Here is a 57671-nt window from a genome sequence, read left to right on the forward strand (position 1 = left end):
CGACGGCCAGGATCGGTACCGACAGCGGCAGCAGCACCAGACGGAAAGCCTGCCACGGGGTGGCGCCGTCCAGTGCGGCGGCTTCTTCCAGCGAGCCGTCGATGGTTTCGAAATAGCCTTTGATGGTCCAGACGTGCAGGGCGATGCCACCCATATAGGCGAAGATCACGCCACCATGAGTGTTCAGGCCGAGGAACGGCACGTACATGCCGAGGCGGTCGAACAGGGCGTATAACGCCACCAGCGACAGCACCGCCGGGAACATCTGGAAGATCAGCATCCCTTTGAGCAGCGAACTTTTACCGCGGAATTTCATGCGGGCAAACGCGTAGGCGCAGGTGGTGGAAAGGGCGACGATGCCGACCGCGGTGATCCCGGCGATCTTGATCGAGTTCCATAACCACAACATCACCGGGAATGGCGGTGGTGTGATGCTGCCGTCGCTGTTGGTGACCGCGATGCCGAGCGCCAGTTTCCAGTGATCCCACGAGACCTGATCCGGGATCAGACTGCCGGTAGCAAAGTTACCCGGACGCAGCGAGATGGCGAATACCATCAGCAGCGGGAACAGGATCAGCGCCAGAAAACACAGCAGTAAAAGGTGCGTGACCAGCAATCTGACTTTCTGTGACTTAGGTTTAACCATGGGCATTGTCTGTTTCTCCTTAGTCGAATTTCATGCGTGAGGCTTTCAGGTTCACGACAGCCAGCGCACCGACCAGCAGGAAGATCAGCGTGGCAATCGCCGCCGCCAGCCCGAAGTCCTGCCCGCCGCCGCCTTCGAAGGCGATGCGGTAGGTGTAGCTGACCAGCAAATCGGTATGACCCGCTGGCGTGGTGGTGCCGAGCATGTCCGGCCCGCCGTTGGTCAGTAACTGGATCAGCACGAAGTTATTAAAGTTAAAGGCAAAGCTGGCGATCATCAGCGGCGTCAGCGGTTTAATGAGCAAAGGCAGCGTGATGCGGAAGAAATTCTGCATCGGCGTGGCACCGTCCATTGCCGAAGCCTCATAAAGATCGTCAGGAATGGCTTTCAGCAGGCCCATACACAAGATCATCATGTACGGATAACCGAGCCAGGTGTTGACGATAATGATCATGCTTTTGGCGGTCCACGGATCGCTGAACCATGCCGGTTTAATGCCGAACAACGCGCTGAGCATCAGGTTGATTTCACCGAAACTCTGGTTGAATAACCCTTTGAAAATCAGAATCGAAATAAAGGCCGGCACCGCATAAGGCAGGATCAGCAGGATGCGGTAAGCGGCTTTGCCTTTCAGCTCTTCCCACTGTACGACGCAGGCCAGCACCATGCCGACGGCGACGGTCAGGATCACGGTCAGCAGGGCAAAAACAACTGTCCAGACGAAAATCGACAGGAAGGGTTTCTGGATCCCTTCATCATGCAATACGCGCAGGAAGTTGCCCCAGCCGATGCCGACGGTAAAGCCCGGGCTGAGTTGTTCGGCCTGCCATTCGCCCTGAGCGTTCACTGCCTGATAGAAGCCGGTTTTTGTGTTCGGGCGGTAGATTGTGCCGGTTTCAACGTTAGTCAGCTGCTTTTCATCCTCGCCCAGTTTGTACAGCGGTTGGGTGCCGGAGAACTGGCGCAGTGAACTCATGCGCAGCGTTTCGCCGTCGGGTAATTTCGCCGAGAGCTGACCCAGCGCTGCACGGTTTTGTGTCACCACGCGCAGACCGGCTTTTTCCGTCGAAGGGGCGGTCTGCGGGAGCATCTCCAGCGTTTGTGGCGCGGAAGCGTTAAAGGCAAAAGGTGGCGAAACCAGCGTTTCACTGTTATCCGCTGACGTCAGTGCCAGCTGCCATTTATCACCTGCAGGGAAGAGCGCAAAATTAAGCGCTTTTCCGCCCTGAAATTCACGGTCCATCAGCACCGACTGCGCACGTTCAAACGTCAGCTGGTTAGTGCTGCTGTAATTCGTAAAGGCAATCGCGATGGTACAGACCAGCGGGAACAGCACAAATAACGACATCCCGGCGAGGCCAGGATAGACATAGCGCCACGAATAGGCGCGGCGGTTGCCGTAAATGTATAAACCGACGCTGGAAAGAATCAGGGTCAGAACGGCAAAAAGGGTTTCGCCCTGCGCATACATCAGCACGATCAGATAACCGGTAAAGCAGGCGAGCAGGGCGATGACCAGCCATTTGAACGCATTGCTGAACGGCCGTTTTTTGGCTCTTGGCATAAGGACAATCCTTGTGGTGGCGGTACGGAACCCGTGAGTCCCGTACCGTTCATTGAGCTAATGCTTCGGCATTACTTGGTAATGCGTGTTTCTACGTCTTTCAGTGCTTGCGGAACAGTCTGGCGGCCATTCACCGCATTGATGATGGCGCTGCGTTCTGCATACCAGAAGGCGCTCATCTGCGGGATGTTAGGCATGATTTCGCCGTTTTTGGAGTTAGCCATGGTGGCGGCGATGCGCGGATCTTTCTCCAGTTGTTCCTGATACGTTTTCAGTGCCACAGCGCCCAGCGGTTTATCTTTGTTCACCACCGCCAGACCTTCGTCGGTGATCAGATAGTTTTCCAGGAACTCTTTCGCCAGTTCTTTATTCGGGCTGGCGGCGTTGATACCGGCAGTCAGCACGCCGACGAACGGTTTAGACGGTTTGCCGTGGAAGCTTGGCAGCAGCGTCACGCCGTAATTGATTTTGCTCTTGTCGAGGTTTGACCAGGCCCACGGACCATCGATAGTCATCGCGGTCTGGCCTTTGTTGAAGGCGGCTTCGGCGATGGAATAATCGGTATCAGCGTTGATGTGTTTGTTTTTCACCAGATCGATGATGAATTGCAGGCCAGCCTGAGAACCTGCGTTATTCACGCCCGTGTCTTTGATGTTGTATTTGCCGTTTTCATACTTGAACGCATAACCGCCGTCAGCGGCGATGATTGGCCAGGTGAAGTACGGTTCCTGCAAGTTCCACATGATGGCGCTCTTGCCTTTGGCGCGCAGCTCTTTGTCCAGTGCCGGGATTTCTTCCCAGGTTTTTGGCGCTTCTTTAATGATGTCTTTGTTGTAAATCAGTGACAGCGCTTCAACCGCGACCGGATAGCCGATCAACTTGCCGTTGAAGGTCACTGCATCCCAGGTGAACGGGAACAATTTGTCTTTGAAGGCTTTATCCGGGCTGATTTCAGCCAGCAGGCCAGACTGTGCGTAACCGCCGAAACGGTCGTGCGCCCAGAAGATAATGTCAGGGCCGTCGCCGGTGGCCGCCACTTGCGGATATTTTTCTTCCAGCTTGTCCGGATGTTCTACCGTGACTTTAATGCCGGTGTCTTTCTCAAACTTCTTACCGACTTCCGCCAGGCCGTTGTAGCCTTTGTCACCGTTGATCCAGATGACCAGCTTTCCTTCTTCTATTTTGGCAAATGCGGAAGATGACAGCACCAGCGTAGCCAGCGCTGAGAGTGCCAGTGTTTGTTTAACAATCTTTTTAATGCTGAGAGTCATAATCCAATCCTTTTTATTTCCTGTGAGGAGTCGGTTTTCTGTCGTCTGAGACGGGAAAAGACAGGGTACGACGCCAGTGTGGATTCAACCCGACAACGCTTCATCATCCCCCCCTCTACGCCCCCGCCTCTCAGAATGTGATCCCGCCGACACTCTCTGGCGTTATGTGGTTCATCACTCAAAAATATGCGTCGTTTTTTGCCATTCAGATCACGAATTTGATTTTTGCTGTGAACTTTCATCCGGTTGCGCGAATCCGTCATCCTCCCTGCTCCTCCCCCATGAAAAACTTTGTTACGGATGATTACGCTTAGCGGCTATTCCTTCACTCTTCGTTGCATTGAGTTTTCTCGCTGGCAGCAAGTACAGGAGTTCAGGATGGCGAGCGTTTCCCTTAACAGCGTGTACAAAGCCTTTGGTGAAACCGTGATTTCCAGCGACATCAATCTGGAAATCGAAGAGGGCGAGTTTGTGGTGTTTGTCGGGCCATCCGGCTGCGGTAAATCAACCCTGCTGCGCATGATTGCCGGTCTGGAAGACATCACTTCCGGCGAACTGAAAATCGGTGATAAACGCATGAATGAAGTGCCGCCCGCAGACCGCGGCATCGGCATGGTATTTCAGTCTTATGCGCTTTATCCGCACCTGTCGGTGGCTGAAAACATGTCTTTTGGCCTCAAGCTGGCCGGAGCGAAGAAAGCCGAAATCAATCAGCGTGTGAACCAGGTTTCTGAAGTGTTGCAGCTGGCGCACCTGTTAGATCGTCGTCCGAAAGCGCTTTCCGGCGGACAACGTCAGCGCGTAGCGATTGGCCGTACGCTGGTGGCAGAACCGACGGTTTTCCTGCTCGATGAACCGCTTTCCAACTTAGATGCCGCGCTGCGTGTTCAGATGCGTATCGAGATTTCGCGCCTGCATAAGCGCCTGAAACGCACCATGATTTACGTGACCCACGATCAGGTCGAAGCGATGACGCTGGCCGATAAAATCGTGGTGCTCGATGCCGGACATATCGCTCAGGTCGGTAAGCCGCTCGAGCTGTATCACTATCCTGCCAACCGTTTTGTCGCCGGTTTTATCGGCTCTCCAAAAATGAATTTCCTGCCGGTGAAAGTCACCGGTGCTGAACCTGCACGTGTGCAGGTCGAGTTGCCAAACCGCCAGCAAGTCTGGCTGCCCGTCGAAGGCACCGACGTCAAAGTCGGCAGCAACCTCTCGCTGGGTATCCGTCCTGAACATCTTCTGCCAAGCGACGTCGCGGAAGTGACGCTTTCCGGTGAAGTGCAGGTCGTCGAGCAACTGGGTAACGAAACACAGATCCACATCCAAATTCCGGCAATTCGTCAGAACCTGGTGTACCGCCAGAACGACGTGGTGCTGGTAGAAGAAGGTGCAACATTCGCCATCGGGTTGCCACCACACCGCTGCCATCTGTTCCGCGAGGACGGAACTGCATGTCGCCGGTTACATCCCGAATCTGGTGTTTGAAAGCACGCGATCCCCTACAGGAGAAAATGATGATTACAATGCGTAGTTCTTCCCTGGCGCTGGCAGTGGCTGCCGGAATCCTTTCTACACAAGCAATGGCAGTCGATTTTACCGGTTATGCCCGTTCGGGCATCGGCTGGACTGGCAGCGGCGGCGAGCAGCAATGTTTCAAAGCGACAGGCGCTGACAGTAAATACCGTCTGGGTAACGAATGTGAAACCTATGCGGAGTTAAAACTCGGTCAGGAAGTGTGGAAAGAAGGGGATAAGAGCTTCTACTTCGACACCAACGTGGCGTATTCCGTATCACAACAGAACGACTGGGAGTCAACCGATCCGGCTTTCCGCGAAGCAAACGTGAAGGGTAAGAACCTGATCGAATGGCTGCCGGGTTCCACCATCTGGGCCGGTAAGCGTTTCTACCAACGTCATGACGTTCACATGATCGACTTCTACTACTGGGATATTTCAGGTCCTGGTGCGGGTCTGGAAGATGTGGATCTGGGCTTCGGTAAACTGTCTCTGGCAGCGACCCGTAACACCGAAAGCGGCGGCTCATACGGCTATATTGCTGACCAGCGTAACGAAGTGCCAACGTCCAACGACGTGTTCGACGTTCGTCTGGCAGGCCTGCAAACTAACCCGGGCGGCGTGCTGGAGTTAGGTGTGGATTACGGTCGTGCCAATGCGCGTGACGGTTATTCCTTCGCGGACAATGCGACCAAAGATGGCTTCCTGGTGACTGCAGAACATACGCAGAGCATCTACAACGGCTACAACAAATTCGTCCTGCAATACGCGTCTGACTCCATGACTGATCCGGGTCAGGGCGCAGCGAACGGCCACTCCAACGGTGCAGCCATCGACAACAACGGCAGCATGATCCGTGTTCTCGACCACGGTGCGATTGACTTCAACGATACCTGGAGCCTGATGTATGTGGCGATGTATCAGGATGTTGACCGCGATAACAATAACGGCACAACCTGGTATACCGTCGGTGTCCGTCCGATGTACAAATGGACCCCGATCATGAGCACCTTGCTGGAAGTCGGTTACGACAACGTGAAATCCCAGCGCACTGGCGACAAAAACGGTCAGTACAAAGTTACCCTGGCGCAACAATGGCAGGCTGGCGACAGCATCTGGTCACGTCCGGCCATCCGCGTGTTTGCAACCTATGCAAACTGGGATGAAAAATGGGGCTACGACACTGACAGCGGCGCAAACAATGGCTTAGCGATGAACGATACCAGCACAAGAACCTTCAGCCGCGGTAATGACGACGAAGTCACCTTCGGCGCACAAATGGAAATCTGGTGGTGATCCTCTTCGTCCTTTGAGCCGCAGATGCGTTAGCTGCCCTCACTCACCCCGGTCACATACTTGTGTATGCTCCCGGGGATGAGTTCAGTTGCCGCCTTCCTGCAACTCAAATGACTTCGAGGCCTGTGCCAGTTTTCAAAAGTACAAGCAGTAAAGAAGATGTGCTGGCTGGCGGATTATCGCTGATGACCGCCAGCCTTCATGGTGATTTCAAAGGAAACAATAATGAAAAAGAATCTGCTGTCACTGTGTCTGTCGCTGAGCCTGCTGGCTGCTGCACCTGCGGTCGTGAATGCGGCGCAGAATGATGCGAATACCGCACCCGCGATTTCCAGCCAGACCTTACGCAACCTTTCATGGACGCCGCTGGTCCCGCCAGTGACGCAGGATGTGACGCTCGGAACGTCCAGCGCACAGATTAATCAGGGTCAAATTCAGGGCGCCGTCGGGGCATTCGCATTGCCTGCCGACCGGGGTTCACTTGAAATTACGCTGACCAGTATCGCGACCGGTAAAACCGTGTATGCGCCAAATGTTCTGGTGCTGGATGAGCAGATGCGTCCGGCAGCCTTTTATCCTTCCAGCTATTTCCCGTATCAGAAACCGGGGATCGTCTCCAGCGACCGTCTGGAAGGCACACTGAAACTGACGCCAGCGCTGGGTCAGAAACAAATTTATCTGCTGGTGTACACCACCCGTCAGGATCTGGCTGAAACGACGCAGATGGTGAACCCGGCCAAAGCCTTTGCCGCTGGCGTGGGTAACGCGGTACCAGATATCCCGGATCCGATAGCCCGTCATACTCCGACCGGCACGCTGAGCCTGAAAGTCACCGCCGAGCAGAAAACCGGTAACGTGATGATTGGTCAGTTCCTCCCGTCATCCGCACCGGCTGCTGCCGCGCCAGTGGTTGTCGGCAGTACACCAGCTCCGGCACCTGCGGCTGCTCCGGCAAAACCGTCTGAGCCAATGCTCAGCGATTCCGAAACCTATTTCAACGACGCGATTAAGAAAGCGGTAAAAGCAGGGGACGTCGATAAAGCCCTGAAACTGCTGGACGAAGCCGAACGTCTGGGTTCAAAAACCGCCCGTAAAACCTTTATTGAAAGCGTGAAACACTAAGTTTTCTTAGCACCTCCCACGGGAAAAAGCTGGCAGTTTTTTCAGCTCCTCCCCCTGCAAGTGCAGGAGAGAAAGCAGACGGTTTTTAGCTCCTCCCCCTGCGAAGGGGGAGGCAGGGAGGGGGTTTTAATGGCTAACGCCTTGTTTAAAAACACTTTAACTTTTTGATTTTGAAATTAATACCCCACCCCAGCCCTCCCCTTCGCAGGGGAGGGAGTTTTAAACCCACCGAGTGTTATTCACTCCTTCTATTTGTTACCCTGTTGTTAATTCATTCAGCGGGGGATGTATGGCGTCTGCAAACTGGGTCGATTTATCGAAAGATAAAGACAGCGGGATCGAGACGATCCATGCCCATTTCGAAGGCCATGCTTACGATCCTCACTGGCATGACAGCTATCTGGTCGGCGTTACGCAATACGGATTGCAGCAGTTCAGCTGCCGGCGCCAGAAGCACCAGAGCCTGCCGGGTAAAGTGTTTATGCTCGAACCGGGCGAAATCCACGATGGCGATGCCGTGCAGCCCGGCGGTTTTACTTACCACATGCTGTATCTCGATCCGCAATGGCTGAGCCGCGAACTGGCGGCGCGGCGTGATTCTCTGTCGTCTGCCGGTGATCCGAGTTTCGAAAATACCTTAGCGCAGGATCCGCAGCTGGCGCAGGCGACGTCGATGGCGTTTCAGGCACTGCATGGCAAAGAACTGCGTATTGTTCGGCAGACCGCGCTCGACGGATTACTCAGCGCACTGGGCGGACATCTCACCTGGCAACCGCCACGTTTGCAGGGCGAAGCGCCATGGTCACGTGTGGCGCATCAGGCGCGGGAATATCTGCATGCCCATCTGCACGAAGACATTGGCCTCGAACAACTGGCGGCGGCGACCGGCGAAAGCCGCTTTGTGGTCAGCCGTGCGTTTAAAGCTGAGTTTGGATTGCCGCCTCACGCTTATCTTATTCAGCTGAAACTGACCCGCGCCCGTGAAGGGTTAGCGCTGGGACGCACGCCGGCAGCGGTGGCAGCAGATTTAGGATTTGCCGATCAGAGTCATCTCGGACGCTGGTTCCGCCGTGCTTATCAGCTCACGCCCGCGAATTACCGGCGTCTGTGCACAAATCTTCCAGATTGAGAAAAAGTGACGGGTTAAGCTCAGATTTCAACTGAACCGGAGCCTGTCATCATGAATACCCCTGCCACAATTTTGCCCTCATCCCCTGAACGCTGCGTTATCGTGATCAACCAGCAACTGGCCGCCGGACACGCCGCCAATGCTGCCGCGGTACTGGCGCTGACGCTCGGACAGCGCCATCCGTCTCTGGTGGGCGCACCGCTAATTGATGCCGATAACCGGGAACATCCGGGGCTCATCCCGATTGGTATCAGTGTGTTAGTGGCCGATGCTCAGCAACTCACACAACTTCATCAGCATCTGCTTAATGATGATGAAATGGACGGCATTATTTTCCCGGTCGAAGGGCAGCAAACCACTGATTACGCGGCATTTCGTGAGGCGGTATCGGTTGTGCCGACCGACAACCTGCAACTGCTCGGCATCGCGCTGGCGGGGAATAAAAAATTGGTGCGTAAGCTGACCGGTAAACTGGGATTACTGGGCTGATGCCTGTCATTTAACCGTCACATTTCTTCTCTATTCTCCTGATATTCAAACTAATATCAGGAGTTTCACCGTGCGTAAGTCTCTCGTCGCTCTGCTGCTTTTCACTCTGGGTTCCACCTTTGCTGTTCAGGCTGCCGAAGAAGCCAAGCCGTTTATCACCAGTCAGGAACTGGATCTGACTCAATATCTGCCAGCGCCACCGGCGGATGATTCGGCACAGACCAAAGCTGAACTGAAAGAATTGCTGGAAATTCAGGCCACCCGTACGCCTGAGCAAGAGAAAGCCGCAATTGCCGATGCCGAAGAAAATGTCTGGCGTTTTGCCGATGTGATGGGCCCGGATTTTGATGCCGCGAAACTGCCGAAAACCGCCGCGCTGTTTGAGCGCATTGTGGCGACAGAAGACGTGGTGGACGATCACGCCAAGAAAGCGTTTAACCGTCCGCGTCCTTACATGCTGGATGAACAAATTCATCCGTTGCTGAAAAAATCTAAATCCGGTTCATGGCCTTCCGGTCATTCCACCATCGGTTATCTGATGGCGACGGTGCTGGGTGAAATGGTGCCGGAAAAACGTAACGCGCTGTTCACCCGCGCGGCGGGTTACGCTGAAAATCGTCTGGTGGCCGGTTTCCATTACCGCTCTGATACCGTGATGAGCCGCACCGGCGCGGCGCTGATTGCCCAGAAAATGGCAGAGCAGCCTGATTTCAAGACCGAATTTGACGCGGCAAAAGCCGAACTGCGTGCGCAGCTGGGTCTGAAATAATTGTCGTCAGTTCCTGCCTTTCCGGTAAAGTGTGGGCGTAAAACTCGCAAAGGAAGGGACTGATGGAATACAGATTCAAGCGAATGGCATCACCGGTCGGGCTGCTGACGCTGGCGGCAAAAGGCGACAAACTGACCGCCATTTTGTGGGAATGTGAAATCGACGGGCGTGTGCCGTTGGGCGATATGATTGAAGACCCGTCGTTTCCGATCCTGCTGAAAACCGAGCAACAGCTGAACGAATATTTCGCAGGCGAACGTACGTGCTTTGAGCTGGAACTGGATTTCACCGGCACGGAATTTCAGAAAGAAGTCTGGGCGGCGTTGCTGGAAATTCCATTTGGTGAGACGCGCAGTTATGGCGATATTGCCCGCCGTATTGGCCGCCCGAAAGCCGTCCGCGCCGTCGGTGCCGCCAATGGTCGTAACCCGATTTCCATTGTGGCGCCTTGCCATCGTGTCATCGGTGCTTCCGGTAAGTTAACCGGCTTTGCTGGCGGTCTCGATAACAAAGCGTTATTACTCAAGCTGGAAGGGCGCAAATCCTAGGGTTTTAATCGGGTAAATAAATCACTTGATGTCCGCTTGTCAGTCGATGCATAGTCAAAAAATAAGCAGTAAATAAAAAAAGACAACATCACTTACAGACGGAGTTTTAAATCAATGGATCAGATTCAATCCCTCGAACAGTTCTTATCCTCAGTACAACAACGCGACCCGCATCAGGTCGAATTCTCCCAGGCCGTACGTGAAGTTATGACCACGCTATGGCCTTTCCTCGAACAAAATCCGCAATACCGCCGTTCTGCTTTACTCGAACGTCTGGTAGAGCCGGAGCGTGTCATTCAGTTCCGCATCGCGTGGGTGGATGACAAAAATCAGGTGCAGGTGAACCGTGGCTGGCGCGTGCAGTTCAGCTCGGCGATTGGCCCGTATAAAGGCGGCATGCGTTTCCATCCGTCGGTCAATTTATCAATCCTCAAATTCCTCGGTTTTGAGCAGACCTTTAAAAATGCCCTGACCACGTTGCCAATGGGCGGCGGAAAGGGCGGCAGTGATTTCAATCCGAAAGGCAAAAGCGAAGGCGAAATCATGCGTTTCTGTCAGGCGCTGATGCTGGAACTGTACCGTCATCTCGGGCCGGATACCGATGTGCCTGCGGGTGATATCGGCGTCGGCGGGCGTGAAGTCGGGTATATGGCGGGGATGATGAAAAAACTCTCCAACAACACCGCCAGTGTGTTCACCGGCAAAGGGTTGTCGTTTGGCGGCAGTCTGATCCGCCCGGAAGCCACAGGTTATGGCCTGATCTATTTCACTGAATCGATGCTCAAACGCCACGGTCTGGATTTCGAAGGCATGCGCGTGGCGGTATCCGGCTCCGGTAACGTCGCGCAATACGCGATTGAAAAAGCCATGTCACTGGGCGCCCGGGTGATTACGGCGTCAGATTCTAACGGTACTGTCGTCGATGAAGCCGGTTTCACCCCTGAGAAACTGGCGTTGCTGACCGAAATCAAAGCCAGCCGCGACGGGCGTGTGGCCGATTACGCAGAAAAACTCGGGCTGACCTATCTCGAAGGCCAGCAACCGTGGAACGTGCCGGTGGATATCGCGCTGCCTTGCGCCACACAAAATGAACTGGATGCCGATGCGGCACGCGTGCTGATTGCCAATGGCGTGAAAGCCGTCGCCGAAGGCGCGAACATGCCAACCACGATTGAAGCGACCGACTTGTTCACCGACGCGGGCGTGCTTTTCGCGCCGGGCAAAGCGGCGAACGCCGGTGGCGTGGCGACGTCAGGTCTGGAAATGGCGCAGAACGCGGCACGTCTGAGCTGGAAAGCCGAAGAAGTCGATGCGCGTTTACGTCACATCATGCTGGATATCCATCACTCTTGCGTGGAGTACGGCGGTGAAGGTAAACAGACACAGTATGTACGTGGCGCCAATATCGCCGGTTTCGTGAAAGTCGCCGATGCCATGCTGGCGCAGGGCGTGCTCTGATTTTAGTGAGCCACTTTTGAGGCAATTAATTTAGCCAACAAAAAAGCCACTTCTTGCGAAGTGGCTTAATCGACTGAATCTGAAACTAAAATTTGGTGGCCCTTGCTGGACTTGAACCAGCGACCAAGCGATTATGAGTCGCGTGCTCTAACCAACTGAGCTAAAGGGCCGAGGTGCGGGATTATACGGTAAACTCTGCTTACAGGTCTATATGTGTTCGGTTTGTATGCGCGTTTTGTGTGCAGTTCTGGCATGTTGTATTCGCAGACTTTTTTACCGATAACTCCGGTTAATACATCTCAGGAAAGAATAATGATTACAGATATTATCGCCAGGGATCTTTCTGTCGTGTTTTGCGGCATCAATCCTGGTCTATCTACCGCTCATCATGGTTTTCATTTTGCTAATGCCAATAATCGCTTCTGGAAGGTTATCTATCAGGCCGGTTTTACCGCCCGCTTGCTGAAGCCTGAAGAAGAGCAACATTTGCTGGATACGGGTTGTGGCATCACGATGCTGGTTGAGCGCCCGACCATTGAAGCAACCGAACTGGTACGCGATGAGTTGCGTGAGGGCGGGGCTGTTTTGACGGAGAAAATCGAACGCTATCAGCCGCGCGCACTGGCCGTTTTAGGTAAGCAGGCGTTCAGTAAAGCGTTTGGGATCAGCAAAGTGAACTGGGGGCGTCAGGCGCTGAAAATCGGTGACACAGAGGTCTGGGTGCTGCCTAACCCCAGCGGACTGAACCGTGCGACGTTAGAGGAACTGACCGCCTCTTACCGCGAACTTTACGATGCCCTGAATTCCTGAGCCTAAACTTCAAACAATAAAAAAGCCCCGCCATTTCCAGAGAAAGGCGGGGCTTTTTATTGGCTGACAGCCTGAGGACGATTAATCGTCCAGGAAGCTACGCAGCACTTCGGAGCGGCTTGGGTGGCGCAGTTTACGCAACGCTTTCGCTTCGATCTGACGGATACGTTCACGGGTAACGTCGAACTGTTTGCCCACTTCTTCCAGAGTGTGGTCAGTGTTCATATCGATACCGAAACGCATACGCAGAACTTTCGCTTCACGTGCGGTCAGGCCAGCCAGAACGTCATGCGTCGCAGAACGCAGGCTTTCAGACGTTGCAGAATCCAGTGGCAGCTCGAGGGTTGTATCCTCGATGAAATCGCCCAGATGCGAATCTTCATCGTCGCCGATTGGCGTTTCCATGGAGATTGGCTCTTTAGCAATTTTCAGCACTTTACGGATTTTGTCTTCCGGCATCAGCATACGCTCAGCCAGCTCTTCCGGTGTTGGCTCACGGCCCATCTCTTGCAGCATCTGACGGGAGATACGGTTGAGTTTGTTGATAGTCTCAATCATATGCACCGGAATACGGATGGTACGCGCCTGGTCGGCGATGGAGCGGGTGATAGCCTGACGGATCCACCAGGTCGCATAAGTTGAGAACTTATAACCACGGCGATATTCAAACTTATCAACGGCTTTCATCAGGCCGATGTTACCTTCCTGGATCAGGTCAAGGAATTGCAGACCACGGTTGGTGTATTTCTTGGCGATAGAAATAACCAGACGTAAGTTTGCTTCAACCATCTCTTTCTTCGCGCGACGGGCTTTCGCTTCGCCGATCGACATGCGACGGTTGATGTCTTTAACCTGCTCGATAGTCAGGCCAGTTTCTTCTTCGATCTGACGCAGTTTCATCAGGCCGCGCTGCACGTCTTCGGTGACTTCTTTCAGCTTCTCAGACCATGGTTTACCCATTGCCAGAGCCGCATCGAACCAGGTATCGCTGGTTTCGTTACCGGCGAACAGATTGACGAAGTTTTTCTTCGGCATTTTGCACTGTTCAACGCACACTTTCATGATCAGACGTTCCTGAGCACGTACGCGATCCATCATGGAACGCATGCTGTTAACCAGGAAATCGAACTGTTTTGGCACTAAACGGAACTGTTTGAACACATCGGACAGCTTCAGGATTTCTTCTGCTGCGCTTTTGTGACTACGGCCGTTTTTCTTGATGACCAGACGTGTCGCTTCATGTTGTTCACGCAGTTCGGTGAACTTCTGGCGAGCCAGTTCAGGGTCGATGCTGTTGTCATCTTCAGCGTCGTCGTCGTCGTCTTCGTCTTCGTCGTCATCATTCTGCTCTTCAGTGGTCAGTTCAGAACCCACATGAGTCGCAGTTGGTGCGATTTCTTCTTCGGCGTTCGGATCAACAAAACCGGTGATCAGGTCAGACAGACGTACTTCGCCTGCTTCCACACGGTCATATTGCTCTAACAAATAAGTGATAGCTTCAGGATATTCAGCAACGGAGCACTGGACCTGATTGATACCGTCTTCGATACGTTTGGCGATGTCGATTTCGCCTTCACGGGTCAGCAATTCAACGGTACCCATCTCGCGCATATACATACGCACTGGGTCGGTGGTACGGCCAATTTCGGATTCAACGCTGGAAAGTACCTGCGCCGCCGCTTCTGCAGCGTCTTCGTCGGTATCTGGGCGATTTTCGGCCAGCATCAAATCATCGGCGTCCGGAGCTTCTTCAAGAACCTGGATGCCCATGTCGTTAATCATCTGGATGATGTCTTCGATCTGGTCGGAATCGACGATATCTTCCGGCAGATGGTCATTGACCTCAGCATAGGTCAGATAGCCTTGCTCCTTACCACGGGTGACAAGTAGCTTAAGCTGTGACTGCGGGTTTTGCTCCATAAGACGGTATCCACACTTCAGAGTATTTGGGTTGGTGTCGGTCGGGTAACATCGCCAACAATAACGTTAGGGGCGTTTATTGTGCCGCGGCCCACCAGGGCGGCTCTGCGCAGGGCCGTGCCCCGCTTTTTATCGGCACTTAAGCCGTGTTCTGTTTTACCCGTCATACTTCGAGCCGCAGGTGCGTTAGCTGCCTTCCCGTCACTCGAGTTATCCGGGTAAATATATGTTCTTGTTATTAAATTTTTAACTCTTTCTCGCTAACACCTGATTCAGGGAACTCACTTCGGTGCGTTCCTCTGGACTCAGGCCATGCGTCCTGGCTTTTGCAATCAAAGTTTCAAGCCGTTGCTCTAGAATCGAGTCATACAGGCTGGCTAGCGTGGCACGAAATTCCTCTTCGACCATGTCCTCTACGATCATGTGGTTCCATGTCGCCAGAGTTTCAAGTTGTTGGTAGAACTTATTATCGCGATAAAGTTCCAGTAACTGGCCTGTTGTCAGGCCCGGCTGGGCTAAGCAAGTGGTTACTAACTCGCTGAAAAGATCCAGTCCTGGTTGCTTCGCTTGCTCCAAACCTTGCAGCGAGGGTATAAGTGTAGCCAGTTGTGGATTTTGTACCAGTAACCCTATAAGTATACGCATGGTTGTGCGTTTTAGCTGGGGCGCCTGATAGACATTGCTATTTTCTGCCTGTTTAGGCATCAGCTTTTCCAGCTGGCTGTCATCCAAAATCCCGAGCTTATTCCCTAACTGCTGACGCAAATACATCCGTAACGTTTCACCGGGTACCTGGCGGATCAGCGGCAATGCCAGCATGCTCAATTTGGTGCGCCCGTCAGGGCTGCTCAAATCAACCTGCGGCATCAGCGAATCAAACAGGAAAGTGGACAGCGGCATCGCCTGCTCCATTCTTTGTTCGAACGCTTCTTTGCCTTCTTTTCGCACCAGCGTGTCTGGATCTTCGCCGTCGGGTAAAAACATAAAACGCAGCTGGCGACCATCATTAAGATAGGGCAGTGCTGTTTCCAGCGCGCGCCATGCAGCTTCACGTCCCGCCCGGTCGCCGTCGTAACAACAAACGACGTTATCGGTGCTGCGGAACATCAGCTGAATGTGGTCAGCCGTCGTGGACGTACCCAGTGAGGCCACGGCGTAATCAATGCCGAACTGCGCCAGTGCGACAACGTCCATATACCCTTCAACAACCAGCAAACGCGCCGGCGTCGGGTGCTTTAACTGTGCTTCATACAGGCCATACAACTGGCGGCCTTTATGGAAAATTTCGGTTTCCGGCGAGTTGAGGTATTTCGGCGTACCGTCACCCAAAACCCTGCCGCCAAAGGCAATCACGCGGCCACGTTTATCACGAATAGGGAACATCACCCGTTCGCGGAAACGGTCATAGCTGCGGCCATTGTCATTGGTGACTAACATGCCGGCGTCAATCAGAGACGCTTTATCATCGGCATTTTTGCCGAAACGCTTTAATGCGTTGTCCCAGCCCGGAGGGGCGAAACCAATAGCGAAGTGACTGATGACGTCTTCACTCAAACCGCGTCGGGCAAGATATTCCCGTGCGGGGGCACCTGCAGGCTGTTTAAGTGATTGCTGATAGAACTCGCTAAGCGGTGCCATCAACTGGTAGAGGCTTTGACGCTGATGACGCTCCATCTGGCTTGGACCGGTGCCTGCTTCGTACGGCACTTCCAAACCCTGCATTGTCGCCAGTTCCTCAATGCTTTCGACAAACTCAAGCCTGTCATAGTTCATCAGGAAATCGACGGCATTGCCGTGGGCACCACAACCGAAACAGTGATAAAACTGCTTATCGCCATTTACGGTAAATGAGGGTGTTTTCTCATGGTGGAAAGGGCAGCACGCGTGATAATTTTTACCCTGTTTCTTGAGCTTTACACGTGCGTCGATCAAATCGACGATATCGATGCGAGCCAGCAAGTCATTGATAAATACGCGCGGAATTCTCCCAGCCATAAGCCCCTTACTCACTAGCCTATAAACGAGAACAAGCCGCGCATTCCTTTCGGAAAGCACGGCCTTCGTATGCTACTACGCAGTCTGCGCGTTCTTAATATTGCAAATCACGCGATTTGGGGTTGCCCCCGAAGATTAATACAGACGAGTGCGGCGTGCGTTTTCGCGAGCCAGTTTCTTGGCGTGGCGTTTTACTGCAGATGCTTTAGCGCGTTTACGTTCGGTAGTCGGTTTTTCATAGAATTCACGACGACGAACTTCTGCCAGAACACCTGCTTTTTCGCAGGAACGCTTGAAGCGACGCAGAGCTACGTCGAACGGCTCGTTTTCACGTACTTTAATTACAGGCATGTGCCTCTCACCTCGATAAAATCGGTTTGTTTGCTGATGTTGTACCAGCACATTTCAAAATGGTGCGGAATTTTACTCCAATTCGCCTCGTCTTGTAAAGCATAACGGCAAATTGAAACAGGTGCGTTCAGCAACCCTTCTGCAACATCGTGCGCTCGCTTTTGCGTCGGGCGGCGATTATATACCAATCAATCGAAATTGCTCGACATTAATTGGCTCAGGAAGCAAGGAATTCCCACTCCGGTGCAGCACCCGCTAAGGCTTGTGTGCTAAACTGCGCGCCGCGAGTTAGCGCCAAACTATGATGGAAAGAGTGATGCGAGTACTGGGTATTGAAACGTCCTGCGATGAAACCGGAATTGCAGTTTATGACAGCGAAGCCGGTTTGTTAGCCAACCAACTGTATAGTCAGGTAAAACTGCATGCAGATTACGGCGGCGTGGTGCCAGAACTGGCCTCGCGTGACCATGTGCGCAAAACAATCCCTTTGATTCAGGCCGCGCTGAAAGAAGCCGGGCTGACCGCACAGGACATCGACGGCGTGGCGTATACCGCCGGTCCCGGTCTGGTCGGCGCGTTGCTGGTCGGCGCAACTATCGGCCGTTCTCTGGCGTTTGCCTGGGATGTGCCTGCGGTGCCGGTTCATCATATGGAAGGCCATTTGCTGGCACCGATGCTTGAAGATAATCCGCCTGATTTCCCGTTTGTCGCGTTGCTGGTTTCCGGCGGTCATACGCAGTTAATCAGCGTCACCGGTATCGGTGAATATACCTTACTGGGCGAGTCTATTGATGACGCTGCCGGTGAAGCCTTTGATAAAACGGCAAAATTGCTGGGTCTGGATTATCCGGGTGGCCCGCTGCTGTCAAAAATGGCGGCTCAGGGTGTGGCCGGGCGCTTTACATTCCCGCGTCCGATGACGGATCGTCCGGGGCTGGATTTCAGCTTCTCCGGTCTCAAAACGTTCGCCGCCAATACCATTCGTGGCAATGACAGCGACCCGCAGACGCACGCGGACATTGCCCGTGCTTTTGAAGATGCCGTGGTCGATACGCTGGCGATTAAATGCAAACGCGCGCTGGATCAGACCGGTTTTAAACAGCTCGTCATGGCTGGTGGCGTCAGCGCGAACCGCACATTACGCGCCAAACTTGAAGACGTGATGACCAAACGTGGCGGTAAGGTATTTTATGCCCGACCTGAATTCTGTACCGACAACGGCGCGATGATTGCTTATGCCGGTATGGTGCGGTTGAAAACCGGAGCAACACCTGATCTTGGCGTGACCGTTCGCCCGCGCTGGCCGTTAGCGGAGCTTCCGCCAGTCTGAGCGGGGCTGCGACTGCGTTGCTGCGTCGACCCGAAATGCTCACATACTTGAGTATGCTGCGCTTTCAGGTCTCCTGACGCCTTGTCTCGCTCGCGCTCAGGCTGGCTGAGGCTGAGAAAAACAATAAAAAAACGACCCGCATGAGGTCGTTTTTTTATGTCTGGAATGTAACGGTTATTCGGTCTTATCTTCTTTCGCCGCTTTACGTTTCTTCTTCAGCTTATCCCAGATTTTTCCTTCCTGGCCCCGCCACAGACGCTGGATGTTATCGTGATGACGCAACAATATCAGACAGGAAAGCATAGCGACCGGGAAGGTAAATTCTGGCTTGAACCACCAGACGTAAAAAGGTGCGATCAGCGCACTGACAATCGCGCCCAGCGAAGAGTATCCGCTCAGCAGCACGGTCAGCAGCCATGTCCCCATCATCAGCCCGGTTAAGTCCCAGCCGATAGGCGCAATGGCACCAAAAGCAGTTGCCACGCCTTTACCGCCTTTGAAGCGGAAGAATACCGGATAGATGTGACCCAGACAGGCTGCGATAGCAGTCAGCCCAAGGTACATTGGCGGAATATTCAGGCGATAGGCCAGCCAGACAGGCAACATGCCTTTCAGAACATCGAAGATGAGAACAGACGCCGCTGCCAGACGACCACCCAGTCGCAAGACATTTGTGGCACCGGGATTGCCAGAGCCCGCCGTGCGCGGATCAGGTAACCGGGCTACCCGGCAGACCAGAATCGCACTGGAAATCGAGCCGCAGAGGTAGGCGAAAATAATCATTCCAAGCGCGGTAGCACTCATAAAGCAGTTCCGTCTAATAAGGGTCGTTTTAATCGCAACATCCATGGATAATACGCATTTTCTGCTGGAAGTGGTATCCGGCTGGGTCAAAAACAGAGAATCACGTGATGGATATCGTATTTATTGAGCAACTAAATGTAATCACCACGATTGGCGCTTACGACTGGGAACAGACGATTAAACAGAAACTGGTGTTCGATATCGAAATGGCCTGGGATAACCGAAAATCCGCTGCCAGCGATGATGTGAATGACTGTTTAAGCTATGCGGACGTCAGTGATGCGGTGATTGAACATGTGGCATCGCAAAATTTTGCGCTGGTAGAGCGTGTGGCCGAAGAAGTGGCGACATTGCTGCTGACCCGTTTTAACACGCCATGGGTGCGGATTAAGCTCAGCAAGCCCGGCGCGGTGGCTCAGGCGGCCAATGTCGGCGTGATTATTGAGCGCGGAAAACGAATTTAGTCCGGTTACGGATACAATTTAAAAAATGCTTGTCTATTTAATGTCATATAGAAGCGTTAAAAGGAAAGTCCGGACTACCGGGCTTCCTTTAATGAAGCGGCTCAGCGTGATGCCGCTTTTTTGTTGTCTGTACTTTGAGCTGGTTTCCCCATCCGGGGATATTTTATAGGGTAGGGTGCGATAATGATCGTTGAAAGTCATTCTTTGCTTGTAGCAGCAATTTTGGGTGTTGTTGAAGGGTTGACTGAGTTCTTACCGGTTTCATCTACAGGCCATCTGATCATCGCGGGAAATCTTCTGGGCTTTACCGGTGATACCTCGAAATCATTTGAAGTGGTTATCCAGTTAGGGTCCATTCTGGCCGTGGTAGTGATGTTCTGGCGTCGTTTGTTTGGCATGATTGGCCTGCACTTTGGCAAGCCGCCTGTTCATGAAGGCACGGGTAACCGCCGTCTGAATTTATTGCATATTATTTTAGGGATGATCCCGGCAACGATCCTGGGCTTGCTGCTGCACTCGCAGATTAAGTCCTTGTTTGAGCCGAAATTTGTGATGATTGCACTGGTCGTCGGTGGTGTTTTGCTGATTGCAGCCGAATTGTTGAAACCGAAAAAACCGCGTGCAGAAGGGGTGGATGACATCACTTACCTGCAGGCATTTATGATTGGTGTTTTCCAGTGTCTGGCGCTCTGGCCGGGATTCTCCCGTTCGGGTGCGACCATCAGCGGCGGGATGTTAATGGGCATCAGCCGTTTTGCGGCATCTGAGTTCTCTTTCCTGCTGGCGGTGCCGATGATGATGGGCGCGACAGCGCTGGATCTGTATAAGAGCTACAGCTTCCTGACGCTGGCTGATTTACCGATGTTCGCTACCGGTTTTATCAGCGCATTTATCGTTGCCCTGATTGCTATCAAAACCTTCCTGGCGGTGATTAAACGTATTTCGTTTATTCCGTTCGCCATCTATCGCTTCTTTGTAGCGATCGCGGTGTACTTCGTCTTTATCGCCTGATTTTCGGTTTATTGGCGACAAGAAATACTGGCGAGAAAAAAAGCCCCGGCGCAAAACGCACGGGGCTTTTTTTAATCGTTGATGGGGTCTAAATCGCTGCTTCCTGGGTTTGTTTCCAGTCTGCCAGAGCTTGTGTTCGACGCTTTTTCAGCTCATCGCGGATTTCAATTCCCTGAAAACCTGCATCCAGCACTTCTTTATTGGTAATGCTGTTCGCCACTTTGAAAGCCTCACGGAGATAATCACCTTGCGGATAAGGGTTGTTTTCAAAGGTGGTACGCCCGCGGGCGTCGGCTTCACTGGTCATAATCATCTGCTCAAGCCGCTGTGGTTTACGCCACACATCGATGGTGTCGAACAGTTTTAACAGGGTTTCCGGACGCAGCTTGTTCACGGTATGGATCAGGTCATGGAACTCTGCGACCAGTTTGGCTAAATCTCTTATATGCGTCGGGACTTTCAGGCGCTGACAAATATTTTCCACCAGTTTCACACCTGCCGGACCGTGGCCGTGATGCGCCGGCCAGAATTGCGGCGGGGTCAGCGCCTTGCCCAAATCATGGCAAAGTGCTGAGAAACGCACATCCACTTCAGGCGTCAGCGTGCTGGCGATTTTCAGCGTCATCAGCGTATGAATACCGGTATCAATTTCCGGATGCCATTTTTCTGGTGCCGGAACGCCAAACAGCGCATCGATTTCAGGGAACAGTACTTTGAGCGCGCCGCAGTCACGCAGCACCTGGAAATAGACCTGGGGATCCTGCGTCTGCAAGGCTTTTTCGGTTTCTTTCCACACACGTTCTGGTGTCAGCGCTTCCAGTTCACCGCTTTCTGCCATCTGCTGCATCAGCGCCTGCGTTTCCGGAGCGACCGTGAAACCTAAATGAGCAAATCGCGCGGCAAAACGGGCGACACGCAACACACGTAGCGGATCTTCACCGAAGGCATCCGAAACGTGACGCAACAGGCGTTGTTCGATATCGCGCTGTCCGTGATAGGGATCGACAAGTTCGCCATCTTTGCTTTTGGCGATCGCATTGATGGTAAGATCACGCCGCATCAGATCCTGTTCCAGCGTGACGTCCGGCGCGGCATAACAGGTGAAACCGTTATAACCGGAACCTGATTTTCGCTCTGTGCGGGCCAGGGCATATTCATCACGAGTGCGGGGATGCAGGAACACCGGGAAATCTTTCCCGACCTGCTGATAGCCGTTTTCCAGCATGTATTCAGGCGTTGCGCCGACCACTACCCAATCGTGTTCAGACACAGGCAGGTTTAATAAGCTGTCTCGGACTGCGCCGCCGACCAGGTAAATCTCCACGCGATAACTCCTGAAATAGGCCAAAGGGACTCTTTGTTCATCATAGCAAAGTTGGGCTGAAGATTTCCTGATTGATGGAAACACGAAAAGGCACCGAAGTGCCTTATGAAGTTAATCAGGATGTTGAGCTTTTAGCTCATCCAGCGATCTTTCTTCCTGCGACGTGGGATCAGATGTGGCAACAGCAGACCCAGAACCAGACCGACACCCGCGACACCGCCGCCGTACATAAACCATTGCAGAATAATGGTTCTTTGTTTGTCGTCGAGCTGGACATTGACCGCGTCAACTTTCTTCTTCGCCACGATCAGCTGATTTTTCAAATCCTGATTTTCTTTCTTCAGGCCATTGATAATGCCATCGCTGGAAGACACCTTGCTCTGCATTTCCGCAGTGCGCTGGTTCCAGCTGGAATCAATGTTGGTCAGTTTGTCAGTCAGCGTTTTCACCTGTTGTTCCAGATCCGGAACGCGGGTACGCAGGCTAGGCACATTGCTTAACTGATCCAGTGGGATCCAGGCTGTTTTGCCTTTTGAATCAACAATCTCACCATATTTAGTACTGTCGTTAACGCTGCGCAGGGTGACTTCTTCACCGGCATTCAGGGTGCCAACAATGCGATACTGATTACCCGGACCGCTGTGGATATAGGTGATCAAATCGTCGGAGATATAGCGCTTCTCATCAGCGTGAGCGCCCCATGTGATGCTTAAACCAAGCAAAGCGAAACCAATTAGGCGTAATTTCTGCATTATTTCATCGTTTCTTTGTGAATTTAGGGAACGTGAAGTGTGCATCCGTTTAATCAGGATACGTCTTCTGGCAACCGCCTCTGTTGGCCATTGCACTAATTCAGAGTCCAAAAGTTGGATTCATAGACCAAAAGTTGGGTGACCGATAGTAAGGGCAACAGTGTGACGACGCAATGTATAAACCGGAATGAGAACTATCTTACAATCCCGCAACATGCGGCTTGCGCGCTGTGCTTATGATAGAATTGCAGCGACGCGTTTATCCCTTTTGGCAGCAAAGAATCGGTGTGAAGACTCCTATGACCGTAGAAATAGAATTAAAATTTATCGCCACCCCGGCAGCAATCGCCGAATTACCTTCGCAACTCGCTGGATTTAACAGCGAGCACACCGCGCCTTCGAAACTGACCAACATCTATTTTGAGACTGCGGAAAACTATTTACGTTCGCACGATATTGGCCTGCGTATCCGTGGTTTCGACGATCAGTACGAAATGACCATCAAAACCGGCGGGAAAGTAGTGGGCGGTCTGCATCAGCGCCCTGAATACAATGTCGAGTTGAAAAAACCGGTGCTGAAACTCAGCGCGTTCCCGAAAGATATCTGGCCGGAAGGCTGCAAACCTGCCGCGCTGCAAAAAGAACTGGCACCGTTGTTCCGTACCGATTTCACCCGTGAGAAGTGGGTGATCACTTACGGCGAAAGCGAGATTGAGCTGGGTCTGGATCAGGGTGAAGTGGTGGCCGGTGAGCTTTCTGAAGCACTGGCAGAAATTGAACTGGAACTGAAAAAAGGCAACACCACCGATCTGCTGGCTCTGGCCGCTGAGATTGGCGCGCATGGCGGTTTACGTCAGGGCGGATTCAGCAAAGCCGCTCGGGGTTATCATCTGGCGAAAGGCAATCCGGCGCGTGAAATCAAACCGTTGCCGGTTTTTAAAGCTCAGCCGAAAGCGACCGTGGAACAGGCGATGTCCGCTATGTTCGAGCTGGCACTGGATCACTGGCAATATCATGAAGAGTTGTGGGTGCGTGGCGATAAAACTGCGCGTCTGACCGTGCTACAGGCCGTGGAAACAGTGCGTCAGGTGCTGGTGTTGTTTGGCGGGCTGGTGCCGCGTAAAGCCTCGTCTGAACTGCGTACGCTGCTGACCGATCTGGTTCCTGTGCTGGAGCAGAAATCTGCCGATGCGCAGGAAATCTGTTACAGCGCCAGCTACCTGAAATGCAAGTTAGTGCTTACTTCCTGGCTGGCAACCTCAGGCTGGACGCCTTTCATTGATGACAAATCGGCGAAAAAACTGGAAGGTTCTTTCAAACGCTTTGCCGACATCATGCTGGGCCGTACCGCTGCTGATCTGAAAGAGGCGTTTGCACAGCCGCTGACCGAAGAAGGCTACCGCGACCAGCTGGCGCGTCTGAAGCGTCAGATCATCACCTTCCATTTGCTGGGCGGTGCTTATCCTGAAAAAGACGTTGCCGCGTACATTGCGGGCTGGGCCGATCTGCAACAGGCCATCGTGCAGCAGCAACACGCCTGGGAGGATTCCGCCCGTTCTCATGCGGTAATGATGGATGCATTCTGGTTAAACGGACAACCTCGTTAATTGACTGATAAGCCTGGGCAAATAGCCCGGGCTTTTTTTTGCAAGGAATCTGATTTCATGTTGCCACTCTCTTCTGTTTTGCAAAGTCATGCTCAGAGTCTGCTTGAGCGCTGGCGTGAACATCCTGAAAACCTCCCGCTTCCCGATGATCAACAGCTGGCCGTTTTAACCAGCAGTGAATTCGTCACGGACAGTTTGCTGGCGTTTGGGCAGTGGTGGCATGAAATCAATGAAACACCGCCTCAGTCCCAGGAGTGGCAGCTTTATCGCCCGTGGCTGGAAGAAGCACTGACCGGTGTGACGGATGAAAACGGGCTGATGAAAGCACTGCGACTGTTCCGTCGCCGTATTCTCACCCGTATCGCCTGGTCGCAATCGGCGCAAACCAGCGAAGCGAAAGACACGCTGCATCAGCTGAGTGAACTGGCTGAACTGCTGATCGTCAGCGCCCGCGACTGGCTTTACGACGCTTGCTGTCGGGAGTTTGGTACGCCGGTTAATGCTGCTGGCGAACCGCAAAAAATGCTGATCCTCGGGATGGGCAAGCTGGGCGGCGGGGAGCTGAATTTCTCTTCAGATATCGATCTGATTTTTGCCTACCCGGAAAACGGTCAGACCCGCGGCGGGCGACGCGAACTGGATAATGCTCAGTTCTTTACCCGCCTTGGACAGCGGCTGATCAAAGCGCTGGATCAGCCGACTATCGACGGTTTTGTTTACCGTGTCGATATGCGTCTGCGTCCGTTTGGTGACAGCGGCCCGTTGGTGATGAGTTTCCCGGCGCTGGAAGATTATTATCAGGAGCAGGGGCGCGACTGGGAACGTTACGCGATGGTGAAGGCGCGGCTGATGGGCGGCGCGGAAGATATCAGCAGTCAGGAACTGCGCAAAATGTTGATGCCTTTTGTGTTCCGCCGTTACATCGATTTCAGCGTCATCCAGTCATTACGTAATATGAAAGGAATGATCGCCCGTGAAGTCCGTCGCCGGGGGTTGAAAGACAACATTAAACTCGGCGCAGGCGGCATCCGCGAAATTGAATTTATCGTGCAGGTTTTCCAGCTTATCCGCGGCGGGCGTGAACCGGCATTGCAGCAGCGTGCATTGCTGCCGACGTTGCAGGCGCTGGAAAATCTGAGCATCCTGCCGGTCGAGCAGGTGTTGCAACTGCGCAGCAGTTATCTGTTCCTGCGTCGTCTGGAAAACCTGTTGCAGGCAATTTCCGATGAACAGACGCAGACTTTGCCTTCCGATGAACTGAATCAGGCGCGTCTGGCCTGGGGAATGGATTACGCCGACTGGCCACAGCTTCTGGATGCAGTGAATGCTCACATGCAGGCCGTGCGTGCGGTGTTTAACGATCTGATTGGCGATGACACGCCTGACTCTGAAGACGATCAGCAACAGGCCCAGTTCAGCAGTTTGTGGATTGATTTGCTGGAACCTGCCGAACTGGCGCCTCTGGTTCCACTGCTCGATGAAAACGCGCAGCGTCATGTTTTGCAGCAGATTGCCGAGTTTCGTCGTGATGTCGATAAGCGCACTATCGGACCGCGCGGACGCGAGCAACTCGATTTACTGATGCCGCGTCTGCTGGCGCAGGTGTGTACCTATAAAAATGCCGACGTGACACTTCAGCGCCTGATGCAACTGCTGCTCAATATCGTCACGCGGACCACTTATATCGAGCTGCTGGTGGAATATCCCGGTGCGCTCAAACAGTTAATCCGCCTGTGTGCCGCGTCACCGATGGTCGCGACGCAGCTGGCCCGTCATCCGTTACTGCTCGATGAGTTACTCGATCCGCGCACGTTGTATCAGCCGATTGAACTGACCGCCTATCGCGATGAACTGCGTCAGTATCTGATGCGCGTGCCGACAGAAGACGAAGAGCAGCAGCTTGAAGCCGTGCGGCAGTTCAAGCAGGCGCAGCATCTGCGTATCGCCGCCGGGGATATTTCCGGAGCGCTGCCGGTGATGAAAGTCAGCGACCATTTAACCTATCTTGCCGAAGCTATCCTCGACGTGGTGGTGCAGCAGGCGTGGGAACAGATGGTCGCGAAATACGGTCAGCCGACGCATCTTCAGCACCGTGAAGGCCGTGGTTTTGCCGTGATTGGTTACGGAAAACTCGGCGGCTGGGAGCTGGGTTACAGTTCCGATCTGGATCTGGTCTTCCTGCTCGACTGTGCGCCGGAAGTCATGACTGACGGCGAGCGCGTCATCGACGGCCGTCAGTTTTATCTGCGGCTGGCGCAACGCATTATGCATTTATTCAGCACGCGCACATCGTCGGGCATTCTTTATGAAGTTGATGCGCGTCTGCGGCCTTCCGGCGCGTCCGGTATGCTGGTCAGCACCATCGAAGCGTTTGCCGATTATCAGGCCAATGAAGCCTGGACGTGGGAACATCAGGCGCTGGTGCGCGCTCGCGTGGTTTACGGCGATCCGCAGCTGACGCAGCAGTTTAACACCACGCGCCGCGATATTTTATGCCGCCAGCGTGATGACGACGGGTTGCGCAAAGAAGTGCGCGAGATGCGCGAGAAAATGTATGCCCATCTCGGCAGTAAAAAGGCTGACCAGTTTGATCTGAAAGCCGATCCGGGTGGCATCACTGATATTGAATTCATTGCACAATATCTGGTCTTACGCTTTGCTCATGACGAGCCAAAGCTGACCCGCTGGTCCGATAATGTGAGGATTTTTGAGCTGATGGCGCAACACGACATCATGCCGGAAGACGAGGCACGAAATCTGACGCAGGCTTATGTCACGCTGCGCGACGAAATTCATCACCTCGCGTTACAGGAACATAGCGGAAAAGTGGCCGCAGATAGCTTTGCGGCGGAGCGCGCACAAATCCGCGCCAGCTGGGCGAACTGGCTGGGCTGAGGGTTTTTATTCGGGTAACAGGCGCTTGTGATATTATCCGGCGCATTGTGTTTACCCGATTTGATTTATCTGTTTTGGAGTCTTGGGATGAAAGTGACTTTGCCTGATTTCCACCGTGCCGGCGTGCTGGTGGTCGGTGACGTAATGTTAGACCGCTACTGGTATGGCCCGACCAACCGTATTTCTCCGGAAGCGCCGGTACCGGTCGTGAAGGTGAATACTATTGAGGAACGTCCCGGCGGCGCGGCAAACGTGGCGATGAACATTTCGTCTCTCGGTGCTTCTTCGCGTCTGATCGGCCTGACCGGCGTGGATGACGCGGCACGTGCGCTAAGCGAACGTCTGGCGGAAGTGAAAGTAAACTGCGATTTCGTGGCGTTGCCCTCGCATCCGACCATCACCAAATTGCGTATTTTGTCCCGTAACCAGCAGCTGATCCGCCTCGACTTTGAAGAAGGTTTTGAAGGCGTAGATCTCCAGCCGATGCTGACCAAAATCGAACAAGCCTTGCCGCAAAGTGGCGCGCTGGTGCTGTCTGACTACGCCAAAGGCGCGCTGACGGAAGTGCAGAAAATGATCCAGCTGGCGAGAAAAGCCGGTGTGCCGGTGCTGGTGGATCCTAAAGGTTCTGATTTCGAACGTTATCGCGGTGCGACATTGCTGACGCCAAATCTGTCCGAATTCGAAGCCGTTGTCGGCCGTTGCAAAAACGAAGATGAAATCGTCACGCGCGGTATGCAACTGATTGCTGATTTCGAGCTTTCTGCGTTGCTGGTGACCCGTTCTGAGCACGGTATGACGCTGTTGCAGCCGGGCAAAGCGCCTTTCCATATGCCAACGCAGGCGCAGGAAGTGTATGACGTGACCGGTGCCGGTGACACGGTGATCGGTACGCTGGCCGCGGCGCTTGCCGCCGGGAATACGCTGGAAGAATCCTGCTTCCTGGCCAACGCCGCCGCCGGTGTGGTGGTCGGAAAACTCGGTACGTCTACCGTTTCTCCGGTTGAGCTGGAAAATGCTATCGGCGGGCGTTCAGACGTCGGCTTCGGCGTGATGAATGAAGAGCAACTGAAAGCGGCTGTGGCGATGGCCCGTCAGCGCGGCGAAAAAGTCGTAATGACCAATGGCATCTTTGACATCCTCCACGCGGGACATGTTTCTTATCTGGCGAATGCCCGCAAACTCGGCGACCGTCTGATTGTTGCCGTTAACAGCGATGCCTCGACCAAGCGTCTGAAAGGCGAAACCCGTCCGGTGAATGCGCTGCAAAACCGCATGATCGTGCTGGGCGCGCTGGGTGCGGTCGACTGGGTGGTTTCTTTTGATGAAGACACGCCGCAGCGTTTGATCGCCGGGATCTTGCCTGATCTGCTGGTGAAAGGCGGTGACTATAAGCCTGAGCAAATCGCCGGTTGTCAGGAAGTCTGGGCGAATGGCGGCGAAGTGCGCGTGCTGAATTTTGAAGATGGTTTATCTACCACTAAAATCATCAATCAGATTAAAGCTCAGGACTGATTTCCACATCGTTTATTTGCATGAAAGGGCTTATCTGATAAGCCCTTTTTCTTTTTGATGATGTCGTCAATAACACTAAACGGAAGTGACTTTGCTGTGGGCGGATTAACGTTGTGAGCGGATTAAAACAGGAGTTAAGCCTGGCACAGGGCGTCGGGCTGTTATCTACGTCGCTGCTGGGAACGGGTGTTTTCGCGGTGCCCGCGCTGGCGGCGCAACTGGCGCAAAATGACAGCCTGTGGGCGTGGCCGGTGCTTATCCTGCTGGTGTTTCCTATTGCCATCGGTTTTGCCGCACTCGGACGCCATTTCCCCAGCGCAGGCGGAGCGGCGCATTTTGTCGGCAAAGCTTTCGGTCCCCATATGGCGCGCGTCACCGGCTGGTTATTCCTGTCGGTGATCCCGGTCGGCTTACCCGCCGCGCTGCATATCGCGGCCGGGTTCTGGCAGGCGGCATTTGGCTGGAGCAGTGAAAATCTTCTGCTGGTTCAGCTCGGTACGTTGCTGGTTATCTGGTTTCTCGGTACCCGCAGCGCAGGTTCGAGCGCCAACATCCAGACGCTGATCGCTTTGCTGGTCATCGCGCTGGTGATTGCTATCTGGTGGAAAGGGGGGATTTCCCTGCCTGAAATCCCGTTGCCTGCGATAGGTGAGGTTTCACCCGTAAACCTGTTCGATGCACTGGCAGTAATGTTCTGGTGCTTTGTCGGGCTGGAAGCGTTTGCCCATCTGGCGACAGAATTTCGCAATCCGGAACGGGATTTTCCGCGCGCGCTGCTGATTGGCATGCTGGTGGCGGGCGCCGTGTACTGGGGTTGTACGGTCGCTGTGCTGAAATTCCATGCCTGGGGAGAAGGGCGGGAAGCGGGCGCTTCTCTGCCCGGCATTGTCGTGCAACTGTTCGGGCAAAAAGCGCTGTGGGTGGCCTGCATCATTGGCTATCTGGCGTGTTTTGCCAGCGTGAATATTTATACCCAAAGCTTTGCCCGGCTGGTGTGGTCGCAGGCTCAGCTCAAGCCGCAAAGTAAGCTGGCGCAGCTTTCTTCTCAGCAGGTGCCGGTCGCGGCGCTCAATCTGGTGGTCGGCAGTTGTATGCTATTTACCCTGCTGATTTACTGGCTGCATCTGCCATTGGGCGCGCTGATCACTTATGCCAACGGGATTTTCATCCTGATATACCTGCTCTGTATGCTGGCGGGGACGCGACTTTTGAAAGGGCGTTCAAAATGGATGGCGATGCTGGGTGCCGTGTTGTGCTGCGGATTACTGGCGATGGTCGGCTGGAAAGCATTGTATGCCGTGGTGGTATTTGCTGCGCTTTCGCTGTTATTGCCCCGCGCAAAAACGGTACTCAATACACAATAAGCCGTACCGTACACAGTAAAAAGGCCTGCTTAGAAGGCCTTTTCTGTTACTACTTCAGCAATCCGCGTAACTCGTGCAAATCAGGCCGGATCTTGCGGTTTTTCCGCTTCAGCTTGTTTGCTTTCCAGCGCCGCAAGACGTTGTTCCAGTACGGCCAGCTTTTCGCGGGTGCGCAGTAAAACTTGCGTCTGCACGTCAAACTCTTCGCGATTGACTAAATCCATACGGCTGAACTGCGCCTGTAATACCTGGCGGATTTTCTTTTCGGCATCTTCACCAAACTCACGGATCCCTTTAGGCATAGATTCGTGAACCTGGCGGGCAATTTGTTCAATTTTTTTCGGGTCAATCATGATTATTCCTTTTCTCGAAGGAGGTGCTTTTCCTTAGTGTAATCGCTGACGCCGTTTCTATAAACCTTCAGGGGCACTAATTGGCCAATCCGCAGGATTGCCCTGTACATTTATTGGCGCTATAGTTGTTTTGCTTATTCTCAGGGCGGGGTGAAAGTCCCCACCGGCGGTAAACCACGGAATATCGGAAGGATCATAATCCCTTCCATGTGGAAGCCCGCGAGCGCTCAATCCTTCGGGGTTAGAGGTCAGCAGATCCGGTGTGATTCCGGGGCCGACGGTTAAAGTCCGGATGGGAGAGAGTAACGATTCAAGCCGGGCACAGTATTGCCCGCTGCGTTATTTTTTATAACTGTAGCACGCCATGCAGCTGCTTCAGCTAGCCTCCTCAAGACGCCCTGATTCTGGTAATCCACATACAGAACATGAGGTTATTTTTACCATGAATCAGACCCTACTTTCCGAATTCGGTACATCAACTGAACGTGTTGAGCGTGCTCTTGACGCCATGCGTAACGGCGTTGGTGTGTTAGTACTGGATGACGAAGATCGTGAAAACGAAGGCGATTTAATTTTTGCCGCTGAAAACATGACCGTTGAGCAAATGGCGCTGACCATTCGTCACGGCAGCGGAATTGTGTGCCTCACCATGAATGAAGACAGCCGTAAAAAGCTGGATTTACCCATGATGGTTGAGAACAACTCCAGCCCGTTCCAGACGCCGTTTACCGTGACTATCGAAGCGGTTGAAGGCGTGACCACCGGTGTTTCTGCGGCTGACCGCATCACCACTATCCGTGCGGCAATCAAAGACGGCGCGAAACCTTCTGACCTGAACCGCCCGGGGCATATCTTCCCGCTGCGCGCACAGGCCGGTGGCGTGCTGACCCGTGGTGGTCACACCGAAGCGTCTATCGATCTGGCGACACTGGCAGGCCTGAAGCCTTTCGGCGTGCTGTGTGAACTGACCAATGACGATGGCACCATGGCGCACGCGCCTGAAGTGATTGTGTTTGCCCGTCAGCATAATATGCCGGTCGTGACCATCGCCGATCTGGTGGCTTATCGTCAGGCGCAGACCCGTCAGGCAAGCTGAATGAACACCGATCGTGCGTAACATAAAGGCCGCTTATGCGGCCTTTTACTTTTGAATCCTGCAATTTGTCTTTAGCGCAATTTTTCATCATCTTCTTTTGATTTGTCTCATCAAATTTATTGAACATCTCCTTCACGGTTATCCGGCTGTAACCCGCAATCAAAAAGAGTACCGTAATCACATCATGCGGAGGTGCTTAACAGCCCGCTCACCTTTTATTTGCGGTAAGGAATTTATGATGACAACTCAACGTATGCCCGCACTTTTCTTAGGCCACGGCAGCCCGATGAACGTGCTGGAAGACAACACTTATACCCGTGCCTGGCATGCGCTGGGCGAATCATTACCACGACCGAAAGCGATTCTGGCTGTTTCTGCTCACTGGTTTACCCGCGGCACGGCGGTAACGGCGATGGATAATCCGCGCACTATTCATGACTTTGGTGGGTTCCCGCAGGCGTTGTTTGATAAACGTTATCCGGCACCGGGTTCACCGGCTCTGGCGAAACGGGTTCAGGAATTGCTCAGCCCGGTGAATGTGATGGCCGACACCAGCGAGTGGGGTTTTGACCACGGGACCTGGGGCGTGCTGATCAAGATGTATCCGGATGCCGATATTCCGGTTATCCAGCTGAGTATCGACGGAACGCAACCGCCGGAATATCACTATGAGTTAGGCAAGAAACTGGCTGTTCTGCGTGACGAAGGGGTGATGATTGTCGCCAGCGGAAACGTGGTGCATAACCTGCGGATGGTGAAATGGGATGGTAACGGCGAGCCGTACCCGTGGGCGATTGCGTTTGAGAAATATGTGAAAGATAACCTGAGCTGGAAGGGCGAGGCGAAAGATCATCCTCTGGTGAAGTTTATGGAACATGAGGGCGGCGCGTTATCGAATCCGTCTCCGGATCACTATCTGCCATTGTTATATGTTTTAGGCGCGTGGGATGGTACAGAGCCGATCACACAGCCAACGGACGGGATCGTGATGGGATCGCTTTCTATGCTTTCCGTTCAGGTTGGGTAATCCGGTAAATAGAAAGGATAATGAAAAATCTCATTATCCTTTTTTAGTTTTTTTATCCGACAATGGTGTGCGGATAAAAACGTGACAGATCCTGCGTGATCAGCGCTTTATCTTCACGAATGCCGATCCCGCAAGGCTGATCGTTGACCAGCCAGCTGCCGATCAGCGTGTAACTGCCTTCAAACACCGGCAACGGATGGAACTGCTGCACAATCATGCCTTCAGCGCCATACGGGCCTTCAACGCTCGCCACTTCCTGACCTTTTTCGATCACTTTGATGTTAGCGCCTTCGCGTGAAAACAGCGGTTTCACAACGTAGTGATCCAGCTCCGGATGCGGGTCTTCGGCGAAATAAGCCGGTAACAGATTCGGGTGATCCGGGAACATTTCCCACAGCAACGGAAGCAGGGCTTTATTCGACAGAATCGCTTTCCAGGCCGGTTCCAGCCAGCGGACACCCGCGTCTTCCAGTTTGGTGGCAAACACTTCGCGGAACATGAATTCCCACGGATACAGCTTGAACAGGTTAGAAATCACCTGATCCTGAGTGTCAGTGAATTGTCCGCGTTCGCCCAGACCGATTTCCTCGATGAACAGGAATTCACTGGCCAGTTCAGCTTCCAGCGCGCAGTCCTGCAAATATTGCACGGTACCGCGATCTTCTTCAGTGTCCTGGCAGCAGGCGATGTGCAGCAGCGAAAAACCGTGCTGATTTTTCAGCTCAGCAAAACGCTCGATCAGCTTTTCCTGTAAACTGTTGTACTGGTCAGCATCCTGAGTCAGGTTGCCAGCCGCGATTTGATCTTCCAGCCACAGCCACTGGAAGAAGGCCGCTTCGTACAAAGATGTCGGCGTGTCGGCGTTATTTTCCAACAGCTTAGGCGGATTGACACCGTCGTAGGCCAGATCCAGACGCGAATACAGCGAAGGTTGTTGCGTGCGCCATGAACTGCGGACAAAGTCCCAGACGTGCTTTGGGATCTGGAATTTCGCCATCAGTTTGTCGTCGTTCACCACGCGCTCAACCACTTTCAGGCACATCTGGTGGATGTCAGCGGTGGCGTCTTCGATCTCTTCAATCTGCGCCAGTGTGAACTGGTAATACGCATCTTCACACCAGTACGGCTCGCCATACATGGTGTGAAAATTGAAGCCAAACTCCGTGGCTTTTTCGCGCCAGTCCGGACGCTCGTTAATGGCTAAACGTTTCATCTGATTCTCTTAGCCACCCATACTGCGGCCAGGGCTGCGGGTCGCGGCGGAAGAGCTGCGCTGCATCGAGGTTTGTTTGGCTACGCTGTCGCCGAAACCGCCACGGGTGATGGTGTTGGTGACGGCAGGTTTTGGTGCCATCGCCGTTTTCGGTACGTTCATGGTACGTCCGCCCGCAGTGGCAGGACCGTAGTTTTTACCGGTCGCATCGACGAATTTGCCGTTCGCCGGGCTGGCCGGATTTTTTGAGCTGAACAGAGGCTGTTGCGCGTAGCCGCCGCCGCCCATCATGCGTCCCATCATGTAGCCTGCCATCAGGGGCATCCACATGCTGCCGCCGCTGCTCTGGTTTTCAGCCGTGGCCACTCCAGCCTGAGCCGGAGCCTGAGTACACTGGCCTTCGCCAAATTCAGCGATACAGTCTTCACGGCTGGCATATTTTGGCGCGGTTTTAGCGGCTTCCTGTTTAGCAGCATCATAAGCGGCGACACATTGTGCGCTGCCGGACGGATTGGCTTTCGAGCAGTCGTCCGCATTCTGATACAGAGAAACTGTTTCGTCGATTTTCTCGCAGCCGGCCAGCATAAAGACCGCACTGACTGCCAGAGCGACAGGAGTGATTCGAGAGCTACGCCATGATTTACGGAAGGTAGCTAAGTTGACTTGTTGTGTCCGTTTCATCGTTCTTATCCCATGTGTAGGGCTTTTTCGCCCTTTCCCAGTAGGGCCTAAGAATAGGGGAAAGTTGGTTAATGTTAAAGCAGCGACAGGCAATTGTTACGAGACTTTACAGAGCGGCGTGATACAGGCAAAAAAAAGCAGCCTTTTCAGGCTGCCTTAGGGGAAATGCGGAGGGCTTTTCAGGATCAGTTCTGGAAAGGATTGCCGCTTTTCCTGGTGGTGTTAGCAGAGGTCGTTGCACTGGCTTGTTGAGCGCGTGGTGCAGGTGCTGCTGCAGTTTTGTTACCGTAACCGTCTGCCGCTGCATCCTGGTCTGGCGTTTCCGGCGCAACCTGATCAGGCGCTGTCGGAACCGGTTTACCCAGAGCACCGTTCAGTGCCAGCAGGTCGCTTTCGTTCAGTGTACCCAGCGCGGACTTGATGTTCAGCTGGTTGATCAGGTACGTGTAACGTGCGCTGGAAAGCTGTTGTTTGGCGTTATACAACGTGGTGGTCGCATCCAGCACATCAACGATGGTACGTGTACCCACCTGATAACCGGCTTCCATCGCATCTAAAGAACTCTGAGCAGAAACAACGGCTTGTTTATACGCGTTGATGCTGCTGATTGAGGCAGAGATGTTGTTGAAGGAAGAACGAACGGTCTGAACAACGCTGCGGTGCGCGCTTTCCAGTTGTTCGCTGGCGCCAACGAAGTTGTACTGAGCTTGTTTGACCTGAGAGGTCACAGAACCGCCGCTGTACAGTGGCAGGGAGAAGCTCAGACCAATTTTGTTCTGGCCAGCATCGGCATCCTGGTAGCTTGAAGAACCCCCGGTTTTGTCGCCGTGATACTTGGTATTGCTGATGCCGGTAGAGGCAGTCAGATCCACTGTTGGCATGTGGCCGGTTTCCGCATAACGGATTTGCTCACGTGCCAGATCCTGTGACAGACGCGCAGACAGCAAGCTCAGGTTGCGGCTTTCTGCTTCTTTCAACAGCGTCGCGACCGGTTGCGGACGCGTGGTGTTGAAGTTGTCAACATTCAGGGAAGACAGTTGCGGATAATACATACCGGTCACCTGACGCAGGGACTCCAGTGCGTTATCCAGGTTATTACGGGCAGTCACTTCGTTCGCCAACACGGTGTCGTATTGTGAACGGGCGTTCTGCACGTCGGTGATGGCAACCAGACCCACGTTAAAACGCTGAGTGGTTTGATCCAGCTGGCGGTAAATTGCCTGTTTCTGCGCTTCGGTATAAGAGAGTGAATCGATCGCACTCAAAACGTTGAAATAAGCCGTTGCGGAATTCAGGATCAATGATTGCTGATCAGTCTGATATGACACATCCTGAATACCGGCAGTTTTTTCCTGCAAAGTCAGGGCGCGCCATTTTGACATATCAAAAATGGTCTGCGTTAATTGCAGGCTGGCGCTGCCAACATCGCTGTTAACGCCATTGGCATCACGGTAGCCATTGGTATATCCATAATCCGCACCCAATCCGAGTTGCGGTAATAAAGGACTGCGGCTTTCGTTGATTTTTTCGAATGCAGCATCCCGGTCAGCAGCAGATTTGCGCAGGTCCGGGTTACTTGTCCTGGCTTGCTGATAGACCTGCATCAGGTTTTCGGCCTGGCTTATCGTACTAAAGCCGCCCAGGCTGAGTCCGATGAGAAGGGGGAGCAGTTTCTTCATTTGCATTCCTTGTTGTGCAGCAATGTTGTTATGTATGGTGGCGCAGTCAAATTACCAATAGACGCGGATTCTAGCAGAGTCAGGCTAGCGGGGCGGTTGGCTTAACGTGCCTTCCCGACTGAATGAGCCTAAATCTATCACAAACAACCTTGATTATTATTAACGCATTTTCATCAAATTGACCTCAAAGGGCGATAAATTACCTTTAAGAGGCATTAAGGAAACATTCCATGTCTTCATTTAAACGGTCACCGGTTACTTTCGGTAAAGATGATGTAGAAATTATTGCACGTGAGACGCGATATAAAGGTTTTTTTTCTATTATTGCATATCGGTTTCGCCATCGGCTGTTTAATGGGGAAATGAGCGGGGAAGTTGTGCGCGAAGTTTTCGAGCGCGGACATGCCGCCGTGCTATTACCTTATGATCCGCAACGGGATGAAGTGGTGCTGATTGAGCAGATCCGTATCCCCGCATTGGATTCAAGTGATACCCCTTGGCTTCTGGAGATGGTCGCCGGTATCATTGAAGAGGGCGAGACAGTCGAAGATGTCGCCCGCCGCGAAGCACTCGAGGAAGCGAACATTGTGGTGAAGCGCTGCAAACCGGCTCTGAATTACCTGGCAAGTCCGGGCGGAACCAGCGAGCGTCTTTCCATTATGGTCGGGGAAGTCGATGCCACGACGGCAGAGGGAATTCACGGTCTGGAAGCAGAGAATGAAGACATCCGGGTACATGTAGTCAGCCGCGAACAGGCTTACCGCTGGGTGGAAGAAGGAGCGATAGACAATGCGGCGTCAGTGATTGCCCTGCAATGGCTGCAGCTGCACCATGAATCCCTGAGAAAAGAGTGGGCCAACTAATGATTAAGCGCTATACCCCTGATTTCCCTGAAATGATGAGATTGTGCGAAACCAATTTTGCACAATTGCGCCGTTTAATGCCACGCACCGATGAGCCTGGTGAAACCGTGACATATCAGGTGAGTAGCGCGACGTATTGCCTGACGATCCTCGAATCAACGCGTTATACCTCGCTGGTGGAAATCAAACAGACGGCGCCGGCTGTCAGTTACTGGAGTCTGCCTTCGCTCACCGTTCGCCTGTATCACGATGCGATGGTGGCTGAAGTGTGTGCAAGTCAGCAGATCTTTCGTTTCAAAGCACGCTATGATTACCCGAATAAAAAGTTGCATCAGCGTGATGAAAAGCATCAAATTAACCAGTTCCTTGCGGACTGGCTGCGTTATTGCCTTGCGCATGGAGCGATGGCAATTCCGGTTTGTTAGACAGACTTCAACAACAAAGGAAACGATTTGGAAAGCCTGTTTACACTGCCTTTGGTGAATGGGGCCAAAGTCAGGATTCTACAAATTACTGATACCCATCTCTTTGCCGGTGAAGATGAAACGTTGTTAGGCGTGAATACGTTTAACAGCTATCGCGCAGTGCTGGACGCAATCAAAGCCCAGCAGCGCGAAGTCGATATTATCGCGGCAACCGGTGACTTGGCGCAGGATCAGTCCGTGGAAGCCTACCATCAGTTTGCGCGCGGCATCTGTGAACTGACGGCGCCTTGCGTCTGGCTGCCCGGCAACCATGATTTCCAGCCGGCGATGGTCAATGCCTTGCAGGATGCGGGTATTAGCCCTTCCAAGCATGTTCTCCTCGGTGAACACTGGCAAATTGTCCTGCTTGATACACAGGTCTTCGGCGTGCCTCACGGTGAGCTGAGCGAATATCAGCTGGAATGGCTGGTGCGCTGCCTTGATGCTTATCCCGATCGTTTTACATTGCTGATGCTCCATCATCATCCGCTGCCTTCCGGCTGTACGTGGCTGGATCAGCACAGCCTGCGCAATGCGCATATGCTGGCGAACACGCTGGTGAATTACCCGAAAGTGAATACGCTTTTGTGCGGACATATTCATCAGGAGCTGGATCTCGACTGGTATGGCCGTCGTCTTTACGCGACGCCGTCAACCTGCGTACAGTTCAAACCACATTGCACGAATTTCACGATTGATACTGTTGCGCCGGGCTGGCGCTATCTCGATTTGTATCCGGATGGCCGCGTGGAGACTGAAGTCTTCCGTCTGGAAACCAGCGAGTTTCATCCTGACACGGAGTCGGACGGCTACGAATGAACACCTTACTTTACCTGCACGGATTCAACAGTTCTCCCAACTCGGCGAAAGCGACGGCGTTGAAAAACTGGCTGGCGGTCAATCATCCCCATATTGATATGGTTGTCCCGCAGTTACCGCCTTATCCGGCCGATGCGGCCGAACAACTTGAGAGTCTGGTGATCAGCAATGCGGGTAAAAAGCTGGGGATTGTCGGCTCGTCACTCGGCGGGTATTACGCGACCTGGTTGTCGCAATGTTTTGCCGTGCCTGCGGTGGTGGTGAACCCTGCGGTGAAGCCGTATGAGCTGCTGATCGACTTCCTCGGGCAAAACGAGAACCCCTACACCGGACAACAATATGTGTTAGAGTCACGCCACGTTTACGATCTGAAAGTGATGCAGGTCGAACCGCTGGAGTCACCGGATTTACTCTGGTTGCTGCAGCAAACGGGCGATGAAATTCTCGATTACCGTCAGGCTGTGGCCTATTACACCACCTGTCGCCAGACGGTCGAACCCGAAGGAAATCATGCATTTGTCGGCTTTGAGCGTTATTTTTCGCCGATTGTAGATTTCCTTGAGCTGGCCGCAGACTAACATCGTCAGGGTGATTTTATCCCCGGATTAATCGCGTCTGCTTGCTGCCAGTGCTGCTACCCGCCCAAATACTGTATCGTTAGCCCACAAACCTATGAGCCACGAATAATCAACGATGAGCCAATCAACTTATAACGCGGATTCCATAGAGGTCCTCAGCGGACTCGAACCGGTGCGCCGCCGTCCGGGCATGTATACCGATACCACCCGGCCAAACCATCTCGGCCAGGAAGTTATTGATAACAGCGTGGATGAGGCATTAGCCGGCCACGCGAAACGCATCGAAGTGATCCTTCACGAAGACCAGTCTCTTGAAGTCATCGATGATGGACGTGGTATGCCCGTGGATATCCACGCAGAAGAAGGCGTCCCGGCAGTTGAACTGATTTTCTGCCGTCTGCACGCAGGCGGTAAATTCTCGAATAAAAACTACCAGTTCTCCGGCGGCCTGCACGGCGTAGGGATCTCGGTGGTCAACGCCTTGTCTAAACGCGTCGAAGTGGCGGTAAAACGCGGCGGCGAAGTGTATGAAATGGCGTTTGAGAACGGCGATAAAGTGCAGGATTTGCACGTGACCGGCACCTGCGGTAAACGCAATACCGGAACCAGCGTACATTTCTGGCCAGATGGCAGCTTCTTCGACAGCCCGCGTTTTTCGGTCAGCCGCCTCAGCCATTTGCTGAAAGCCAAAGCCGTACTGTGTCCTGGCGTAGAAATTCTGTTCAAAGACAAAGTGAATAACACCGAGCAACGCTGGTGTTATGAAGACGGTCTGACTGACTACCTGATGGAAGCCGTCAATGGCCTGATCACTTTGCCTGAAAAAGCCTTTGTCGGTAATTTTGCCGGTGATACTGAAGCTGTAGACTGGGCGCTGTTGTGGCTGCCGGAAGGCGGCGAACTGCTGACCGAAAGCTATGTCAACCTGATCCCGACCATGCAGGGCGGTACACACGTCAACGGTCTGCGTCAGGGGCTGCTCGACGCCATGCGTGAGTTCTGCGAGTTCCGCAATATCCTGCCGCGCGGCGTGAAGCTGTCTGCGGAAGATATCTGGGAACGCTGCGCCTATGTGCTGTCAGTAAAAATGCAGGATCCGCAATTCGCCGGTCAGACCAAAGAACGTCTGTCTTCGCGCCAGTGTGCAGCGTTTGTTTCCGGCGTAGTGAAAGATGCGTTCAGTCTGTGGCTGAACCAGAACGTTCAGGCGGCAGAACAGCTGGCTGAACTGTGCATTTCCAGCGCTCAGCGTCGTCTGCGCGCAGCGAAAAAAGTCGTGCGTAAGAAACTGACCAGCGGTCCTGCGCTGCCGGGCAAACTGGCGGACTGTACGTCGCAGGATCTGAACATGACCGAACTGTTCCTGGTGGAAGGGGATTCCGCTGGCGGTTCTGCCAAACAGGCACGTGATCGTGAATATCAGGCGATCATGCCGCTCAAAGGTAAGATCTTAAACACGTGGGAAGTCTCTTCCGATGAAGTGCTGGCTTCGCAGGAAGTGCACGACATTTCCGTGGCGATCGGTATCGATCCGGACAGCGAAGATCTGACCCAGCTGCGTTACGGCAAGATCTGTATCCTTGCGGATGCGGACTCCGACGGCTTACATATCGCCACGCTGCTGTGCGCATTGTTTGTCCGTCACTTCCGGTCCCTGGTGCGTGGTGGTCATGTGTATGTGGCGATGCCGCCTTTATACCGTATCGATCTGGGCAAAGAAGTGTTCTACGCGCTGGATGAGCAGGAAAAAGAAGGCGTGCTGGATCAGCTGAAACGCAAGAAAGGCAAACCGAACGTACAGCGCTTCAAAGGTCTGGGTGAAATGAACCCGCTTCAGCTGCGCGAAACCACGCTGGATCCGAATACCCGTCGTCTGGTGCAGCTGACTATCGATGAAGAGGATATCGATCAGACGCTGCGCATGATGGATATGTTGCTGGCCAAGAAGCGTTCTGAAGATCGCCGTAACTGGTTGCAGGAAAAAGGCGACACTGCCGAACTGGACGTCTGATCCTTTTCATTTCGCTGCACCCATAAAAAATGCCGGACGCTTTACAGCTCCGGCATTTTTGTTTTTAATCTGCGCCGGTCTTACGACTACGCTTTCTCAATAATATGGATCACCACATCCAGCACGTCGGCTTTGATGTTTTCGCGGTGCTTGTCCATATGTTCAGCCTGCTGATGCGCTTCGAGATGCGCCAGGCTTTCCCAGTCTTCCAGCATAAAGATGGAATCAGGTACGGTTTTACGCCACGGGATCTGACCGTTGAAATCAACGTAAGGCTCGTAACGGTGGCAGCCTTTTTCAGCCAGAACGTCCGGCAGCAGGGCGGTGATTTTTTCCAAAACCGAATCGCGGCGGCCTGGTTTTACTTTGATTTCAGCAATAACAGTGATCATAAAAAACCTCTTTCCCGGGTGACCTTAAACCTTAAGCCTGACCGAATACATTTTCAAGGTGAGCACGGTAGCGCGCAAAATCACCTTCCACATCAGGCTGTTTAATCACGTCGTTACACATAAAGGTCGGCAGCGTATCGAGGCCGATAAACTGGTTGGCTTTGTGTTGTGCCAGATAAACGCCGTCAACGCCGACGCCGTGGAAGAACTGTTCTTTATCTTCGAATGCTTCCAGAGGCGCGTTCCAGGTCACGGACAGCATGTAGCATTTGCCATGCAGCAGGCCACCTGACCCGTATTTTTTCGATTCATCAGAACGGGTACGACCATCGCTGGCGTACAGTTTGCCGTGACCTTCAGTGAACACTTCATCAATGTATTTTTTCAGCGTCCATGGCATCCCCATCCACCAGCCCGGCTGCTGATAAATAATGGCATCTGCCCACAGATAGCTTTCGATTTCGGTTTGCACGTCATAACCGTCTTCCAGCACGGTCACACGCACGTCGTGGCCTTTGTCGCGCAGGAAGCTGGTGGCGACTTCAGTCAGGCTGTTGTTCAGTGCGCCTTTGGAATGGGCAAATGTTTTGCCGGCATTGATAATCAGGATATTGCTCATGGAGTTCCCTTAAATAGAATTCTGGTGGTCAGGCTGTTATCACGTAGTGTACTTAACTCTGCCCCGCAGAAAAATGTGATATTGCGCACAAGACTATTGACTCAGATGCAATAATGGAAGAAACAGCACGGCAATTTAGCCATTTTATTGCGGAATAACTGTTTAAAAAGAAGGCATAAACACAGCAACTGTGACAGCCATACGGCAGATGATGTACTATCGCGAACATCATTGCCTCGTGTAAGCCGCCTTACTATGCGCCAGCGGGTGCAAGCTTCCTTAATTTCCAAAACGATAACGCCACGGGTCTGAGGATTAAACATCAATGAGCGAAATGACTCATGACGGAACAGAGCGTTTAGCCCTGCACACGTTTACTGAGAACGCCTATCTCAACTATTCCATGTACGTCATCATGGACCGCGCGCTGCCGTTTATCGGTGACGGGCTCAAACCGGTACAGCGCCGTATTATTTATGCGATGTCCGAGCTGGGCCTGAGTAATAACGCCAAATTCAAAAAATCCGCGCGTACCGTCGGTGACGTGCTGGGTAAATACCATCCGCATGGCGACAGCGCCTGTTACGAAGCGATGGTGCTGATGGCGCAGCCTTTCTCTTACCGTTATCCGCTGGTTGACGGGCAAGGGAACTGGGGGGCGCCGGATGATCCGAAATCCTTCGCTGCGATGCGTTATACCGAATCGCGTCTGTCGAAATATGCCGACGTTCTGTTACGTGAATTAGGGCAGGGGACGGTTGATTACGTACCGAACTTTGACGGCACCATGCAGGAGCCGAAAATGCTGCCTGCGCGTCTGCCGAATATTCTGCTCAATGGCACCACCGGCATTGCGGTCGGGATGGCGACGGATATTCCGCCGCATAACATCCGTGAAGTGGCTGCCGCTGCGGTCGCGTTGCTGGAAAAACCGAACAGCTCGCTGGAAGATTTGCTGGAATTCGTTCAGGGGCCAGATTTCCCGACCGAAGCCGAAATCATTACGCCACGCAATGAAATCCGCAAAATGTACGAATCGGGCAAAGGCTCGGTGCGTATGCGTGCGGTCTGGCACAAAGAAGATGGCAGCGCGGTGATCACCGCGTTACCGCATCAGGTGTCCGGTGCGAAAGTGCTGGAACAAATTGCCAACCAGATGCGTGCCAAAAAGCTGCCGATGGTCGAAGATCTGCGTGACGAATCCGATCACGAGAACCCGACGCGTCTGGTGGTGGTTCCGCGTTCTAACCGTATCGACCTTGATCAGGTGATGAATCACCTGTTCGCGACCACGGATCTGGAACGCAGCTACCGCATCAACATGAATATGATCGGCCTTGATCACCGTCCTCAGGTGAAAGGGTTGCTGGAAATTCTGACCGAATGGCTGGTTTATCGTCGCGATACCGTACGCCGTCGTCTGAATTACCGCCTCGATAAAGTGCTGAAACGTCTGCATATCCTCGAGGGTTTGCTGACGGCGTTCCTGAATATTGATGAAGTTATTCACATCATCCGTAGCGAAGACGAGCCAAAACCGGTGCTGATGCAGCGTTTTGAGCTGTCTGATACTCAGGCAGAAGCGATTCTCGAGTTGAAATTACGTCATTTGGCGAAACTCGAAGAAACCAAGATCCGCGGTGAGCAGGATGAACTGGCGAAAGAGCGCGATCAGCTGCAGGCGCTGCTGGCCTCTGAACGCAAACTCAGCACACTGATCCGCAAAGAAATTCAGGCTGATGCTGAAGCCTTTGGTGACGAGCGTCGTTCGCCGATCACTGAACGCGAAGAAGCTAAAGCGATGAGCGAGCACGATTTCATTCCGTCTGAGCCGGTCACGATTGTGTTGTCCGAATCTGGCTGGGTGCGCAGTGCTAAAGGTCATGACATTGATGCTTCCGGCCTGAGCTACAAAGCCGGCGACAGTTTCCGTGCTGCAGCGAAAGGCAAGAGCAATCAGCCGGTGGTGTTTATGGATTCCACCGGGCGCAGTTACGCGCTGGATCCGACCACGTTGCCATCGGCGCGCGGCCAGGGTGAACCACTGACCGGTAAACTGACGCCGCCGCCGGGCGCGACCATTGAACACGTGCTGATGGCTGCCGACGATCAGAAGTTACTGATGGCTTCCGATGCCGGTTACGGTTTCGTCTGTACCTTCAATGATTTAGTGGCGCGCAACCGTGCCGGTAAAGCGATGATCACCTTGCCGGAAAATGCGAAAGCGTTCCCGCCAATGGAGTTGCATGGCGCTGATGATATGTTGCTGTCGATCACTGCCGCGGGCCGGATGCTGATGTTCCCGGTGGCTGATTTGCCTCAGTTGTCGAAAGGCAAAGGTAACAAAATTGTTTCAATCCCTTCTGCGCAAGCAGCAAGTGGTGAAGATAAACTACAATGGCTGCTGGTGTTGCCACCGCAAACATCAGTTACCCTGCACGTGGGTAAACGTAAGCTGGTTCTGCGTCCGGAAGATTTGCAGAAATTCCGTGCTGAACGTGGCCGCAAGGGAACCCTGCTGCCACGCGGGCTGCAACGTATCGATCGGGTTGAAGTCGATGCGCCTGTGCGCACCGGTGGTGGTGACAGCGAAGAATAAAATGGCTGTAACTTCTTAACAGACAGGGCACATTTGTGCCCTGAACTCGTTTGAGAGGTTTGCAGCGGCCTGAGACTGTTGTGCAGTGCAAAGATTTTACATTTGTATCAATAAAACCGTTGTGCCCTGCTGAATGAGGCTTGAGAATAGTTCACCTCACAGGGAGCGAAACTGCACAGGTTTCTTACTGGCTTCGGCTGTAGTTTTAAGAGGATGTTATGTTATTTATTTTGCGTCTGATTATCGTGGTGGTTTACTCGATTCTGGTCTCTGTTTTTGGTTGTATTTATTGTCTTTTCAGTCCGCGTAACCCGAAACATGTGTCGACTTTCGGTAAGCTGTTTGGTCGTCTGGCACCGGTATTTGGCCTTCGTGTTGAACAACGTATTCCTGCAGAAGCAGTGAATAACGGCAACTGTATTTATATTGCCAACCATCAGAACAATTATGACATGGTGACGGCTTCGTCCGTCGTCATGCCAGGAACGGTGACCGTCGGCAAGAAAAGCCTGGCCTGGATCCCGTTCTTTGGTCAGCTTTACTGGCTGACGGGCAACCTGCTGATTGACCGAGATAATCGCGCCAAAGCGCACGGTACCATTTCTCAGGTCGTGACCCAGATTAAGAAAAAGAATCTGTCGATCTGGATGTTCCCGGAAGGGACCCGCAGCCGTGGCCGTGGCCTGATGCCATTTAAAACCGGCGCTTTCCATGCTGCCATTGCTGCCGGCGTGCCGATTGTGCCGATCTGCGTATCGAACACCAGTAACAAGGTGAAGTTAAATCGCTGGTCAAACGGTCTGGTGATTGTTGAGATGCTGCCGCCAATCGACACCAGCGGTTATACCAAAGAGCGCCTGCGTGAGTTGTCCGAGCATTGCCGTCAGATCATGGCGGACAAAATTGCTGAGCTGGATGCCGAAGTGGCGCAGCGCGAAGCCGCCGCAAAAAAATAAAATTCAGTTGATGCCATTTTTCCCGCTGCCATTGATGGCGGCGGATTCTACACAGTTCCTGATTTTGTTTTCATGGAGAAGATATGTCACTCAGTCGTCGCTCGTTCCTGCAAGCCTCCGGCGTGGCTCTTGCCGCAGGTGCTCTGCCATTAAAAGCAGAAGCGAGTGGTTCGCAACCTGTATTGCCCGTTCCGCCGTTGCTCGAATCGCGTCGCGGACAACCCCTGTTTCTGACTTTGCAGGCTGCTCACTGGTCATTCCTGGGTGGCGCAAAAGCGCCGGTCTGGGGCATCAATGGCATGTATCTTGGCCCGACGGTCAAAGTACACAGCGGTGATGACGTAAAACTGATTTACAGCAACCGTCTGGCAGAAGCTGTTTCTATGACCGTCAGCGGTCTGCTTGAACCGGGCACCTTAACCGGTGGCGCCGCGCGTCTGATGCAGCCGGGCGTTGACTGGTCTCCGGTATTGCCTATTCGTCAGGCGGCGGCGACCTGCTGGTATCACGCCAATACCCCGAACCGCATGGCACCGCACGTTTATAACGGTTTAGCGGGGATGTGGATTGTCGAGGACGAAGTCAGCAAGAATCTGCCGTTACCGAATCATTACGGCGTGGATGACTTCCCGATCATCATTCAGGACAAGCGTCTGGATGGGTTCGGCGTGCCGCAATACGACACACCGGCTTCCGGCGGATTCTTTGGCGATACCATGCTGGTGAATGGCGTGCAAAGCCCGTTCGTTGAAGTTTCACGTGGCTGGGTGCGTCTGCGTTTACTCAATGCCTCGAATGCGCGCCGTTACGAACTGAGCATGACCGATAACCGCGCGTTCCACGTTGTCGGTTCCGATCTGGGTTTCCTGCCAGCGCCAATGACGGTAAAACGTCTTTCTCTCGGGCCGGGCGAGCGCCGCGAAGTGCTGGTGGATATGTCGCAGGGCGAAGAAGTGTCGATTACTGCCGGTGAAGCCGCAGGCGTGATGGACAGACTGCGCGGCCTGTTCGAACCTTCAAGCATTTTGGTTTCTACCATCGTGCTGACCCTGAAACCGACCGGCCTGCTGCCATTGGTGACGGATAATCTGCCGATGCGTTTGCTGGCCGATCAGATCCTGACCGGCAACGTCGTCCGTACCCGTGACCTGCGCTTAGGCGACAGTGAACCGGGGATCAACGGCGCGCTGTGGGATATCAACCGTATCGATCTGACTGCGCAGCAAGGCACGTGGGAACGCTGGACGGTGCATGCGGATTTACCGCAGACGTTCCATGTTGAAGGGGTGTCCTTCCTGGTTAAAAGCGTCAATGGCGCCGCGCCGCTGGTGGAGGATGCCGGATTCAAAGATACCGTTTGGGTCGATGGCGATGTCGAACTGCTGGTGTATTTCAATCAGCCTTCTTATGAGCACTTCCCGTTCGTCTACCGTAGTGGCGCGCTGGAACTGGCCGATCGCGGCTCAGCGGCCAATATGCTGGTACAGCCTTCGATGTAAGCGTCATTCGCGCAATAAAAAACCCGCCTCGGCGGGTTTTTGTTTTTCTGCACTCTCAAACGGCTTACAGATCTTTTTCCGGATCCGGCCCCAGACGCTGCTCTTTATCCAGCTTGGTGACTTCCGCAAGTTCTTCCTTCTCCAGTTTGAAATCAAACACGTCGAAGTTTTCGCGGATGCGTTTTGGTGTTACCGATTTCGGGATAACAATCAGCCCGTTATCTAAGTGCCAGCGGATAACAATCTGCGCAGGCGTCTTGTCGTATTTTTCCGCCAGTTTCTGGATCAGCGGCTGATCAAACACGCCTTCGCCGCCCTGTGCCAGCGGGCTCCAGGATTCGGTGGCGATGGTGTGTGTGGCGTTCCAGGCATGCAGCTGGCGCTGTTGCATCAGCGGGTGAAGCTCAATCTGATTCACGACAGGGAAAATGCCGGTTTCATCTTTCAGCTTCTGCAAATGTTGCAGCGGGAAATTACACACGCCGATGCTTTTCGCCAGACCTTGTTCTTTCAGTTTCAGCAGCGCTTTCCAGGCATCGACGTAATGCCCCTGAGCCGGTTGCGGCCAGTGGATCAGGTATAAATCGACATAATCGGTTTTCAGCTTTTTAAGGCTGGTTTCCAGCGCCTGTGGTGCGTTCAGCTGATCGTCATTCCACAGTTTGGTGGTGATAAACAGCTCTTCGCGAGGCACCAGATTGGCGGCAATTGCTTCGCCGACGCCTTCCTCATTTTTGTAGATGGCGGCGGTATCAATATGACGATAACCGGTTTCGATCGCCGTTTTCACCGCGCTGGTGGCTTCCTGATTACTGGCTTTCCATACGCCAAGTCCTAACTGAGGCATCAGATTGCCATCGTGAAGTTTGATGATGGGTTGCGTTGCCATGAGTTTCTCCTTTCAGGGCAGAGTACCCGCCGCAGAGGACGGGCACCGTGTAGGGATTGACGTTAAGTCTAGTAAACGAAACGGCATCTTGCTGAGCAGGCTACGTATATTCATATTCAGACACGGAAGATGCCTAGGCGTTCATATCCAGCACCACGCGATAGCGCGCTTTCCCTTCATGCAGATGCTCTACGGCATCATTGATTTTGCTCAGCGGGAAGTGCTCAACCTGCGGCGTGATGTCATGACGGGCGCAGAACGCCAGCATATCAGCCAGGCGGGAAGGGGAACCGGTCGGTGAACCGGAAACCTCAGCCTGTTTGCTGATCAGCGCCATCACATGCAGCGGTACCGCTTCCGGTACCACGCCGACAAAGTGCAGACGGCCTTTCGGTGCCAGTGCGCCAATAATGGCGTCCCAGTCCAGCGAGGCATTGGCGGTGACCATAATGAAGTCCAGCTGACCGGCGATTTTCTTCAGTTCATCACTGTCACGGGTAGCAATAACGCGGTGCGCACCGAGTGAAACCGCTTCGTCACGTTTCGCCAGCGATGATGTAAACGCAGTGACTTCGCAGCCCCAGGCATTCAGGAAGCGCAGCGCCATGTGACCTAAACCGCCGATGCCAATCACGCCAACGCGGTGAGTCGGCAGCACGCCAAACTGCAACAGCGGGTTAAAGACGGTAATACCGCCACAGAACAACGGACCGGCGCTGGTGATATCCACGCCTTCCGGCAGCGGAATAGCCCACGCCCAGTGGCTGCGGATCTTGTCCGCGAAACCGCCGTGATGGCCGATGATGGTGGCTTCCACGTCATGACAAAGGTGCTGATCGCCGGACATACAAGGGTGACAGTGCATACAGCTGCCACGGTTCCAGCCCACGCCGACAATCTGGCCGACTTTCAGCCCTTTGTTCTGCGCATGATTACCAATTTTGACGATTTTGCCGACCACTTCATGGCCCGGAACAAACGGATACTGCGTGATGCCCCAGTCATTATTGAGCATCGACAGATCCGAATGGCAAACGCCGCAATAATCAATGGCGACTTCAATTTCTTCGTCGCCAATCGGGCCCGCGTCGAAAGCAAACGCTTCAAGTGGCTGGTTCGGGCCGGCAGCGGCCCAGGCGTTAAAGGTATTTTCAGCAGCAACAGGTGCAGACATACAATCCTCCGAACTCTTGGTTAGACGAATAATGAATTGAAATAAGGAGTTATCAGAAAAAAAGAATCGGTGACCGAAGGTCGCTCACGATCAGCGAATGAAAAGTGCGTCCATACAGACTAGCAGTTCATCGCATTTATGCAGGTGTGTCCCCCTGCGGAAGGCGACATTAACTGTAAGAGAAAATGGGCAGCAGCATGATGCCCATTTCTGCCAGAGTCTTGCCTGTTTCTGCTTGTCTCTGTAGGAACGCAGGAGGTTATGGCAGAATCAGTGCCAGTTTAGTGAATATGTGGAGCGAAATAATGGAAAACGTGAACAGCCTGTGCGCCCGCATGGCGGCAAGAGTCGCCCGGCTCAGTGGTGATAAAAATCTCGTGCCGTCGGCGGTTCCGCAGGTGACGCTGATGTACACCACACGTTACCATCCGCGTCAGCCGGTTTTGTACAATCCCGGCATTGTTATCCTTTTTCAGGGGCGAAAAGTCGGTTATCTGGGCAAGAAAACCTTCTCTTACGATCCGCACAATTATCTGATGCTGACCGTTCCGCTGCCTTTCGAATGTGAAACCTTCAGCAGCCCCGAAGAGCCGCTGGCCGGTATTCAGATCAGCATTGATAACCTGATGTTGCAGGATCTGCTGATGGATATGGGCGACGAAAGCATGGTGCGTCAGAAAGAATCGTCAACAGGCATCAACTCCGGCGTGCTGGATGGCGATATTCTTTGTGCGACCGAGCGCCTGCTGGATGTGATGGATAAGCCACTGCACGCCCGTATTCTGGGGCCTAAAATTATCCGCGAAATACTGTTCTTTATTCTGACCAGCGAGAACGGCGGCGCGCTCCAGGCGCTGGTTAATCGTCATACCCATTTCAGCCAGATTGCCAAATCCCTGCGCCGTATTGAGGCACAGTACGCCGACAATCTCAGCGTGGAAACGCTGGCCAGTGAAGTGAACATGAGTATTTCGGCGTTTCACCATAACTTCAAAGCCGTGACCAGCACCTCGCCGCTGCAGTATCTGAAAACCTATCGCCTGCACCGTGCGCGTACTTTGATGATTTATGATGGTGTGAAAGCCAGCGTGGCGGCATTACAGGTGGGGTATGAAAGCGCATCCCAGTTCAGCCGGGAGTTCAAACGCTATTTTGGCGTCACGCCGAGTGATGAGATGGCGCGTCTGCGCGAAGGGAGTTCCGGTGTGCTGGCGCTAGCGGACGGGGCATTTAAGGCCTGAACCGGTCAGTTTTCAAAGGATTTCAGAAAGGGCTCAGAAACGACATTTACGTTTCTTCCAGATAACCAGCACCGCGCCAGCCAGACCGACGACCAGCAACAGAACCGGTAAAATCATCAGTCCCGCCATGACCTGATCTTCATGGCGTTTAACAATCGGAATGTGGCTCAGTGCGAAGCCCAGAGAAATCACCACACCTACCCACAATATGGCGCTCAGCCAGTTAAAGAACTGGAAGCGGGCATTATTGAGGCCAGAAATCCCAGCCATTGTCGGTAACAGTGTCCGCACGAAAGCCAGAAAACGCCCGACCAGCAGCGCCATCAGCCCGTGCTGAATAAACATCTGATGCGCACGCTGGTGATAATGCGCCGGAAGCTGTAACAGCCAGCCTTTGACCAGTTTGGTGTGACCCAGCCAGCGTCCCTGAATATAACTCAGCCAGCAGCCGAGGCTCGCGGCCGTCACCAGAATAATCAGGGTAGGGACGAAGCTCATGACGCCTTTAGCAATCAGCGCGCCGGTCAGCAGCAGCAGGCTGTCACCGGGCAGGAAAGAGGCAGGTAATAAGCCGTTTTCCAGAAACAGCGTGGCAAACAGGACGGCATAAATGACCCAGAGGAGATTCGGGTCGGCGAGCATACTGAAATCATGCTGCCAGAGCGCATGAAAAATGTCGCAAAGCACTGCCATATTCTGTCCTGTTTCTGTTCATTAAAAACTGTCGCCTGCCAGTGTAACGCGGATCGATGTCGGATATGTTGATCTGAGGACACTGTAAAAAAGACAGAAGGCTCCGGCATCAGTCGCCCGGAGCTCTAAAGAGCTTACAGATTATTATCATTTTGCGAATGAATATCCGCCACTTACCTTACCGATCTGCGCGTTATGTCGCAATCTCTGTGGCTCAGGAAGTCGTTATCCGTTCAAAAGCCGTTGAAAGATCGGCAATCAGATCGTCACAGTTTTCCAGCCCGATATGTAATCTAACCAGCGTGCCGGTAAAGTCGACGGTTTCCGCCGGGCGGATAGCCTGAATTTCTTCCGGCTGATTGGCCAGAACCAGCGATTCAAAGCCGCCCCACGAATACGCCATGCTGAAATGCTCGAAGTGGTCGAGATAGTCAGAAAGCTGTTGTTTGCTCAGGCGCTGTTTCAGCACAAAAGAGAACAGGCCACAGCTGCCGGTGAAATCCCGCTTCCAGAATTCATGGCCTTTGCTGCCGGGCAATGCCGGATGATTGACCACTGCCACTTCCGGACGCTCCGCCAGCCACTGTGCGATGCGGATACTGCTTTCTGCATGCTGTTTCAGCCGCACGCCCATGGTGCGCAGCCCGCGGCTGGCGACATACGCGGTATCAGCATCGACCATTTGCCCCATCAGATAGGAATGTTCACGTAACTGCGCCCAGCAACGTTCATTAGAAACGGCGGTGCCAATCATCGCATCAGAATGACCGACGATATATTTGGTGCCTGCCTGAATCGAAATATCGATATCAAATTCCAGCGCTTTAAACAGAATGCCCGCCGCCCAGGTGTTATCGATCATGATGACAACGTCCGGGTTCACCGCGCGCACGGTTTTCACCATTGCCGGAATATCCGGGACTTCCATGGTGATAGAACCCGGCGATTCGAGGAACACCACTTTGGTGTTGGGCTGCATCAGTGAACCTAACTCAGCACCGATATTGGCAGGAAAATAGGTGGTGGAAACACCGAGTTTTTTCAGCACTTTTTCACAGAAATCCTGCGTCGGTTCGTAAGATGAACCGGCCACCAGAATGTGGTCCCCGCTGCTGACAAAGGAAAGCACCGCGTTACTGACCGCCGCCGCACCGCACGGATACAGCGCGCACCCCGCGCCGCCTTCCAGTTCAACCATCGCTTCCTGTAGCGAGAAATGCGTCAGGGTGCCGCGGCGTCCGTAAAACAGCTCGCCGTTAGCACGGTTGGCGGTGGCGTGTTTTTTATCCGCGACGGTTTCAAACACCAAAGATGACGCACGCTGAATGACCGCATTCACGGAGCCTTGCGTGAACTTCTTGTCCCGTCCGGCGCTGACCAGCGCGGTTTCAATTTTTTTAGACGTCATAATCCGTATTTCACCCTGTTACGTTGCGCGGCATGCACCAGCATCCGCCGATATGTCATTAACTTAACATGATGAATTTCAGGGATCAGGCTTTTGGCGGGTGGATGAGAAAATTTCAGCAGCCCGCGCCCGTTTCACAGAAAAAAAAGCCCGTCGTGACGACGGGCAAGGGAGAAACGAGTTTTGGGTATCAGCCGGTATAAACGCCAAACAGTTTGGGCAGGAACAGCGAAATGGTCGGGATATAGGTCACCAGCATCAGCACCACGAACAGCACGCAGTAGAACGGCATCATGGCTTTGACCACTTTCTCAATGCTCTGTTTACTCACCGCACTGGCGACAAACAGCACCGAGCCGACCGGCGGGGTGATCAGCCCGATCCCCAGATTCACCAGCATGATCATGCCGAAATGCACCGGATCAATGCCGAGTGATAACACCACTGGCAACAGCACCGGCGTCAGGATCAGAATGATCGGCGCCATGTCCATCAGCGTGCCGATCAGCAACAGCATGATGTTGATCCACATGAGGATCACGTACTTGTTGTCGGAGATCGAAGTGAAGAATTCGGTGATGCGCATCGGCAACTGCATGTAGGTCATCACTGCGCCAAAGCTGGCAGCAAAGCCTATCAGGATCATGACGATGCTGACGGTTTTGACCGTGCGGTACATGAGTTTTGGCAGCTCGCTCCACTTATAATCGCGGTAGATAAACATGGTGACGAAGAATGACCACAAGCAGGCAATCGCCGCAGATTCCGTTGCGGTAAATACTCCGCTGAGAATACCGCCCATGATGATGACGACGGTCATCAGCCCCCACAGCGTGTCGATGAAAATCTTCAGCGCCTGGCGGAACGGCACGCGTTCGCCTTTTGGATAACCGCGTTTGTGCGCAAACACCACGCACATCACCATCAGTGTCAGGCTGAGCAGTAAACCGGGCAGAATACCGGCGATGAACAGCGCGGCAATCGACACCGTGCCGCCGGTCGCCAGTGAATAAATCACCGAATTATGGCTGGGTGGCGTGAGGATCGCCTGCACCGAACCGCTGGCGGTCACCGCTGCCGCAAAGTCACGCGGATAACCTTTCTTCTCCATTTCAGGGATCATCACCGAGCCGATCGATGCAGTGTCTGCTACCGAGGACCCGGAAATCGCGCCAAAAAAGGTCGAGGCGACGATATTCACCAGCGACAGTCCGCCGCGGATAAACCCGACAAAGATGTAGGCAAAACTGACCAGCCTGCGGGCGATCCCTCCTTCGGCCATGATCGCGCCCGCCAGAATAAAGAACGGGATCGCCAGCAGAGAGAACTTATTCACGCCGTTGGTCAGCTGGATCATCAGCGCTTCAAACGGCAGGTCAATCCACCAGGCTCCCGCCAGCGCGCTCAGCCCGACGGCGTAAGCGACCGGCACGCCAATCGCCAGCATCACCGCCAGCGTTAACAACAAGATTAATGCATCCATAACAGGCTCCGGTCAGGCGTCAGAATTGCCCAGCATCACTACAGGCCGCTGGTGCTGCGGGCCGGCAACGATCTGCTCAATGATGAATAACAGCGTCAGCGCAGAACCTATGGGCAGCGGCAGATAGGTCTGTCCGGCGGTCAGCAGCGGGAATTCCGCCACCGGTTGTTGCCAGAGTTCGCTGCACAATTGCAGGCTGTACCAGAAAATAAACACGCTGATCGCCAGCATCATCAGGTCAGCCAGCAGGGCGGAGAATTTTTTCAGCGCAGGCGGCAGACGGTCGGTGACCATCGCCACCACAATGTGCGAACCGGCGCGGTAACTGACGGCGGCACCGATAAAGGTGAACGTCACCATGCACATAATCGCAATCGGCTCCGGCCACGACAGGGCGCTGTTCATCACGTAGCGGGCGAAGATCCCAACCGGGATCACCGCGACCATCAGCAGTAACGCAATACCGGCGAGCCACATCGCGCAGCGGTAAAGAATGTCCATCAGGGTGTGATAACTCGAGACCATAAATCCCCCGGCGAAAGATCATAAAGAGGCAGCCCGCAGGCTGCCGGAGTCAGGGTTTACTGAACGTCAGCGATTTGCTGCATCAGTTCCTGATGGTCTTTGCCGAATTCATCGCGCACGGATTGCGTGGCTTTGACATAAGTCGCAGGGTCGATCTCCTGGAATTTCACGCCGCCTGCTTTCATCGTTGCCAGCGCTTTCTCGTTATAGGCTTTCCACAGTTCGCGTTGCTCGTCCTGTGCTTCTTTCGCCAGTTTGAGGATTAACTGCTGGTCTTCCGGTTTCAGTTTGTCCCATTTCACCTTTGAATACAGGAACAGCTCCGGAATGATGAAGTGACGGCTGTAGGTGTAGTTTTTTACCACCGGCAGATAGTTGTGGGCGACAAACGTCGGTGGGTTGTTTTCGGTACCGTCGATAACCCCGGTCTGCATGCCGCTGAACACTTCACTGACGCCCATCGCCACCGGGTTAGCGCCCATGGCTTTCAGCGTCGCCAGCGCAATCGGGCTGCCTTGTACGCGGATTTTCATGCCGTGCAAATCTTCCGGTTTCACCACCGGCTCTTTGGTGATCAGGTTGCGCGTGCCGCCGTCCATCCAGCCGAGGAATACCAGACGGGAGTTCGGGTTGTTGGTGATTTTGTCGCCGATTTCTTTACCAATCTGACCGTCGAGCACTTTGTGCATGTGGTCTTCATCGCGGAATATATAGGGCAGGGTGAAGACGTTTATCTCCGGTAAAATCGAGGCAACCGGCGTCATCGATACGCGGATAATATCCAGCGCGCCAAGCTGTGCCTGTTCAATTTCCTGCTTTTCATCTCCCAGAACACCGCCAGGGAACGTTTTGATTTCGAGGCGTCCGTCCGTTTGCTTTTGCAGCTTTTCGCCCATGTGCTGAACGGCGACGACGTTTGGATAGCCTTGCGGATGCACGTCGGCGGCCTTCAGTGTTTGTGCGGATACACCCGCGGTAAATAAGAGGGTCGCGGAACTCAGGCAAAGGCTGAGAAGTGCTTTTTGCATTTTCATCAGTTTGTCTCCAGGGTACTCAGTAAGGGAAAGATAAATGGGAGCAAGTGTCGATCAGAGCGAACGGAAGGTCCGGCCTGTTCATTATGAAATAGGCGTAAATAAGCTTTTAAATTATAGGGATACAAGACGTGCCGGTATGCGGTCTTCGCCTGAGTAAGCACCTTATCCTATTTTTTACTGCGCGGTATTTGAGCGTTATCACAAACTCGCAACAAATGTAAAAAGGTGTTGCTTAATATTTAAAACGTTGTTTTGACTTGGATAGTGATGCTCAGATGATTGATTTACCGCGTGATTTTTATAGAAACTGTGACGCAGGTTAAATTGTTCATCCCTTGTGCAAACACGAAAAACCTTGTCGTCTGTCAATGACACGCCAGCCTCCAGGCGCGACAATGTAAATAATAATGAGAACGACTATCAATTAGGCCTTTTTCTTTGATATCATTCGGCGTTATTCATTCCTTCTACACACTGATTCTGGCTGGAGGCGACGCGTGAAAACGGCTCGCAATAAGATGAAAGAGGCGACCTCATTACTGATGTCGTTGATGTTGGTTGCTGGCTTAAGCGGCAACGCGATGGCTGCACCTGCGACGCCGGCTGGACAAGCCGTCAATTCTGCAGCATCTCAACCGGCAGCGGCGGATGCCCCTGCACCGGCGACCAGTGATGCAACGCCAGCACCGGTGATGCAACCGGCTCCGACCGAAGCGACGCCTGTCATTCCTACCGATTTGTCTGTTATGGGCATGTATCATCACGCTGATGCGGTGGTGAAAACCGTCATGATTGGCCTGCTGCTGGCCTCTGTCGTCACCTGGGCGTTGCTGTTCAGCAAAGGTGCTGAAGTGTTCACTGGCAAACGCCGTATGCGCCGCGAATTTGATGCGCTGTCTTCTGTCCGTACACTGGATGAAGCCGCTGAACAGGCGGAAAGCTTCGCCGCCAGCAGCATCAGCGCGCAGATGATCCGCGATGCACAGAATGAGCTCGAGCTGTCAGCAGGTTCCATCGACAACAACGGGATTAAAGAGCGTACCGGTTTCCGCCTTGAGCGTCGCGTCAGCGCAGCCGGTCGTTACATGGGCCGTGGCAACGGTATTCTGGCGACTATCGGGGCAATCTCTCCGTTCGTCGGCCTTTTCGGTACTGTGTGGGGCATCATGAACAGCTTCATCGGTATCGCACAAACGCAGACCACTAACCTGGCTGTCGTGGCACCGGGCATCGCAGAAGCCTTGCTGGCGACCGCTGTCGGTCTGGTTGCAGCGATTCCTGCCGTGGTTATCTACAACATTTTCGCCCGTACCATTACCTCTTACCGTCATCAGGTTGGCGATGTAGCGGCGCAGATTATTCTGTTGCAGGGTCGTGATTTGGATCTGGCTGCCAGCAAAGGCGATGCGCCACGTGGTCAGACAGGTCAGTTACGCGTAGGGTAAGAACAGATTATGGCTATTCGGTTAAACGACGATATCGACGAAAGCGGTGAAATGCATGACATCAACGTCACGCCTTTCATCGACGTCATGCTGGTATTGCTGATCATCTTCATGGTGGCCGCACCGCTGGCGACCGTGGATGTGCGGGTTGATTTACCCGCCTCTACGGCGAAACAGCAGCCGCGTCCGGAGAAACCGATCTTCCTGTCGGTGAAAGCAGACAAACAACTGTTCCTCGGCGACACGCCGGTCAACAGCGATAATCTGACCTCGATGCTGGATCAACGTACTCAGGGTAATAAGCAGAGCACGATTTTCTTCCGTGCGGATAAGACGGTGGATTACGAAACGCTGATGAAAGTGATGGATAACCTGCGTAAAGCCGGTTACCTGAAAGTCGGACTGGTTGGCGCTGAACAAACCGGTGCCGCTGCGGCGCAGTAAGTTTTCCTCCCGATCAGACGCACAAAAAAGGCCAGCGATGCTGGCCTTTCGTTTATCTGTAAAACCGAAACTCAGGTCACCGGCGCCGGGTTGAATACCGCCAGCGCATTATGGATGCCCCAGGTGTCTGACCAGGTTTTCTTGCGCCCGCTGGCGATATCGAGAATGAAGTGGAACAGTTCCCAGCCCACATCTTCGATAGTCGCGTCGCCGGTCGCAATCGTACCGGCGTTGATGTCCATCAGATCGTGCCAGCGGTTAGCCAGCGTGGTGCGGGTCGCCATTTTAATCACCGGCACCGCCAGCAGGCCGTAAGGCGTACCGCGTCCGGTGGTAAAGACCTGCACGGTAATCCCGGATGCCAGTTGCTGTGTTCCGCAGACAAAATCACTGGCAGGCGTGGCTGCGTAGATCAGGCCTTTTTTGGTCGGACGCTGACCCGGAGACAATACTTCTGAAATTGCGCTGGTGCCGGATTTTGCAATCGAGCCGAGCGCTTTTTCCACCACGTTAGCCAGACCGCCTTTTTTGT

The 57671-nt window shown here is 53.5% G+C and carries 52 protein-coding genes, 1 tRNA gene and 1 riboswitch (2 of these 54 cut by a window edge); of the genes, 29 read left to right on the forward strand and 24 right to left on the reverse strand.

The window, feature by feature from the left end:
* The 3 genes from malG to malE form a co-directional block, all read right to left on the reverse strand.
* Positions 1–652: the 5' portion of a maltose ABC transporter permease MalG gene (malG, locus tag ACJY2G_RS05345; protein WP_112286742.1), read on the reverse strand. The gene continues 239 nt to the left of window position 1, outside the view; the window shows 652 of its 891 coding nt (coding positions 1–652); it begins with the start codon at positions 650–652; the stop codon falls past the left edge of the window.
* Positions 653–665: 13 nt separating this feature from the next.
* Positions 666–2210, reverse strand: coding sequence for a maltose ABC transporter permease MalF (gene malF, locus ACJY2G_RS05350; protein ID WP_430320023.1), 1545 nt, complete (start codon positions 2208–2210; stop codon positions 666–668).
* A gap of 71 nt (positions 2211–2281) precedes the next feature.
* A complete protein-coding gene (malE, locus tag ACJY2G_RS05355; protein ID WP_112286740.1) occupies positions 2282–3481 on the reverse strand; it encodes a maltose/maltodextrin ABC transporter substrate-binding protein MalE in 1200 nt (399 codons plus the stop codon).
* Between the two features lie 378 nt (positions 3482–3859).
* On the opposite strand from malE, the gene malK reads away from it, so the two are divergent.
* The 8 genes from malK (at position 3860) to gdhA (ending at position 11809) form a co-directional block, all read left to right on the forward strand.
* A complete protein-coding gene (malK, locus tag ACJY2G_RS05360; protein ID WP_112286738.1) occupies positions 3860–4969 on the forward strand; it encodes a maltose/maltodextrin ABC transporter ATP-binding protein MalK in 1110 nt (369 codons plus the stop codon).
* A gap of 26 nt (positions 4970–4995) precedes the next feature.
* Positions 4996–6294 carry a maltoporin gene (locus ACJY2G_RS05365; protein WP_162940769.1) on the forward strand — a complete coding sequence of 433 codons (1299 nt, stop codon included), beginning with the start codon at positions 4996–4998 and terminating at the stop codon, positions 6292–6294.
* Between the two features lie 225 nt (positions 6295–6519).
* Positions 6520–7416 (forward strand): maltose operon protein MalM, encoded by an 897-nt coding sequence (gene malM, locus ACJY2G_RS05370; RefSeq protein ID WP_430320022.1) that lies wholly within the window; start codon positions 6520–6522, stop codon positions 7414–7416.
* A 289-nt stretch (positions 7417–7705) separates the two neighbouring features.
* Entirely contained in the window at positions 7706–8545 is an 840-nt protein-coding gene (locus ACJY2G_RS05375; protein ID WP_430320021.1) for an AraC family ligand binding domain-containing protein, read from the forward strand.
* 51 nt (positions 8546–8596) lie between these two features.
* The gene (locus ACJY2G_RS05380; RefSeq protein WP_430320020.1) at positions 8597–9034 is read left to right on the forward strand and encodes a DUF2000 domain-containing protein; all 438 of its coding nucleotides are present in this window, start codon (positions 8597–8599) and stop codon (positions 9032–9034) included.
* A gap of 70 nt (positions 9035–9104) precedes the next feature.
* Positions 9105–9803, forward strand: coding sequence for an acid phosphatase (locus ACJY2G_RS05385; protein ID WP_112286733.1), 699 nt, complete (start codon positions 9105–9107; stop codon positions 9801–9803).
* A 62-nt stretch (positions 9804–9865) separates the two neighbouring features.
* Positions 9866–10351 carry a methylated-DNA--[protein]-cysteine S-methyltransferase gene (locus ACJY2G_RS05390; protein ID WP_113877157.1) on the forward strand — a complete coding sequence of 162 codons (486 nt, stop codon included), beginning with the start codon at positions 9866–9868 and terminating at the stop codon, positions 10349–10351.
* A gap of 114 nt (positions 10352–10465) precedes the next feature.
* Positions 10466–11809 carry an NADP-specific glutamate dehydrogenase gene (gdhA, locus tag ACJY2G_RS05395; protein ID WP_120163275.1) on the forward strand — a complete coding sequence of 448 codons (1344 nt, stop codon included), beginning with the start codon at positions 10466–10468 and terminating at the stop codon, positions 11807–11809.
* A 93-nt stretch (positions 11810–11902) separates the two neighbouring features.
* Here gdhA and ACJY2G_RS05400 read toward each other — a convergent pair.
* A tRNA-Ile gene (locus ACJY2G_RS05400) sits at positions 11903–11979 on the reverse strand.
* 142 nt (positions 11980–12121) lie between these two features.
* On the opposite strand from ACJY2G_RS05400, the gene mug reads away from it, so the two are divergent.
* The gene (mug, locus tag ACJY2G_RS05405; protein ID WP_430319984.1) at positions 12122–12619 is read left to right on the forward strand and encodes a G/U mismatch-specific DNA glycosylase; all 498 of its coding nucleotides are present in this window, start codon (positions 12122–12124) and stop codon (positions 12617–12619) included.
* Between the two features lie 81 nt (positions 12620–12700).
* On the opposite strand, the gene rpoD is transcribed toward mug, so the two are convergent.
* The 3 genes from rpoD to rpsU form a co-directional block, all read right to left on the reverse strand.
* On the reverse strand, positions 12701–14539 hold the full coding sequence (gene rpoD, locus ACJY2G_RS05410; protein ID WP_430319983.1) for an RNA polymerase sigma factor RpoD: 1839 nt from the start codon (positions 14537–14539) through the stop codon (positions 12701–12703).
* A 246-nt stretch (positions 14540–14785) separates the two neighbouring features.
* Positions 14786–16534, reverse strand: a complete 1749-nt coding sequence (dnaG, locus tag ACJY2G_RS05415) for a DNA primase (protein ID WP_112286729.1) — start codon at positions 16532–16534, stop codon at positions 14786–14788.
* 135 nt (positions 16535–16669) lie between these two features.
* On the reverse strand, positions 16670–16885 hold the full coding sequence (gene rpsU / locus ACJY2G_RS05420; protein ID WP_001144069.1) for a 30S ribosomal protein S21: 216 nt from the start codon (positions 16883–16885) through the stop codon (positions 16670–16672).
* A 316-nt stretch (positions 16886–17201) separates the two neighbouring features.
* On the opposite strand from rpsU, the gene tsaD reads away from it, so the two are divergent.
* The gene (gene tsaD / locus ACJY2G_RS05425; protein WP_112286728.1) at positions 17202–18215 is read left to right on the forward strand and encodes a tRNA (adenosine(37)-N6)-threonylcarbamoyltransferase complex transferase subunit TsaD; all 1014 of its coding nucleotides are present in this window, start codon (positions 17202–17204) and stop codon (positions 18213–18215) included.
* A gap of 174 nt (positions 18216–18389) precedes the next feature.
* Here the strand turns inward: tsaD and plsY are convergent, their stop codons facing one another.
* On the reverse strand, positions 18390–19019 hold the full coding sequence (gene plsY, locus ACJY2G_RS05430; RefSeq protein ID WP_120163272.1) for a glycerol-3-phosphate 1-O-acyltransferase PlsY: 630 nt from the start codon (positions 19017–19019) through the stop codon (positions 18390–18392).
* 107 nt (positions 19020–19126) lie between these two features.
* On the opposite strand from plsY, the gene folB reads away from it, so the two are divergent.
* Both folB and bacA read left to right on the forward strand, forming a co-directional pair.
* Complete coding sequence (gene folB, locus ACJY2G_RS05435) at positions 19127–19483, forward strand: bifunctional dihydroneopterin aldolase/7,8-dihydroneopterin epimerase (RefSeq protein ID WP_113877372.1); 357 nt, start codon at positions 19127–19129, stop codon at positions 19481–19483.
* Between the two features lie 186 nt (positions 19484–19669).
* On the forward strand, positions 19670–20494 hold the full coding sequence (gene bacA, locus ACJY2G_RS05440; RefSeq protein WP_112286837.1) for an undecaprenyl-diphosphate phosphatase: 825 nt from the start codon (positions 19670–19672) through the stop codon (positions 20492–20494).
* Positions 20495–20582: 88 nt separating this feature from the next.
* Here the strand turns inward: bacA and ACJY2G_RS05445 are convergent, their stop codons facing one another.
* Both ACJY2G_RS05445 and ACJY2G_RS05450 read right to left on the reverse strand, forming a co-directional pair.
* On the reverse strand, positions 20583–21818 hold the full coding sequence (locus tag ACJY2G_RS05445) for a multifunctional CCA addition/repair protein (protein ID WP_112286725.1): 1236 nt from the start codon (positions 21816–21818) through the stop codon (positions 20583–20585).
* Positions 21819–21949: 131 nt separating this feature from the next.
* On the reverse strand, positions 21950–22570 hold the full coding sequence (locus ACJY2G_RS05450) for a TIGR04211 family SH3 domain-containing protein (RefSeq protein WP_112286724.1): 621 nt from the start codon (positions 22568–22570) through the stop codon (positions 21950–21952).
* 299 nt (positions 22571–22869) lie between these two features.
* Between ACJY2G_RS05450 and ACJY2G_RS05455 the strand changes: the two genes are divergently transcribed.
* From ACJY2G_RS05455 to yjeH, 4 genes are all read left to right on the forward strand, one after another.
* A complete protein-coding gene (locus ACJY2G_RS05455; RefSeq protein WP_439291456.1) occupies positions 22870–24177 on the forward strand; it encodes a CYTH and CHAD domain-containing protein in 1308 nt (435 codons plus the stop codon).
* 57 nt (positions 24178–24234) lie between these two features.
* A complete protein-coding gene (glnE, locus tag ACJY2G_RS05460) occupies positions 24235–27072 on the forward strand; it encodes a bifunctional [glutamate--ammonia ligase]-adenylyl-L-tyrosine phosphorylase/[glutamate--ammonia-ligase] adenylyltransferase (RefSeq protein ID WP_439291458.1) in 2838 nt (945 codons plus the stop codon).
* A gap of 87 nt (positions 27073–27159) precedes the next feature.
* The gene (gene hldE, locus ACJY2G_RS05465) at positions 27160–28587 is read left to right on the forward strand and encodes a bifunctional D-glycero-beta-D-manno-heptose-7-phosphate kinase/D-glycero-beta-D-manno-heptose 1-phosphate adenylyltransferase HldE (protein ID WP_112286721.1); all 1428 of its coding nucleotides are present in this window, start codon (positions 27160–27162) and stop codon (positions 28585–28587) included.
* 113 nt (positions 28588–28700) lie between these two features.
* On the forward strand, positions 28701–29951 hold the full coding sequence (gene yjeH / locus ACJY2G_RS05470; RefSeq protein ID WP_439291461.1) for an L-methionine/branched-chain amino acid transporter: 1251 nt from the start codon (positions 28701–28703) through the stop codon (positions 29949–29951).
* An 80-nt stretch (positions 29952–30031) separates the two neighbouring features.
* Here yjeH and ubiK read toward each other — a convergent pair whose 3' ends face one another.
* Positions 30032–30304, reverse strand: coding sequence for a ubiquinone biosynthesis accessory factor UbiK (gene ubiK, locus ACJY2G_RS05475; RefSeq protein WP_101078416.1), 273 nt, complete (start codon positions 30302–30304; stop codon positions 30032–30034).
* Positions 30305–30436: 132 nt separating this feature from the next.
* Positions 30437–30612, forward strand: a riboswitch (FMN riboswitch).
* Between the two features lie 134 nt (positions 30613–30746).
* Between ubiK and ribB the strand changes: the two genes are divergently transcribed.
* Positions 30747–31400, forward strand: a complete 654-nt coding sequence (gene ribB, locus ACJY2G_RS05480) for a 3,4-dihydroxy-2-butanone-4-phosphate synthase (RefSeq protein WP_113877376.1) — start codon at positions 30747–30749, stop codon at positions 31398–31400.
* Between the two features lie 238 nt (positions 31401–31638).
* Positions 31639–32427, forward strand: a complete 789-nt coding sequence (gene ygiD / locus ACJY2G_RS05485; RefSeq protein ID WP_430320081.1) for a 4,5-DOPA dioxygenase extradiol — start codon at positions 31639–31641, stop codon at positions 32425–32427.
* Positions 32428–32479: 52 nt separating this feature from the next.
* Here the strand turns inward: ygiD and ACJY2G_RS05490 are convergent, their stop codons facing one another.
* The 3 genes from ACJY2G_RS05490 to tolC form a co-directional block, all read right to left on the reverse strand.
* Positions 32480–33640 carry a glutathionylspermidine synthase family protein gene (locus tag ACJY2G_RS05490; RefSeq protein ID WP_112286716.1) on the reverse strand — a complete coding sequence of 387 codons (1161 nt, stop codon included), beginning with the start codon at positions 33638–33640 and terminating at the stop codon, positions 32480–32482.
* Positions 33641–33649: 9 nt separating this feature from the next.
* Positions 33650–34321 (reverse strand): DUF1190 family protein, encoded by a 672-nt coding sequence (locus tag ACJY2G_RS05495; protein WP_439291464.1) that lies wholly within the window; start codon positions 34319–34321, stop codon positions 33650–33652.
* A 185-nt stretch (positions 34322–34506) separates the two neighbouring features.
* Positions 34507–36006, reverse strand: a complete 1500-nt coding sequence (gene tolC, locus ACJY2G_RS05500) for an outer membrane channel protein TolC (protein ID WP_276320306.1) — start codon at positions 36004–36006, stop codon at positions 34507–34509.
* A gap of 224 nt (positions 36007–36230) precedes the next feature.
* Here tolC and nudF point away from each other — a divergent pair, with 224 nt between their 5' ends.
* The 5 genes from nudF to parE all read left to right on the forward strand — a co-directional run bounded on the left by nudF (position 36231) and on the right by parE (position 40735).
* Positions 36231–36863, forward strand: coding sequence for an ADP-ribose diphosphatase (nudF, locus tag ACJY2G_RS05505; protein ID WP_112286713.1), 633 nt, complete (start codon positions 36231–36233; stop codon positions 36861–36863).
* Complete coding sequence (locus ACJY2G_RS05510) at positions 36863–37288, forward strand: DUF1249 family protein (RefSeq protein ID WP_095923552.1); 426 nt, start codon at positions 36863–36865, stop codon at positions 37286–37288. The genes nudF and ACJY2G_RS05510 overlap by 1 nt, the downstream gene beginning before the upstream one ends.
* 27 nt (positions 37289–37315) lie before the next feature.
* Entirely contained in the window at positions 37316–38146 is an 831-nt protein-coding gene (cpdA, locus tag ACJY2G_RS05515) for a 3',5'-cyclic-AMP phosphodiesterase (RefSeq protein ID WP_217173546.1), read from the forward strand.
* Positions 38143–38724, forward strand: coding sequence for an esterase YqiA (yqiA, locus tag ACJY2G_RS05520; RefSeq protein WP_112286711.1), 582 nt, complete (start codon positions 38143–38145; stop codon positions 38722–38724). The genes cpdA and yqiA overlap by 4 nt, the downstream gene beginning before the upstream one ends.
* A 115-nt stretch (positions 38725–38839) precedes the next feature.
* Positions 38840–40735, forward strand: coding sequence for a DNA topoisomerase IV subunit B (gene parE, locus ACJY2G_RS05525; RefSeq protein ID WP_112286710.1), 1896 nt, complete (start codon positions 38840–38842; stop codon positions 40733–40735).
* 86 nt (positions 40736–40821) lie between these two features.
* On the opposite strand, the gene ACJY2G_RS05530 is transcribed toward parE, so the two are convergent.
* The gene (locus ACJY2G_RS05530) at positions 40822–41127 is read right to left on the reverse strand and encodes a putative quinol monooxygenase (protein ID WP_113877380.1); all 306 of its coding nucleotides are present in this window, start codon (positions 41125–41127) and stop codon (positions 40822–40824) included.
* A gap of 31 nt (positions 41128–41158) precedes the next feature.
* Positions 41159–41746 (reverse strand): NAD(P)H-dependent oxidoreductase, encoded by a 588-nt coding sequence (locus tag ACJY2G_RS05535; protein ID WP_112286708.1) that lies wholly within the window; start codon positions 41744–41746, stop codon positions 41159–41161.
* Positions 41747–42071: 325 nt separating this feature from the next.
* Between ACJY2G_RS05535 and parC the strand changes: the two genes are divergently transcribed.
* From parC to ftsP, 3 genes are all read left to right on the forward strand, one after another.
* Entirely contained in the window at positions 42072–44345 is a 2274-nt protein-coding gene (gene parC / locus ACJY2G_RS05540; protein WP_112286707.1) for a DNA topoisomerase IV subunit A, read from the forward strand.
* A 218-nt stretch (positions 44346–44563) separates the two neighbouring features.
* Positions 44564–45301, forward strand: coding sequence for a 1-acylglycerol-3-phosphate O-acyltransferase (locus ACJY2G_RS05545; RefSeq protein WP_112286706.1), 738 nt, complete (start codon positions 44564–44566; stop codon positions 45299–45301).
* An 83-nt stretch (positions 45302–45384) separates the two neighbouring features.
* Positions 45385–46800: a cell division protein FtsP gene (ftsP, locus tag ACJY2G_RS05550; RefSeq protein ID WP_113877383.1), complete on the forward strand. Its 1416-nt coding sequence runs from the start codon at positions 45385–45387 to the stop codon at positions 46798–46800.
* A gap of 64 nt (positions 46801–46864) precedes the next feature.
* On the opposite strand, the gene dkgA is transcribed toward ftsP, so the two are convergent.
* Both dkgA and ahr read right to left on the reverse strand, forming a co-directional pair.
* Positions 46865–47689 carry a 2,5-didehydrogluconate reductase DkgA gene (gene dkgA, locus ACJY2G_RS05555; protein WP_112287747.1) on the reverse strand — a complete coding sequence of 275 codons (825 nt, stop codon included), beginning with the start codon at positions 47687–47689 and terminating at the stop codon, positions 46865–46867.
* A gap of 133 nt (positions 47690–47822) precedes the next feature.
* A complete protein-coding gene (gene ahr, locus ACJY2G_RS05560; RefSeq protein ID WP_113877384.1) occupies positions 47823–48863 on the reverse strand; it encodes an NADPH-dependent aldehyde reductase Ahr in 1041 nt (346 codons plus the stop codon).
* Positions 48864–49168: 305 nt separating this feature from the next.
* On the opposite strand from ahr, the gene ACJY2G_RS05565 reads away from it, so the two are divergent.
* Complete coding sequence (locus ACJY2G_RS05565) at positions 49169–50104, forward strand: AraC family transcriptional regulator (protein ID WP_430319980.1); 936 nt, start codon at positions 49169–49171, stop codon at positions 50102–50104.
* 33 nt (positions 50105–50137) lie between these two features.
* Here the strand turns inward: ACJY2G_RS05565 and ACJY2G_RS05570 are convergent, their stop codons facing one another.
* From ACJY2G_RS05570 to ACJY2G_RS05590, 5 genes are all read right to left on the reverse strand, one after another.
* Positions 50138–50797, reverse strand: a complete 660-nt coding sequence (locus ACJY2G_RS05570) for a DedA family protein (protein WP_112287744.1) — start codon at positions 50795–50797, stop codon at positions 50138–50140.
* 214 nt (positions 50798–51011) lie between these two features.
* Positions 51012–52205 carry a cystathionine beta-lyase gene (gene metC / locus ACJY2G_RS05575; protein WP_430319979.1) on the reverse strand — a complete coding sequence of 398 codons (1194 nt, stop codon included), beginning with the start codon at positions 52203–52205 and terminating at the stop codon, positions 51012–51014.
* 190 nt (positions 52206–52395) lie between these two features.
* Entirely contained in the window at positions 52396–53688 is a 1293-nt protein-coding gene (locus tag ACJY2G_RS05580) for a TRAP transporter large permease (RefSeq protein WP_112287742.1), read from the reverse strand.
* Between the two features lie 12 nt (positions 53689–53700).
* The gene (locus ACJY2G_RS05585; RefSeq protein ID WP_120163262.1) at positions 53701–54213 is read right to left on the reverse strand and encodes a TRAP transporter small permease; all 513 of its coding nucleotides are present in this window, start codon (positions 54211–54213) and stop codon (positions 53701–53703) included.
* Positions 54214–54269: 56 nt separating this feature from the next.
* Positions 54270–55247, reverse strand: a complete 978-nt coding sequence (locus ACJY2G_RS05590; RefSeq protein ID WP_120163261.1) for a TRAP transporter substrate-binding protein — start codon at positions 55245–55247, stop codon at positions 54270–54272.
* Between the two features lie 521 nt (positions 55248–55768).
* Between ACJY2G_RS05590 and exbB the strand changes: the two genes are divergently transcribed.
* Both exbB and exbD read left to right on the forward strand, forming a co-directional pair.
* Positions 55769–56695: a tol-pal system-associated acyl-CoA thioesterase gene (gene exbB / locus ACJY2G_RS05595; protein ID WP_430320080.1), complete on the forward strand. Its 927-nt coding sequence runs from the start codon at positions 55769–55771 to the stop codon at positions 56693–56695.
* Positions 56696–56704: 9 nt separating this feature from the next.
* Positions 56705–57139, forward strand: a complete 435-nt coding sequence (exbD, locus tag ACJY2G_RS05600; protein WP_112287738.1) for a TonB system transport protein ExbD — start codon at positions 56705–56707, stop codon at positions 57137–57139.
* Between the two features lie 71 nt (positions 57140–57210).
* On the opposite strand, the gene garD is transcribed toward exbD, so the two are convergent.
* Positions 57211–57671: the end of a galactarate dehydratase gene (gene garD, locus ACJY2G_RS05605; RefSeq protein ID WP_132965795.1), read on the reverse strand. It continues 1111 nt past the right edge of the window; the window shows 461 of its 1572 coding nt (coding positions 1112–1572); its start codon lies off the right edge, out of view — the gene reads right to left on this strand; its stop codon occupies positions 57211–57213.

Source organism: Rahnella sp. ATs2, from assembly GCF_051851855.1.
Lineage (GTDB): Bacteria > Pseudomonadota > Gammaproteobacteria > Enterobacterales > Enterobacteriaceae > Rahnella > Rahnella variigena.

What these genes read in the sequence shown, in the direction of transcription:
- malF (WP_430320023.1), bottom strand. Translation starts at nt 2,210, where the DNA reads ATGCCAAGAGCCAAAAAACGGCCGTTCAGCAATGCGTTCAAATGGCTG.
- malE (WP_112286740.1), bottom strand. Translation starts at nt 3,481, where the DNA reads ATGACTCTCAGCATTAAAAAGATTGTTAAACAAACACTGGCACTCTCA.
- malK (WP_112286738.1), top strand. Translation starts at nt 3,860, where the DNA reads ATGGCGAGCGTTTCCCTTAACAGCGTGTACAAAGCCTTTGGTGAAACC.
- ACJY2G_RS05365 (WP_162940769.1), top strand. Translation starts at nt 4,996, where the DNA reads ATGATGATTACAATGCGTAGTTCTTCCCTGGCGCTGGCAGTGGCTGCC.
- malM (WP_430320022.1), top strand. Translation starts at nt 6,520, where the DNA reads ATGAAAAAGAATCTGCTGTCACTGTGTCTGTCGCTGAGCCTGCTGGCT.
- ACJY2G_RS05375 (WP_430320021.1), top strand. Translation starts at nt 7,706, where the DNA reads ATGGCGTCTGCAAACTGGGTCGATTTATCGAAAGATAAAGACAGCGGG.
- ACJY2G_RS05380 (WP_430320020.1), top strand. Translation starts at nt 8,597, where the DNA reads ATGAATACCCCTGCCACAATTTTGCCCTCATCCCCTGAACGCTGCGTT.
- ACJY2G_RS05390 (WP_113877157.1), top strand. Translation starts at nt 9,866, where the DNA reads ATGGAATACAGATTCAAGCGAATGGCATCACCGGTCGGGCTGCTGACG.
- gdhA (WP_120163275.1), top strand. Translation starts at nt 10,466, where the DNA reads ATGGATCAGATTCAATCCCTCGAACAGTTCTTATCCTCAGTACAACAA.
- mug (WP_430319984.1), top strand. Translation starts at nt 12,122, where the DNA reads ATGATTACAGATATTATCGCCAGGGATCTTTCTGTCGTGTTTTGCGGC.
- rpoD (WP_430319983.1), bottom strand. Translation starts at nt 14,539, where the DNA reads ATGGAGCAAAACCCGCAGTCACAGCTTAAGCTACTTGTCACCCGTGGT.
- dnaG (WP_112286729.1), bottom strand. Translation starts at nt 16,534, where the DNA reads ATGGCTGGGAGAATTCCGCGCGTATTTATCAATGACTTGCTGGCTCGC.
- rpsU (WP_001144069.1), bottom strand. Translation starts at nt 16,885, where the DNA reads ATGCCTGTAATTAAAGTACGTGAAAACGAGCCGTTCGACGTAGCTCTG.
- tsaD (WP_112286728.1), top strand. Translation starts at nt 17,202, where the DNA reads ATGCGAGTACTGGGTATTGAAACGTCCTGCGATGAAACCGGAATTGCA.
- plsY (WP_120163272.1), bottom strand. Translation starts at nt 19,019, where the DNA reads ATGAGTGCTACCGCGCTTGGAATGATTATTTTCGCCTACCTCTGCGGC.
- folB (WP_113877372.1), top strand. Translation starts at nt 19,127, where the DNA reads ATGGATATCGTATTTATTGAGCAACTAAATGTAATCACCACGATTGGC.
- ACJY2G_RS05450 (WP_112286724.1), bottom strand. Translation starts at nt 22,570, where the DNA reads ATGCAGAAATTACGCCTAATTGGTTTCGCTTTGCTTGGTTTAAGCATC.
- ACJY2G_RS05455 (WP_439291456.1), top strand. Translation starts at nt 22,870, where the DNA reads ATGACCGTAGAAATAGAATTAAAATTTATCGCCACCCCGGCAGCAATC.
- glnE (WP_439291458.1), top strand. Translation starts at nt 24,235, where the DNA reads ATGTTGCCACTCTCTTCTGTTTTGCAAAGTCATGCTCAGAGTCTGCTT.
- hldE (WP_112286721.1), top strand. Translation starts at nt 27,160, where the DNA reads ATGAAAGTGACTTTGCCTGATTTCCACCGTGCCGGCGTGCTGGTGGTC.
- ubiK (WP_101078416.1), bottom strand. Translation starts at nt 30,304, where the DNA reads ATGATTGACCCGAAAAAAATTGAACAAATTGCCCGCCAGGTTCACGAA.
- ribB (WP_113877376.1), top strand. Translation starts at nt 30,747, where the DNA reads ATGAATCAGACCCTACTTTCCGAATTCGGTACATCAACTGAACGTGTT.
- ygiD (WP_430320081.1), top strand. Translation starts at nt 31,639, where the DNA reads ATGACAACTCAACGTATGCCCGCACTTTTCTTAGGCCACGGCAGCCCG.
- ACJY2G_RS05490 (WP_112286716.1), bottom strand. Translation starts at nt 33,640, where the DNA reads ATGAAACGTTTAGCCATTAACGAGCGTCCGGACTGGCGCGAAAAAGCC.
- ACJY2G_RS05495 (WP_439291464.1), bottom strand. Translation starts at nt 34,321, where the DNA reads ATGAAACGGACACAACAAGTCAACTTAGCTACCTTCCGTAAATCATGG.
- tolC (WP_276320306.1), bottom strand. Translation starts at nt 36,006, where the DNA reads ATGCAAATGAAGAAACTGCTCCCCCTTCTCATCGGACTCAGCCTGGGC.
- nudF (WP_112286713.1), top strand. Translation starts at nt 36,231, where the DNA reads ATGTCTTCATTTAAACGGTCACCGGTTACTTTCGGTAAAGATGATGTA.
- ACJY2G_RS05510 (WP_095923552.1), top strand. Translation starts at nt 36,863, where the DNA reads ATGATTAAGCGCTATACCCCTGATTTCCCTGAAATGATGAGATTGTGC.
- yqiA (WP_112286711.1), top strand. Translation starts at nt 38,143, where the DNA reads ATGAACACCTTACTTTACCTGCACGGATTCAACAGTTCTCCCAACTCG.
- parE (WP_112286710.1), top strand. Translation starts at nt 38,840, where the DNA reads ATGAGCCAATCAACTTATAACGCGGATTCCATAGAGGTCCTCAGCGGA.
- ACJY2G_RS05530 (WP_113877380.1), bottom strand. Translation starts at nt 41,127, where the DNA reads ATGATCACTGTTATTGCTGAAATCAAAGTAAAACCAGGCCGCCGCGAT.
- ACJY2G_RS05535 (WP_112286708.1), bottom strand. Translation starts at nt 41,746, where the DNA reads ATGAGCAATATCCTGATTATCAATGCCGGCAAAACATTTGCCCATTCC.
- parC (WP_112286707.1), top strand. Translation starts at nt 42,072, where the DNA reads ATGAGCGAAATGACTCATGACGGAACAGAGCGTTTAGCCCTGCACACG.
- ACJY2G_RS05545 (WP_112286706.1), top strand. Translation starts at nt 44,564, where the DNA reads ATGTTATTTATTTTGCGTCTGATTATCGTGGTGGTTTACTCGATTCTG.
- ftsP (WP_113877383.1), top strand. Translation starts at nt 45,385, where the DNA reads ATGTCACTCAGTCGTCGCTCGTTCCTGCAAGCCTCCGGCGTGGCTCTT.
- dkgA (WP_112287747.1), bottom strand. Translation starts at nt 47,689, where the DNA reads ATGGCAACGCAACCCATCATCAAACTTCACGATGGCAATCTGATGCCT.
- ahr (WP_113877384.1), bottom strand. Translation starts at nt 48,863, where the DNA reads ATGTCTGCACCTGTTGCTGCTGAAAATACCTTTAACGCCTGGGCCGCT.
- ACJY2G_RS05565 (WP_430319980.1), top strand. Translation starts at nt 49,169, where the DNA reads ATGGAAAACGTGAACAGCCTGTGCGCCCGCATGGCGGCAAGAGTCGCC.
- ACJY2G_RS05570 (WP_112287744.1), bottom strand. Translation starts at nt 50,797, where the DNA reads ATGGCAGTGCTTTGCGACATTTTTCATGCGCTCTGGCAGCATGATTTC.
- metC (WP_430319979.1), bottom strand. Translation starts at nt 52,205, where the DNA reads ATGACGTCTAAAAAAATTGAAACCGCGCTGGTCAGCGCCGGACGGGAC.
- ACJY2G_RS05580 (WP_112287742.1), bottom strand. Translation starts at nt 53,688, where the DNA reads ATGGATGCATTAATCTTGTTGTTAACGCTGGCGGTGATGCTGGCGATT.
- ACJY2G_RS05585 (WP_120163262.1), bottom strand. Translation starts at nt 54,213, where the DNA reads ATGGTCTCGAGTTATCACACCCTGATGGACATTCTTTACCGCTGCGCG.
- ACJY2G_RS05590 (WP_120163261.1), bottom strand. Translation starts at nt 55,247, where the DNA reads ATGAAAATGCAAAAAGCACTTCTCAGCCTTTGCCTGAGTTCCGCGACC.
- exbB (WP_430320080.1), top strand. Translation starts at nt 55,769, where the DNA reads ATGAAAGAGGCGACCTCATTACTGATGTCGTTGATGTTGGTTGCTGGC.
- exbD (WP_112287738.1), top strand. Translation starts at nt 56,705, where the DNA reads ATGGCTATTCGGTTAAACGACGATATCGACGAAAGCGGTGAAATGCAT.